The sequence below is a fragment of the Microbacterium sp. Y356 genome, assembly GCF_059445355.1.
Map to the genome: position 1 here is coordinate 1,608,451 of NZ_JCAIUE010000001.1, position 55,041 is coordinate 1,663,491.

The 55,041-nt window shown below is 65.2% G+C and carries 58 protein-coding genes and 1 pseudogene (2 of these 59 cut by a window edge); 29 read left to right on the forward strand and 30 right to left on the reverse strand.

Features of this window, described 5'->3' with window-relative positions:
- Positions 1–889: the 3' portion of a phytoene desaturase family protein gene (locus tag AC1C2Q_RS07690; protein ID WP_495449610.1), read on the forward strand. The gene continues 593 nt to the left of window position 1, outside the view; the window shows 889 of its 1,482 coding nt (coding positions 594–1,482); the start codon falls outside the window, past its left edge; its stop codon occupies positions 887–889.
- Between the two features lie 4 nt (positions 890–893).
- Complete coding sequence (locus tag AC1C2Q_RS07695) at positions 894–1,316, forward strand: DUF1801 domain-containing protein (RefSeq protein ID WP_495449611.1); 423 nt, start codon at positions 894–896, stop codon at positions 1,314–1,316.
- 42 nt (positions 1,317–1,358) lie between these two features.
- Here AC1C2Q_RS07695 and AC1C2Q_RS07700 read toward each other — a convergent pair whose 3' ends face one another.
- The 4 genes from AC1C2Q_RS07700 to AC1C2Q_RS07715 form a co-directional block, all read right to left on the reverse strand.
- Complete coding sequence (locus tag AC1C2Q_RS07700; RefSeq protein WP_495430503.1) at positions 1,359–2,744, reverse strand: glycine--tRNA ligase; 1,386 nt, start codon at positions 2,742–2,744, stop codon at positions 1,359–1,361.
- A gap of 88 nt (positions 2,745–2,832) precedes the next feature.
- Complete coding sequence (locus AC1C2Q_RS07705; protein ID WP_495449612.1) at positions 2,833–3,498, reverse strand: YdeI/OmpD-associated family protein; 666 nt, start codon at positions 3,496–3,498, stop codon at positions 2,833–2,835.
- A 34-nt stretch (positions 3,499–3,532) separates the two neighbouring features.
- On the reverse strand, positions 3,533–4,159 hold the full coding sequence (locus AC1C2Q_RS07710; RefSeq protein WP_495449613.1) for a hypothetical protein: 627 nt from the start codon (positions 4,157–4,159) through the stop codon (positions 3,533–3,535).
- A 60-nt stretch (positions 4,160–4,219) separates the two neighbouring features.
- Positions 4,220–4,909, reverse strand: a complete 690-nt coding sequence (locus AC1C2Q_RS07715) for a GNAT family N-acetyltransferase (protein ID WP_495449614.1) — start codon at positions 4,907–4,909, stop codon at positions 4,220–4,222.
- 244 nt (positions 4,910–5,153) lie between these two features.
- On the opposite strand from AC1C2Q_RS07715, the gene AC1C2Q_RS07720 reads away from it, so the two are divergent.
- From AC1C2Q_RS07720 to AC1C2Q_RS07730, 3 genes are all read left to right on the forward strand, one after another.
- Positions 5,154–6,467 (forward strand): ABC transporter substrate-binding protein, encoded by a 1,314-nt coding sequence (locus AC1C2Q_RS07720; protein WP_495430507.1) that lies wholly within the window; start codon positions 5,154–5,156, stop codon positions 6,465–6,467.
- Positions 6,468–6,561: 94 nt separating this feature from the next.
- The gene (locus AC1C2Q_RS07725) at positions 6,562–7,506 is read left to right on the forward strand and encodes a carbohydrate ABC transporter permease (RefSeq protein WP_495449615.1); all 945 of its coding nucleotides are present in this window, start codon (positions 6,562–6,564) and stop codon (positions 7,504–7,506) included.
- A 1-nt stretch (position 7,507) separates the two neighbouring features.
- Entirely contained in the window at positions 7,508–8,431 is a 924-nt protein-coding gene (locus AC1C2Q_RS07730) for a carbohydrate ABC transporter permease (protein WP_495430509.1), read from the forward strand.
- Positions 8,432–8,512: 81 nt separating this feature from the next.
- Here AC1C2Q_RS07730 and AC1C2Q_RS07735 read toward each other — a convergent pair whose 3' ends face one another.
- The 3 genes from AC1C2Q_RS07735 to AC1C2Q_RS07745 form a co-directional block, all read right to left on the reverse strand.
- Complete coding sequence (locus tag AC1C2Q_RS07735) at positions 8,513–9,355, reverse strand: sigma-70 family RNA polymerase sigma factor (RefSeq protein ID WP_495449616.1); 843 nt, start codon at positions 9,353–9,355, stop codon at positions 8,513–8,515.
- A 23-nt stretch (positions 9,356–9,378) separates the two neighbouring features.
- Entirely contained in the window at positions 9,379–10,716 is a 1,338-nt protein-coding gene (locus AC1C2Q_RS07740; protein ID WP_495449617.1) for an FAD-binding oxidoreductase, read from the reverse strand.
- Positions 10,717–10,804: 88 nt separating this feature from the next.
- Entirely contained in the window at positions 10,805–12,574 is a 1,770-nt protein-coding gene (locus AC1C2Q_RS07745) for a glycoside hydrolase family 35 protein (protein WP_495449618.1), read from the reverse strand.
- 217 nt (positions 12,575–12,791) lie between these two features.
- Here AC1C2Q_RS07745 and AC1C2Q_RS07750 point away from each other — a divergent pair, with 217 nt between their 5' ends.
- Positions 12,792–13,829, forward strand: coding sequence for a LacI family DNA-binding transcriptional regulator (locus AC1C2Q_RS07750; RefSeq protein WP_495430513.1), 1,038 nt, complete (start codon positions 12,792–12,794; stop codon positions 13,827–13,829).
- A gap of 74 nt (positions 13,830–13,903) precedes the next feature.
- Entirely contained in the window at positions 13,904–15,343 is a 1,440-nt protein-coding gene (locus AC1C2Q_RS07755) for an MFS transporter (protein WP_495449619.1), read from the forward strand.
- Between the two features lie 19 nt (positions 15,344–15,362).
- On the opposite strand, the gene AC1C2Q_RS07760 is transcribed toward AC1C2Q_RS07755, so the two are convergent.
- Positions 15,363–15,752, reverse strand: a complete 390-nt coding sequence (locus AC1C2Q_RS07760; RefSeq protein ID WP_495449620.1) for a hypothetical protein — start codon at positions 15,750–15,752, stop codon at positions 15,363–15,365.
- 58 nt (positions 15,753–15,810) lie between these two features.
- On the opposite strand from AC1C2Q_RS07760, the pseudogene AC1C2Q_RS07765 reads away from it, so the two are divergent.
- The 3 genes and pseudogenes from AC1C2Q_RS07765 to AC1C2Q_RS07775 all read left to right on the forward strand — a co-directional run bounded on the left by AC1C2Q_RS07765 (position 15,811) and on the right by AC1C2Q_RS07775 (position 19,133).
- Positions 15,811–17,287 (forward strand): annotated as a pseudogene (locus tag AC1C2Q_RS07765) (peptide MFS transporter).
- A 40-nt stretch (positions 17,288–17,327) separates the two neighbouring features.
- Positions 17,328–17,801 (forward strand): MarR family winged helix-turn-helix transcriptional regulator, encoded by a 474-nt coding sequence (locus AC1C2Q_RS07770; protein WP_495449621.1) that lies wholly within the window; start codon positions 17,328–17,330, stop codon positions 17,799–17,801.
- Positions 17,802–17,936: 135 nt separating this feature from the next.
- Positions 17,937–19,133, forward strand: a complete 1,197-nt coding sequence (locus AC1C2Q_RS07775; RefSeq protein ID WP_495449622.1) for a cobalamin-independent methionine synthase II family protein — start codon at positions 17,937–17,939, stop codon at positions 19,131–19,133.
- Between the two features lie 130 nt (positions 19,134–19,263).
- Here the strand turns inward: AC1C2Q_RS07775 and AC1C2Q_RS07780 are convergent, their stop codons facing one another.
- The 3 genes from AC1C2Q_RS07780 to AC1C2Q_RS07790 form a co-directional block, all read right to left on the reverse strand.
- The gene (locus AC1C2Q_RS07780; protein WP_495450558.1) at positions 19,264–20,148 is read right to left on the reverse strand and encodes a serine hydrolase; all 885 of its coding nucleotides are present in this window, start codon (positions 20,146–20,148) and stop codon (positions 19,264–19,266) included.
- A 141-nt stretch (positions 20,149–20,289) separates the two neighbouring features.
- Complete coding sequence (locus tag AC1C2Q_RS07785) at positions 20,290–22,254, reverse strand: M13 family metallopeptidase (protein WP_495449623.1); 1,965 nt, start codon at positions 22,252–22,254, stop codon at positions 20,290–20,292.
- A gap of 32 nt (positions 22,255–22,286) precedes the next feature.
- Positions 22,287–22,829 (reverse strand): DnaJ family domain-containing protein, encoded by a 543-nt coding sequence (locus tag AC1C2Q_RS07790; RefSeq protein WP_495430520.1) that lies wholly within the window; start codon positions 22,827–22,829, stop codon positions 22,287–22,289.
- Between the two features lie 78 nt (positions 22,830–22,907).
- On the opposite strand from AC1C2Q_RS07790, the gene AC1C2Q_RS07795 reads away from it, so the two are divergent.
- Both AC1C2Q_RS07795 and AC1C2Q_RS07800 read left to right on the forward strand, forming a co-directional pair.
- Positions 22,908–24,233 (forward strand): MATE family efflux transporter, encoded by a 1,326-nt coding sequence (locus AC1C2Q_RS07795; protein WP_495449624.1) that lies wholly within the window; start codon positions 22,908–22,910, stop codon positions 24,231–24,233.
- Positions 24,234–24,299: 66 nt separating this feature from the next.
- The gene (locus tag AC1C2Q_RS07800; protein WP_495449625.1) at positions 24,300–25,190 is read left to right on the forward strand and encodes a hypothetical protein; all 891 of its coding nucleotides are present in this window, start codon (positions 24,300–24,302) and stop codon (positions 25,188–25,190) included.
- A 28-nt stretch (positions 25,191–25,218) separates the two neighbouring features.
- Here the strand turns inward: AC1C2Q_RS07800 and AC1C2Q_RS07805 are convergent, their stop codons facing one another.
- The 4 genes from AC1C2Q_RS07805 to AC1C2Q_RS07820 form a co-directional block, all read right to left on the reverse strand.
- Entirely contained in the window at positions 25,219–26,364 is a 1,146-nt protein-coding gene (locus AC1C2Q_RS07805; protein WP_495449626.1) for a hypothetical protein, read from the reverse strand.
- Positions 26,365–26,458: 94 nt separating this feature from the next.
- Positions 26,459–27,115: a response regulator gene (locus tag AC1C2Q_RS07810; protein ID WP_495449627.1), complete on the reverse strand. Its 657-nt coding sequence runs from the start codon at positions 27,113–27,115 to the stop codon at positions 26,459–26,461.
- Positions 27,112–28,305 carry a sensor histidine kinase gene (locus tag AC1C2Q_RS07815; RefSeq protein ID WP_495449628.1) on the reverse strand — a complete coding sequence of 398 codons (1,194 nt, stop codon included), beginning with the start codon at positions 28,303–28,305 and terminating at the stop codon, positions 27,112–27,114. Before AC1C2Q_RS07815 ends, AC1C2Q_RS07810 begins: the two co-directional genes overlap by 4 nt.
- A 60-nt stretch (positions 28,306–28,365) precedes the next feature.
- Entirely contained in the window at positions 28,366–29,058 is a 693-nt protein-coding gene (locus tag AC1C2Q_RS07820; protein ID WP_495449629.1) for a TrmH family RNA methyltransferase, read from the reverse strand.
- Between AC1C2Q_RS07820 and AC1C2Q_RS07825 the strand changes: the two genes are divergently transcribed.
- From AC1C2Q_RS07825 to AC1C2Q_RS07840, 4 genes are all read left to right on the forward strand, one after another.
- Complete coding sequence (locus tag AC1C2Q_RS07825; protein WP_495430527.1) at positions 29,052–29,684, forward strand: metal-dependent transcriptional regulator; 633 nt, start codon at positions 29,052–29,054, stop codon at positions 29,682–29,684. The genes AC1C2Q_RS07820 and AC1C2Q_RS07825 overlap by 7 nt on opposite strands.
- Before the next feature lie 135 nt (positions 29,685–29,819).
- Complete coding sequence (locus AC1C2Q_RS07830) at positions 29,820–30,149, forward strand: hypothetical protein (protein WP_495449630.1); 330 nt, start codon at positions 29,820–29,822, stop codon at positions 30,147–30,149.
- A gap of 47 nt (positions 30,150–30,196) precedes the next feature.
- Positions 30,197–30,988: an HAD-IIA family hydrolase gene (locus AC1C2Q_RS07835; protein ID WP_495449631.1), complete on the forward strand. Its 792-nt coding sequence runs from the start codon at positions 30,197–30,199 to the stop codon at positions 30,986–30,988.
- Positions 30,989–30,992: 4 nt separating this feature from the next.
- On the forward strand, positions 30,993–31,157 hold the full coding sequence (locus AC1C2Q_RS07840) for a hypothetical protein (RefSeq protein ID WP_495449632.1): 165 nt from the start codon (positions 30,993–30,995) through the stop codon (positions 31,155–31,157).
- A gap of 3 nt (positions 31,158–31,160) precedes the next feature.
- Here the strand turns inward: AC1C2Q_RS07840 and AC1C2Q_RS07845 are convergent, their stop codons facing one another.
- The 4 genes from AC1C2Q_RS07845 to pyrE all read right to left on the reverse strand — a co-directional run bounded on the left by AC1C2Q_RS07845 (position 31,161) and on the right by pyrE (position 33,482).
- Entirely contained in the window at positions 31,161–31,718 is a 558-nt protein-coding gene (locus tag AC1C2Q_RS07845; protein ID WP_495449633.1) for a hypothetical protein, read from the reverse strand.
- A gap of 9 nt (positions 31,719–31,727) precedes the next feature.
- Positions 31,728–31,940, reverse strand: a complete 213-nt coding sequence (locus AC1C2Q_RS07850) for an anhydro-N-acetylmuramic acid kinase (protein WP_495449634.1) — start codon at positions 31,938–31,940, stop codon at positions 31,728–31,730.
- A gap of 85 nt (positions 31,941–32,025) precedes the next feature.
- On the reverse strand, positions 32,026–32,928 hold the full coding sequence (locus AC1C2Q_RS07855) for an ROK family protein (protein ID WP_495449635.1): 903 nt from the start codon (positions 32,926–32,928) through the stop codon (positions 32,026–32,028).
- Positions 32,925–33,482: an orotate phosphoribosyltransferase gene (pyrE, locus tag AC1C2Q_RS07860; RefSeq protein ID WP_495430532.1), complete on the reverse strand. Its 558-nt coding sequence runs from the start codon at positions 33,480–33,482 to the stop codon at positions 32,925–32,927. The genes AC1C2Q_RS07855 and pyrE overlap by 4 nt, the downstream gene beginning before the upstream one ends.
- A gap of 52 nt (positions 33,483–33,534) precedes the next feature.
- Between pyrE and AC1C2Q_RS07865 the strand changes: the two genes are divergently transcribed.
- Both AC1C2Q_RS07865 and AC1C2Q_RS07870 read left to right on the forward strand, forming a co-directional pair.
- Positions 33,535–34,383: an exodeoxyribonuclease III gene (locus AC1C2Q_RS07865; RefSeq protein WP_495449636.1), complete on the forward strand. Its 849-nt coding sequence runs from the start codon at positions 33,535–33,537 to the stop codon at positions 34,381–34,383.
- On the forward strand, positions 34,380–35,198 hold the full coding sequence (locus AC1C2Q_RS07870) for a Cof-type HAD-IIB family hydrolase (RefSeq protein ID WP_495449637.1): 819 nt from the start codon (positions 34,380–34,382) through the stop codon (positions 35,196–35,198). Before AC1C2Q_RS07865 ends, AC1C2Q_RS07870 begins: the two co-directional genes overlap by 4 nt.
- 26 nt (positions 35,199–35,224) lie before the next feature.
- Here AC1C2Q_RS07870 and AC1C2Q_RS07875 read toward each other — a convergent pair whose 3' ends face one another.
- The 5 genes from AC1C2Q_RS07875 to AC1C2Q_RS07895 form a co-directional block, all read right to left on the reverse strand.
- On the reverse strand, positions 35,225–35,713 hold the full coding sequence (locus AC1C2Q_RS07875) for an SRPBCC domain-containing protein (protein WP_495449638.1): 489 nt from the start codon (positions 35,711–35,713) through the stop codon (positions 35,225–35,227).
- The gene (locus AC1C2Q_RS07880; RefSeq protein ID WP_495449639.1) at positions 35,710–36,072 is read right to left on the reverse strand and encodes an ArsR/SmtB family transcription factor; all 363 of its coding nucleotides are present in this window, start codon (positions 36,070–36,072) and stop codon (positions 35,710–35,712) included. Before AC1C2Q_RS07880 ends, AC1C2Q_RS07875 begins: the two co-directional genes overlap by 4 nt.
- 97 nt (positions 36,073–36,169) lie before the next feature.
- The gene (locus AC1C2Q_RS07885; protein ID WP_495449640.1) at positions 36,170–36,796 is read right to left on the reverse strand and encodes a dihydrofolate reductase family protein; all 627 of its coding nucleotides are present in this window, start codon (positions 36,794–36,796) and stop codon (positions 36,170–36,172) included.
- Positions 36,793–37,488 carry a winged helix-turn-helix transcriptional regulator gene (locus tag AC1C2Q_RS07890; protein WP_495449641.1) on the reverse strand — a complete coding sequence of 232 codons (696 nt, stop codon included), beginning with the start codon at positions 37,486–37,488 and terminating at the stop codon, positions 36,793–36,795. Before AC1C2Q_RS07890 ends, AC1C2Q_RS07885 begins: the two co-directional genes overlap by 4 nt.
- 1 nt (position 37,489) lies before the next feature.
- Positions 37,490–37,936 carry a VOC family protein gene (locus AC1C2Q_RS07895; RefSeq protein ID WP_495449642.1) on the reverse strand — a complete coding sequence of 149 codons (447 nt, stop codon included), beginning with the start codon at positions 37,934–37,936 and terminating at the stop codon, positions 37,490–37,492.
- Positions 37,937–38,097: 161 nt separating this feature from the next.
- Between AC1C2Q_RS07895 and AC1C2Q_RS07900 the strand changes: the two genes are divergently transcribed.
- Genes AC1C2Q_RS07900 through AC1C2Q_RS07920 form a run of 5 tightly spaced genes read left to right on the forward strand, consistent with a single transcriptional unit; the run spans position 38,098 to position 41,913 of the window.
- Positions 38,098–39,357, forward strand: a complete 1,260-nt coding sequence (locus AC1C2Q_RS07900) for a sensor histidine kinase (protein ID WP_495449643.1) — start codon at positions 38,098–38,100, stop codon at positions 39,355–39,357.
- Positions 39,354–40,031 (forward strand): response regulator, encoded by a 678-nt coding sequence (locus tag AC1C2Q_RS07905; protein ID WP_495449644.1) that lies wholly within the window; start codon positions 39,354–39,356, stop codon positions 40,029–40,031. The genes AC1C2Q_RS07900 and AC1C2Q_RS07905 overlap by 4 nt, the downstream gene beginning before the upstream one ends.
- 59 nt (positions 40,032–40,090) lie before the next feature.
- Positions 40,091–40,360, forward strand: a complete 270-nt coding sequence (locus AC1C2Q_RS07910; protein WP_495449645.1) for an AbrB/MazE/SpoVT family DNA-binding domain-containing protein — start codon at positions 40,091–40,093, stop codon at positions 40,358–40,360.
- 5 nt (positions 40,361–40,365) lie between these two features.
- Positions 40,366–40,773 carry a type II toxin-antitoxin system VapC family toxin gene (locus AC1C2Q_RS07915; RefSeq protein ID WP_495450559.1) on the forward strand — a complete coding sequence of 136 codons (408 nt, stop codon included), beginning with the start codon at positions 40,366–40,368 and terminating at the stop codon, positions 40,771–40,773.
- Between the two features lie 60 nt (positions 40,774–40,833).
- Positions 40,834–41,913 carry a hypothetical protein gene (locus AC1C2Q_RS07920; protein WP_495449646.1) on the forward strand — a complete coding sequence of 360 codons (1,080 nt, stop codon included), beginning with the start codon at positions 40,834–40,836 and terminating at the stop codon, positions 41,911–41,913.
- Between the two features lie 115 nt (positions 41,914–42,028).
- Here AC1C2Q_RS07920 and AC1C2Q_RS07925 read toward each other — a convergent pair whose 3' ends face one another.
- A complete protein-coding gene (locus AC1C2Q_RS07925; protein WP_495450560.1) occupies positions 42,029–42,607 on the reverse strand; it encodes an NADPH-dependent FMN reductase in 579 nt (192 codons plus the stop codon).
- A 126-nt stretch (positions 42,608–42,733) separates the two neighbouring features.
- Between AC1C2Q_RS07925 and AC1C2Q_RS07930 the strand changes: the two genes are divergently transcribed.
- The 3 genes from AC1C2Q_RS07930 to purQ all read left to right on the forward strand — a co-directional run bounded on the left by AC1C2Q_RS07930 (position 42,734) and on the right by purQ (position 44,924).
- Entirely contained in the window at positions 42,734–43,909 is a 1,176-nt protein-coding gene (locus AC1C2Q_RS07930; RefSeq protein WP_495449647.1) for a benzoate/H(+) symporter BenE family transporter, read from the forward strand.
- Between the two features lie 62 nt (positions 43,910–43,971).
- Complete coding sequence (gene purS / locus AC1C2Q_RS07935; protein ID WP_495430542.1) at positions 43,972–44,220, forward strand: phosphoribosylformylglycinamidine synthase subunit PurS; 249 nt, start codon at positions 43,972–43,974, stop codon at positions 44,218–44,220.
- A complete protein-coding gene (gene purQ, locus AC1C2Q_RS07940; RefSeq protein WP_495430543.1) occupies positions 44,217–44,924 on the forward strand; it encodes a phosphoribosylformylglycinamidine synthase subunit PurQ in 708 nt (235 codons plus the stop codon). The genes purS and purQ overlap by 4 nt, the downstream gene beginning before the upstream one ends.
- Before the next feature lie 132 nt (positions 44,925–45,056).
- Here purQ and AC1C2Q_RS07945 read toward each other — a convergent pair whose 3' ends face one another.
- Entirely contained in the window at positions 45,057–45,485 is a 429-nt protein-coding gene (locus AC1C2Q_RS07945) for a DUF1761 domain-containing protein (protein ID WP_495449648.1), read from the reverse strand.
- 107 nt (positions 45,486–45,592) lie between these two features.
- Here AC1C2Q_RS07945 and AC1C2Q_RS07950 point away from each other — a divergent pair, with 107 nt between their 5' ends.
- The 3 genes from AC1C2Q_RS07950 (at position 45,593) to AC1C2Q_RS07960 (ending at position 49,258) form a co-directional block, all read left to right on the forward strand.
- Positions 45,593–46,519 (forward strand): 2-hydroxyacid dehydrogenase, encoded by a 927-nt coding sequence (locus AC1C2Q_RS07950; protein ID WP_495449649.1) that lies wholly within the window; start codon positions 45,593–45,595, stop codon positions 46,517–46,519.
- 63 nt (positions 46,520–46,582) lie between these two features.
- Positions 46,583–48,241: a glycoside hydrolase family 13 protein gene (locus tag AC1C2Q_RS07955; protein WP_495449650.1), complete on the forward strand. Its 1,659-nt coding sequence runs from the start codon at positions 46,583–46,585 to the stop codon at positions 48,239–48,241.
- A gap of 9 nt (positions 48,242–48,250) precedes the next feature.
- Positions 48,251–49,258 carry a LacI family DNA-binding transcriptional regulator gene (locus AC1C2Q_RS07960; RefSeq protein ID WP_495449651.1) on the forward strand — a complete coding sequence of 336 codons (1,008 nt, stop codon included), beginning with the start codon at positions 48,251–48,253 and terminating at the stop codon, positions 49,256–49,258.
- Positions 49,259–49,387: 129 nt separating this feature from the next.
- On the opposite strand, the gene AC1C2Q_RS07965 is transcribed toward AC1C2Q_RS07960, so the two are convergent.
- The 4 genes from AC1C2Q_RS07965 to AC1C2Q_RS07980 form a co-directional block, all read right to left on the reverse strand.
- Entirely contained in the window at positions 49,388–50,887 is a 1,500-nt protein-coding gene (locus tag AC1C2Q_RS07965; RefSeq protein ID WP_495449652.1) for a SulP family inorganic anion transporter, read from the reverse strand.
- A 61-nt stretch (positions 50,888–50,948) separates the two neighbouring features.
- The gene (locus tag AC1C2Q_RS07970) at positions 50,949–53,216 is read right to left on the reverse strand and encodes an exo-beta-d-1,3/1,6-glucosidase (protein WP_495449653.1); all 2,268 of its coding nucleotides are present in this window, start codon (positions 53,214–53,216) and stop codon (positions 50,949–50,951) included.
- Complete coding sequence (locus AC1C2Q_RS07975) at positions 53,213–54,175, reverse strand: ABC transporter permease (RefSeq protein ID WP_495449654.1); 963 nt, start codon at positions 54,173–54,175, stop codon at positions 53,213–53,215. Before AC1C2Q_RS07975 ends, AC1C2Q_RS07970 begins: the two co-directional genes overlap by 4 nt.
- Positions 54,176–54,178: 3 nt before the next feature.
- Positions 54,179–55,041 carry the 3' portion of an ABC transporter permease gene (locus AC1C2Q_RS07980; protein ID WP_495430551.1) on the reverse strand. Its footprint extends 256 nt past the window's final position, so only the last 863 of its 1,119 coding nucleotides appear in the window; the start codon falls outside the window, past its right edge; it ends in the stop codon at positions 54,179–54,181.

The following is a 55,041-nucleotide window of genomic DNA, read 5'->3' on the forward strand; positions in this document are numbered from 1 at the left end:
CGCGGGCGCAGGACTTGCACTGACGGCGTACGCGCATGCGAAGGGGTGGCCAATTCCGATCGGCGGAAGCCAGAGCATCATCGACGCGATGGTCGACGACCTCCTGGCGCACGGCGGCGAGCTCGTGACGGATCACGAAGTCACCTCTCTCGACGAGCTGCCGGCATCGCGCGTGACACTGCTCGACGTCACGCCGCGCGCGCTGAGCACGATCGCCGGAGATCGGATGCCGGAGCGGTATCGCCGCGCGCTTGCCCGGTTCCGCTACGGCAACGCCGTGGCGAAGGTCGACTTCGCACTGTCGCAGCCCGTTCCGTGGTCGCATCCCGAGCTGCACGGGGCGGGCACGCTGCACCTGGGCGGTACGCGCGCGGAGATCGCCGCCGCCGAGAACGCCGTCGCACATGGCAGGCTCTCGGATTCGCCGTACGTTCTCGTCTCACAGCCCTCGCTGTTCGATGACACCCGTGCTCCGGCAGGTCAGCACACACTGTGGGCGTACACGCATGTGCCGGCCGCATCGGGAGCCGATCGCTCCGACGAGGTGATTCGACAGATCGAGCGCTTCGCGCCCGGGTTCCGCGACACGATCCTCGGGATCTCTTCGCGCACCGCGATCGACGTCGCACGACACAATCCGAACTATCCGCGGGGCGACATCTCCGCCGGCACGCCAGATCTCTCGCAACTACTACGTCGGCCGGTACTCAGCCCGGATCCATGGCGCACACCGATGGACGGCATCTACCTCTGCGGAGCATCCACCACACCCGGTCCCGGCGTCCACGGACTGTCGGGATGGCATGCGGCGCTGAGCGTTCTGAGACACGACTTCGGCACCAGGACGCTGCCGGATCTCGCCCCCGTCGATACTTCTGCCGGAGACTGAGGCTATGAAGCAGACCGGAACAAACGTAGCCGCATTCATCGCCGACGTGTCATCAGCAACCAGACGACGGGATGCTGAGACGCTGACCGCGCTCCTTCAAGACATCAGCGGCCGCGAACCGCAGCTGTGGGGCACGATCATCGGCTTCGGATCGTGCCACTACCAATACCCGACCGGCAACGAGGGCGATATGCCGGTCCTCGCGTTCGCGCCGCGCAAGGCAGCATCGACAATCTATCTGGACGACACTGGCCGTTACAGCGAAGAGCTCGCGCAGCTCGGCCCGCACACCCTGGGCAAAGGATGCCTGTACATCAAGGACCTCGAGAAGGTCGATCTCGACGTCCTCCGGGGCATCCTAGATAGCACTCTCGCCTGGACCGAAGCCGGCGGCAGCGACCAGGTGGAGATCACTATCACCGGCTGACCCCGCCCGCTTCCACCGGGGCCCCGCCGAGTCGTCGGGCGCTCAGGCGCCCTTGAGCCGGTCGGCCAGGTACTGGCCCAGATCGTCGACGGAGATGCGCTCCTGCGCCATCGTGTCGCGGTCACGGACCGTCACTGCATGGTCGTCAAGGGAGTCGAAGTCGACCGTGACACAGAACGGCGTGCCGATCTCATCCTGACGGCGATAGCGCCGACCGATGGCACCCGCGTCGTCGAAGTCGATCGCCCAGCGGCCACGCAGCGAGTCAGCAACCTCACGCGCAAGCGGCGAGAGTCGCTCGTTGCGCGACAGGGGGAGCACAGCAACCTTGACCGGAGCCAAACGCGGGTCGAGCTTGAGAACCGTACGAGTGTCGGTGCCACCCTTCGCGTTGGGCACCTCTTCCTCGACGTAGGAGTCGACGAGGAACGCCATCATCGAGCGAGTGAGTCCGAAGGACGGCTCGATCACGTACGGGGTGTAGCGCTCGCCGGAGGCCTGGTCGAAGTACGTCAGGCTCGTACCGGATGCCTCGGAGTGGCTGTTGAGGTCGTAATCGGTGCGGTTCGCCACACCCATCAACTCGCCCCACTCCTTGCCGGTAAAGCCAAAGCGGTACTCGAAGTCGATGGTGCCTGCAGAGTAGTGCGCGCGCTCATCTTCAGGCACGTCGAACTGACGCATGTTCTCGGGATTGATGCCGAGATCGAGGAACCAGGCCCAGCAGGCTTCCACCCAGTGCTCGAACCATTCCTGAGCCTCGGCCGGCGGAACGAAGAACTCGATCTCCATCTGCTCGAACTCGCGGGTACGGAAGATGAAGTTTCCGGGGGTGATCTCGTTGCGGAAGGCCTTGCCGACCTGGCCGATACCGAACGGCGGCTTCTTGCGGCTCGCGGTGAGCACGTTCGTGAAGTTCACGAAGATGCCCTGTGCTGTCTCGGGGCGCAGGAAGTACATGCCCGACTCGTCGTCGACGACACCAAGATAGGTCTTCACCAGGCCAGAGAATGCCTTGGGCTCGGTGTACTGCCCCTTGTTGCCGCAGTGCGGGCAGGGCACGTCCGCCAGACCGTTCTCCGCCTTGCGACCCTTGCGTGCCTCGAAGTCTTCGACGAGGTTGTCGGCACGGAAGCGCTTGTGGCAGCTCAGGCATTCAACGAGCGGATCGCTGAACGTCGCGACGTGACCAGACGCTTCCCACACACGCTTGGGAAGGATGATCGAGGAGTCCAAACCCACCATGTCGCCGCGACCGCGGACGAAGGTCTGCCACCACTGGCGGCGGATGTTCTCCTTGAGCTCGGTGCCGAGCGGACCGTAGTCCCAGGCCGAGCGCGAACCGCCGTAGATCTCACCCGCTTGGAACACGAACCCGCGGTGGCGGGCGAGGCTGATGACCTTGTCAAGGCGGGACTGTTCGGCCACGGTGGCTCCAATGGTCGGAAGGGGTGGATTCATTCGGCGCGCGGACATGCCGCGGCATCCTCCATCTTATCTGCGCCCCCGCGCCGGTTCAGCCCCGGACGGATGCCGCAGCAGCGGCAGCCCGCGTCAGCCAGGCCGGAGCCTTCCCCACCCGCGTGAACGCGACGAGCCGCCCCTGCTCACTGTCTGCGATGAGCTGCGCGGCACGAGAGATGCGAGTCTCGGGACGCTTGGCCGTCGCGATCCAGTGCCGCACGGTCTTGCGGTACCCGGGCGTCGCCGCATCAAGGAAGGCCTGCGCTGCAGACGATGAGGAAAGCACGGCCTGCACCTCGGGTTCGAGCTCCGCCTCGCCGTTCTCGTGCGAGTAGGTGCCCGTGCGTGCGGCGCTGCGCGCTTCGAACGCGGCGAGACCGGCCGGCGCCATCCGTCCTTCGTCGATGAGTCGCTCGACATGCGCAATGTTGATCTTCGACCAGGTACTGCCCGGCTTTCGCGGCGTCCACCGTTGCCGCCGGCGATCGTCGTCGATGGGCTGCGAGAGAGAGTCGATCCATCCGAAGCACAGCCCCTCGGGAACGGCATCTGCCCAGCTCAGACCACGATCGGCGACGTGCGCCTTGCGCACCTCCATCCACAGCTCCGTCGCGGTGGCGTGATGATGCTCCAGCCACGCGCGGAACTCCCCCGCCTCACGGAAGAAGACGGCCGGCTTCTCGGCCGACCCGCCGGGCTGCCCCATCGCGTCATCCATGCGATTCAGAATGCCACGAACCTCGGACAAGCGCTCAGCGGTTCGGAAACGCTTCTCCTCCGCCAGCCGCGAGAGACTTCGCGACGATGTCGATGTACTCGTTCATCATCGCTTCTGGCATCGCGGGCATCGACTGCTCCCAGTACGGAAGGATCGCCCCGCGCCCCTGCATCATCCCGGCCGGGCGCGCGTACACCCACAGGTGAAGGTGCGCCGAGCCGTCATTCCAACGCGAGAAGTGGCATCGGGCAACGGCCGGGATCGCCTTGGTCGCCTCCGATACTCGCTGCAGCACGGGTCCGAGCCCTGCGAGCACCTCGATCGGCGCATCTTCAAGTTTCACGTGGCGACGTGGCGAGATCGACCCGACGAACGGCAGTCCAACGCCGCCCTCGAAACCAGAGTTCACCTGCCACTCGTCGTCCTGCCAGATCGTGCGCTTCGACGGCTTGCAGTGCCCGCACTCGCTGGCATCCATCTCGCCGTGGCGGGGGTTCTCCGGCACCAGCATCGGCTCGATCGGGAGGAGCTCGAACGCCGCGATGCTGGGTGCCGGGCCGCTGCCCGGAACGCGGGACGTGTCGAGGGTCTGGCCGATCGGTGCCCAGCGGTGCCAGTCTGTGTCGGCCGGGTGCTGCGTGAATTCTGCCTCGGAGGTCATACGTACATGAAACCAGAACCACCACGCTGGCATCCGCGGAACGATGCCGGAATGCGCGGCTCATTCAGTGAACAAATATCCCCGGGCGACGTCGAAGCCGGCGATGCGCAGACCGCGGCCGAGCAGCTCCTCCATCTCGCCGCGCAGGCGCAGGCGCCATTCGTGCGCAGCGGCGGGGTCAGTCTCGCGCATACCTTCGATGCCGGAGGGAATCTCCAGCGTCGCGACGACAGCCTCTTCGGCAGGTGGCTTGGCGATATCTGCGAGCGCCCAGCGGACATCGAGCCGGTCACTCTCATCGCCAGCATCCCCGCCGCCGAAGATGCCGTAGTTGTTGACCGAGTAGCCGGTTACGCGAGCCCCGAGGACAGTAAGGAAGAAGTGCGCATTGCGGGCGACGAGCGGGTCGAACGTCCAGGTGATCTGGCCGACGCCGCGTGAGAACGCCCACTGCCGCTGGTGCTCCTTGAGCTCACGGCCCCAGCCCCGCCCCCGATACTCAGGCAGCAGCGCCGTGATGTGCGAGTGCATCGTGCGCTGATCAGGAGCACCGAAGAAGGCGATCGACGCGCCGACCATCTCTTCCTCGCCGGGCTCGTCGTCGAAGAGCCCTACGACGTAGTTTCCCGACTGCTCGAGGGCGCGTAGGGTGCCAGCGTCGATGACGCGCTCCGGCCCGCGGATCGCGTCAAGCAGCGACTGCGCCTGGATGATGAGTTCAACGGTGTCGAGTTCACGGATGCTTCGCACACCCCCCAGTCTGCCCCTCACTGAGCGCTGTGGGAAACCTCGATTGCCACGCCGCGAGAAGAGTCACCGAATGAGCTGCCGAATGTCTGCGCACGACACCAATACCTGACTGCCCAGGCGGGCATAGGAATCCCAGTGTTGTGAACGCAAACATTTCGGGGTTTAATGGTTTCCACGGGCGCGGATGTCTCACAGCATCCGTCCTGACCGTCAGTCACATGACCCTCAAAGGGGAGAACACTTCATGGCAACCAAACGAATCACGCGCACCGCAGCCGTCGTCACCGTCGGCGCCCTCTCAGCGTTCGGTCTCGCAGCATGCAGCTCGGCAGGCGACGCAGGAAGCGACAACGCCTCCGGCGAGGCGGTCACGATCGAGTACATGCACCGCCTCGACAATGGCGCAGACATGGCCACTGTCGCTGAGATCACTGAGCGCTGGAACGAAGAGCACCCCGACATTCAGGTCAAGACGACCAAGTTCGATGGTGCCGCGACTGACATGATCCTCAAGCTTGAGACCGATGTGAAGGCCGGCAACGCGCCGTGCCTCGCCCAGGTCGGCTACTCCGAGGCTCCCCAGCTCTACGTGAAGGGTCTCCTCGAAGACGTCACGACCGAGGCTGAGAAGTACGCGGACAACTTCTCCGCTGGCGCCTTCGCCGGCATGCGCGTCGGCGATGTCGTCGTCGGCCTGCCCCAGGACGTCGGTCCGCTGGTCTACTTCTACAACGAGGCAGAGTTCGAGGCCCTCGGCCTTGAGGCCCCGACCACGATCGAAGAGCTCACGGCAGAGTCGGCCACGGCAGCAGCCGCTGGCAAGTACCTCACCGCGTTCTCGGCGGACGAGGCTACCCACTGGCTCGCCGCGCAGTCCGCTGCAGCCGGCGATACCTGGTTCTCCACCGAGGGTGACGAGTGGGTCGTCGACACTGAGGGCGAAGGCTCGCAGACCGTCGCCGCGTTCTGGCAGAACCTGCTCGACACCAACCAGACTCTGAAGGCCGACCGCTGGGGCGAGCCCTTCACGATTGCCCTCAACGACGGCAGCCTCATCGGCCACGTCGGCGCCGCCTGGGAGGCGGGCTTCCTGCTCGACTCGCTTGATGGCACGGATGCCGAAGGCCAGTGGCGCATCGCGCAGCTGCCCGACTTCGGTGCAGGCCAGCAGACCGGCCCCGACGGCGGCTCCGGTGTCGCAGTCCTGAAGGGCTGCGAGAACCCGGCCGAGGCCATGGAGTTCAACAACTGGTTCAACACGCAGATCGATGACCTCGCGTCTCAGGGTCTCGTCGTCGCTGCCGCGGGCACGCCCGAGACCAGCGAGAAGATGCTGCGCCAGTTCGGCGGCCAGGAAGTGCTCGAAGAGCTCGCCACTGCCACCGCCAACATGAACCCGGACTTCCCCTACGCGCCCGGATTCTCCACCCTCTCGGCGATGAACGAAACGGCAGCGGCTGTCGTCTCAGGCGACGCGCAGGTCGCGGACATCTTCACCACCGCCCAGAACACGGCGGTCAAGGCGCTGACTGACCTCGGCTTGCCCGTAGCCGAGTAATTCCCCCGCTCTCTGAGCACGCAGTTCCGGCGGAGGACACGACGATAATGTGTCCTCCGCCGGACCTATTTACTTCGAAAGGTGAGATCACGCTGTGACCACTACCGCTGAGACCATCGGCCGACGGCCGCGCACGAGAAAGGGATTCCGCGCACGACAGGAAGCGCGCAACGGCTGGTTCTTCATGGCCCCGTTCGCCGCCCTGTTCATCGTGGTATTCCTGGTCCCGATCGTCATCTCGGTGCGATCAGCGTTCTTCGCGCAGGTTCCCGCGGGTGAAGGACTGTTCGGTGGAGGCGAGCTGGTCGACACCTTCGTCGGCTTCGACCAGCTGATCGCCGCAGCAACCAACGGTGCTTTCTGGGGCGGTATGGGGCGCGTCGTCATCTACGCCGCGTTCCAGATCCCGGTGATGATCATCTTCGCCCTCGCACTCGCACTGCTGCTGGATTCCTTCATTGTGCGGCGCCCGGCGATCTTCCGCCTTGCCTTCTTCCTCCCGTTCGCGATCCCCGGCGTGATCGCGGCAATGATCTGGCTGTACATGTACACCCCGGAGGTCTCGCCGTTCATGCAGTTCCTGCCCGAAGGCACGAATTTCATGGCCCCGACCACGATCCTCGCCTCGATGGCCAACATGACCACCTGGACCTACACCGGGTACAACATGTTGATCTTCCTCGCCGCGCTCCAGTCAATCCCGCGCGAGTTGTACGAAGCAGCGCGCCTCGATGGAGCAAACGGCTTCCAGATCGCCACGAAGATCAAGGTCCCGATGGTGCGCGGCGCGGCTCTGCTCGCGATTCTGCTGTCGATCATCGGCACGGTCCAGCTCTTCAACGAGCCGGTCATCATGGAGGGGGCGAACTCCTGGATGGGCCTGGACTACACGCCGATGATGCTGACCTACAACTCGATGATGGGTGAGATCTCCCCCTCTGGCAGCGGTCCGGCATCCGCCTATTCCCTGCTGATGGCAGTTATTGCCGGTGCTCTCGCCGTCATCTACTCATTCGCACAGCGCAAGAAGGCGAACTGACATGAGCACCACAAGACTGATCACCGCCCCCGCGACAAAGCGCAAGCCGCGCAAGGTTTCTGCTGCGGATGCCGACATGCCGCCGCGTTCCGTAGCGCCCAGCCCGGTCGCCAAGACCGTCGGAATCATCGCGCTCGTCGTTGCGCTGCTGTACTTCCTCATGCCGGTCTACTGGGTCATCGTGGCATCGACGAAGAGCAACGCCGATCTGACCAACACCTTCGGCTTCTGGTTTGCGAACTGGAACCTGGACACCAACTACGACAGCCTCATGAGCTGGACGCAGGGCATGTTCTGGCGATGGGTCGGCAACTCGGTTCTGTACTCGAGCGTCGCGGGTGTCATCGGCACACTGTTCGCGATCATGGCGGGATACGCGATCGCGAAGTTCGTCTTCCCCGGCAAGAAGATCGCCGTGAGCATCATCATGGCGGGGCTCCTGCTGCCGGTCGCCCTCCTCACCGTGCCGTTGTACATGGAGTTCCACGCTCTGGGCCTCACGAACACGATGTGGGCGATCATCATCCCCTCGGCAGTGTCTCCGTTCGGCGTCTTCCTCGGAATGGTCTACGCCGAATCGTCGGTGCCGACCGAGCTACTTGAGGCCGCGCGCATCGACGGCGCAAGTGAGCCTCGAATCTTCTTCACGATCGTGCTGCGTCTGCTGACACCGGCGATGGTGACGATCTTCCTGTTCATCTTTGTGGCGACCTGGAACAACTTCCTGTTGCCCTTGATGATGATTTCCAGCGCGGAGCTGAAGCCGGTGACCCTCGGCCTCTACGGCATGATGAGCTACTTCGCCCCTGACAAGGGCGCGGTCATGCTCGGCGCCCTGCTGGGCGTCATCCCGCTGATCATCCTGTTCTTCAGCCTGCAGCGCTTCTGGCAGTCGGGCCTGGCCGCCGGTGCGGTCAAGGGCTGATCCCCCCTACGCAAGAAGGGCTCGCGACTTCGGTCGCGAGCCCTCCTTGCTTTGTCAGCTTCTTTCACCGACGGATGCTGGTCAGCTGAGCAGCCGCGTCTCCATGTCGGTGATGACTCCGCCGTCGCTGGTCAGCAGAAGCAGAGAACTCGGCGAGCCTCCCTCGGAGGCCAGCACCCCGAACCCGTCGCCGAGCTCGACAATCTCGAATTCGTAGTCACGCGCGAAGCGATGGAACTCCGCAGCCTGCGATGCGACCTGCTCTGCCCCGCGCACAATGTGCAGCCCGTCAGGCCCGCGATCAACACGGAACTCGACGTCCGGATGCAAAACACTGACGAGCCGTCCGAAGTCTCCGCTGTTGGCGGCCGCGAGAAACGCATCGACGGCGACCCGCTGCTCCTGCCTGCTCGCGCGCACCTGCGGTGAAGTGGGAGCCGCCCCGCGGACGCGTTCGCGTGCACGACTGGCCAGCTTGCGCGTGGCCTGTGGCGTGCGGGCGACGACGTCGGCGATGTCGTCGAATGGCAGTCCGAAGACGTCGTGCAGCACGTACGCCAGTCGCTCATCGGGCTGGAGTTGCTCGAGCACGAGCATGAGCGCGTAGCCGACGCGGTCCATGGTCTCGGCCCGCACCGCTGGGCCGTTCTCCTCGGGCGGCGCTTCGATATCAGGCAGGACATCGAGCGGATTCTCCCGCCGACGAGTGCGGGAGCGGAGCTGATCAAGGCAGATCCTGCTCACGACTCTGGTGAGCCACGCACGCTGCTCGTCGATCAACTCATCGGAACGCACGAGTCGAAACCACGACTCCTGAACAGCGTCCTCGGCATCAGCCCGCGAGCCGAGCATCCGATAGGCGACCGTCGTGAGATACCGGCGATGGCTGTCGAATTCTGCCGCGAGCACTGTGGAATCACTCATAGTCTCTCTCCTGTCCTGCGAGGTTACCGTGCGGATTCCGGGTCAGGCGCGAAAGTCCGCGAGAACAGATTTGACGGGTCATAGGTGTTCTTGACGTCGGCCAATCGGCGCCCGGTGGATTCCGGAAACACGGATGCCACGGCATCCGCCGCCGTTCCATCCAAAGAGTTCGCGTAGGCACCATCGGTGAACGGGGCGAGCACGCTCCACACGTGGTCCAACCGTGTGCGCAGATCCTCATAGGCCGCGTCTGGAGCAACAGCGAAGGTGCTCACCATGAGTTCTGCGTGACGATGCGCGAAGGCCGTGGCGTCGGATGGTGTCTCACCGAAGGCCCCGCCAAGGCTGTGCAGCACGATCGACGCCGGCTGCGTCTCGCTCGCCACTCGCGCTATGGTCTTGGCCGCGGCATCCGCTGACTCAGCGCCGATGAATCCGCTTCGCAACGCAACTCGCATGCCCGGGGGAAACTCGACACCGGGGTGCAAGATGTCCCGATAGGGAAGCTGTCGAACGTCCTCCGACAACGGCGCACCAGCCTGCGAAAGCACGGCCAACGCGCCATCGATGGCACCGGCGTCGCACCTCGCGAACGTCACCTCAATGGGCGCATCGAGCCCGCCGGCGAAAGGGTTCGCCAGAACCATGGTCGAACTGATCTCCTTCGATGCAGTGCGCATGAAACGCGACCACGCAGGAACAATCTGCTCTGCCCGATCGGCCGGGAACGTGAGCGAGGCGAACGTGAACATCGGGGCGGGTTGCGCTTCGAACTCGAAGGCCGTCACGACACCGTATGCGCCACCGCCACCGCGCAAGGCCCAGAACAGCTCGGCGTGATGTGTCTCGTCGACGACGATCACCTCGCCCGCTGCGGTCACCACCTCGGCTGCGCGGAGATGATCGAGGGTGAGGCCGTGCCGGCGCACAAGCCATCCGATTCCGCCAGAGAGCGTCAGCCCGCCGACGCCGACATCTGCGGTGTCTCCGGACGAGATCACCAGCCCTTGGGGTGCTAGCGCGTCTGCGACCTGCTGCCAGCGGGCTCCGCCGCCGACCTTCACTCGTCGTTCGTCGAGAAGCTCCACGGAGTCGAGTGCGCCGAGGTCGATGACGATGCCACCGTCGACGGTGCTGAGCCCGGCGGCAGAATGGCCACCCCCACGCACGACGAGCGGAAGATCGGATGCCGCGGCAAGGCGCACCGCGCGCTGGACGTCAGCGATATCGGACGGACGCAGAACCAGTGCCGGAGCGGCAAACGTGAGCGCCGTGCGCGCCGCCTTGGCATAGTCCGGCGAATCGGGTGTGATGATCGTGCCGGTGAAATCCTCAAGCAGGTCGTCGAGTGTTGCAGGCATGGGGTCTCCTTCAGATGTCCGCCGGTATGGCGGTTCATGAAGGAGACGACCCGAATGCCAAACGTGTGACCGATCGGAGAAATCGGCGTCAGGAGCCGATGAACTCCTCGGTCTGACCGAAGTTCGGCTGCTCGCGGACTTCGACTGTGGAGCCGAGGCCGTCGGTGTCAAGCACGACGATCTCGTTGGCTCCGGTCTTCCACAGGGGCGCCGGTGCGTAAAGCGTCTCCTGCGGGCCGACCTTCCAGTAGCGACCGAGCAGGAAGCCGTTCAACCAGACCATACCCTTGGCCCCGCCAGGGAACGCGAGCCAGGCATCCGCCGGAGTCTCGACCTCGATCGACGCGCGCGCGACGCCGTCAGCGGCAGGAGCACCGGTGGCGATCGGGGCGTCGAGAGGCAACGCGCGGTGCGACCACCCATGCACGTAGCGACGGTTGTTGATCCGCACCCCGCGCATGATGCCCTTGCCCTCACCGGTGTAGGGCCCGTAGTTGATGCGCCCAAGGCTTTCGACCACAATCGTCAGCTGGGCCTTGCGGGCACCGCCGGGGAGCGTCAGGGAGAGCTGACCGTCGCGCTCGAGCGTGCCGAGGCGCTCATCGTCGATGAACACCGTCGCACGATCGTGCAGCCCGTCGACGTTCACCCTCGCATCAGCAGGGACGTCGATCTGCGCCTGGTAGACGACGATGCCGTCCTCGACACCGAGCTGTTCGAAGGTCTGCGGCATCGCGCTCGTCTCACCGACGACGGGAAGGGTCTCGGCCAGGGCGCGCAGTGAGATCGCTGGATTCAGTGCGACGGTCTGGGCGGGTTGAACCGGCACGGGTGCCGGACGTTCAGGCAGCTCACCATCGTGGAACGGAGCGAACGCAGCGCGCAGCGCCTCGAACTTGTCATTCAGCGCACCTGCCTCGCCGATCGGTGCATCCGAGTCGTAGCTGGTGATGGTCGGCTGGAGTGCAACATCGTAGTTGGCGCCGTTCCAGAGCCCGAAGTTCGTGCCACCGTGTGCCATGTAGATGCTGACGGAGCCGCCGGCCGCAAGCAGCTCATTGACGGTGCCGACCATACTCTCGGCCGATCGCACGTGGTGCTGCTCGCCCCAATGGTCGAACCATCCGCCCCACAGCTCACTGCACATCAGCGCATCGTTCGGCTTGCGCAGCTCCTCGGCCGTCGCAACGCCGGTGCCGAAGGTGAAGGTGGGCAGCGCACCTTCGATCGAGCCGTGCGTGATCATGTCTGTGGTGATGCCATCAGCCGTGGTCAGCAGTTCGACGATTCCCCGCGAGAGCAGCGCATCGCGCTGGTGCTCGATGTATGCGTGATCGCTGCCGAACGAGCCGTACTCGTTCTCGATCTGCACTGCCACGATGGGGCCACCATATGCAGCCTGCAGCGGGACCATCCGCGGGATCAGCTCGTCGTACCAGCGGTCGACGGCTGCGAGGTATTCGGGGTCGCTAGTGCGCAGCGCGCTCACGCGCCCAGTCAGCCAGTGCGGCAGACCGCCGTTCGACCACTCGGCGCAGATGTAGGGGCTGGGGCGGAGGAAGACGTCCAGCCCCACCTCGCCAGCCAAACGGATGAATGCTTCAAGGTCGCGCCAGCCATCGAAACGGGGCTCACCTTCGATCCGCTCGTGAAAGTTCCATGCCACGTAAGTGTCAACAGTGTTTGCGCCCATAGCGGCGAGGCGACGCAGGCGGTCTTCCCACTGGCCTGGGTGGATGCGGAAGTAGTGCATTGCACCGGCGAGGATGCGGTGCGGACGACCATCGCGGATGAGCTGTCCGTCCCGCCACGTGATCGCCGGGTCGACTCCCGGGGAGGGCGAGAATGTGCTGTTCATCAGGGACTCCTGCGTGACTATCTCACTCCAGGGCGTTCCCAAGAGTGAATGGATGCCTGTCCTGCGCGTCCGCGCACGACACATCTGGAGAGCTCTTTCGTCCCGAGAGGCGTCACTGCGCAGTCTGGCATGACAAAAACTGTTTGCGTTCACATTATTGCATCATCTGCGGAATTGAACCTCGCCTTGAAGCCTCGTGATCACTAGCATGGAACGCATGTCTCCCCGCCGGGCTCCCGTTGATCGCGCTCCCAATCAGAACGATGTCGCCCGTGTCGCGGGTGTTTCAGCGCAAACAGTGTCACGCGTCATGTCTGGACAGAGCAACGTACGCCCAGAGACTGCCCGGAAAGTGCTCAACGCGGTGGAAGATCTCGGTTACCGCGTGCACGCCGCCGCCGCGTCACTCGCCTCCGGCCGCACCCGTATTCTCGGAGTCATCGTGCTGAGCACGAACCGCTATTCGACGGCCGCCCTCGGTGTCGGCATCGAGCGTGTGGCCGCTGACAACAACTTCACCGTGACCACGGCATCCGTCTCAGATCACGCCACGATCGAAGACATCCTGGAGGCATTCGATCGTCTTGAGCGACAGGGCGCCGAGGGCATCATCCTTGGCGTGCCGGTGTCGCTTGACCACCCAGGGATGCGAGCGCGAACAGAACGCACACCCTCGACCCGCAACGTGCGCGTCTCCCCCGAGGAAGACGCCGCATTCGCAGTCGACCAGACCGAGGTCGCACGTCTCGCGGTCGAGCATCTGCTTGATCTCGGCCATGAGACCGTCTGGCATGTCTCGGGTGACGAGTACTGGACAGAAAGCGTTCAGCGCCGCGAGACGTGGGAGCGCGTGCTGCGAGAGCATGGCATCGAGCCTCCGCCCGTCATCCCCGCCGACTGGACCAGCGAATCCGGTTACCGCGCCGGCCGCACGATCGCGGCCATCCCCGGGGCCACTGCGGTCTTCGTGAGCAGCGATGAGATGGCGTTCGGCGTCATCCGTGCCCTGCACGAGGCCGGTCGCCGCGTGCCGGAAGATGTCTCAATCGTGAGCGTCGACGACATCGCGCTGGCGGCCTATGCCTCCCCCGCGCTGACGACGGTTCGGCAGCCATTCGAAGAAGTCGGTGCGGCGGCCGCGCGGCGCGTCATCGCGGAAATCGAAGGCACCGAGCCAGAGGGAGTTGTGCCGCGCGTCGAGCCGACGCTGATTCTGCGCTCTTCCACTGCACCTCCGACGCTGCATCAAGACTGAATCTTGACCGCGGTAAGGCGGGAAGAACAGAGCCTGTGGCCCTCACCCCATCGCGGCACCGATAGCCTGGCGTGATGGGAGACGACGACGAAAGAGCCAGAAAGCGGCTCTCACGTCGTCCGAATCGTGGACTCACCGTCGCAGTGCTCGCGTTCACCGGCCTGGTCTCATCGTTCATGTTCACCCTGGTCGTACCGCTCCAGGCAGAGCTGCCGACGCTGCTGAACGCCTCCCGCGAAGACACCACATGGGTCGTCACGATCACGTTGCTTGTCGCTGCGATTGCCACCCCGATATCGGGGCGCCTAGGCGATATGTACGGCAAGCGCCGCGTCATAGTCGTGCTGATGGCGCTGTTGATCATCGGCTCAGTGATCGCAGCGCTTTCCACCTCCATCATCGGCGTGATCATCGGTCGTGCTTTTCAGGGCGCGGTCACCGGCGTCATTCCACTCGGCATTGCGATCATGCGCGACATCTTGCCATCGAACCGCTTGGGAACCGCGGTCGCACTGATGAGCGCGACCATGGGCGTCGGCGGAGCACTTGGAATGCCACTTGCGGCCTACCTCGCGCTCAACGCCGACTGGCATTCTCTGTTCTGGCTCGCCGCTGGGCTTGGCGTCATCGGACTCGTGCTCGTGATCTTGTACGTCCCGGAGGACGTACTGCTCTCCCCGGGCAGGCTCGACGTTCTCGGCGCCATCGGGCTCGCAGTCGGTCTCAGCGGTCTGCTGCTGTATGTGTCGCGCGGGGCGGAGTGGGGGTGGACCTCACCGATCGGCCTGGCACTCATCATCGGCGGCGTCCTCGTGATGCTGCTGTGGGGCTGGTATCAGCTGCGGACGAAGGACCCGCTGCTTGATCTGCGCGTCGCGGCGCGACCCGCAGTGCTGTTTACCAACATCGCTGCGATCGGGATGGGCTTTGCGCTGTTCTCGTCGAACGTGACTTTCCCGCAGATGCTAGAGCTGCCCGTCGAGACTGGCTCCGGCTTCGGACTCGACATGGTCACAGCGGCTTTCATCGTGATGCCAGCTGGCCTCGTCATGATGGTGATCTCACCGCTGTCTGGCTGGTTGGAGCGCACAGTCGGGCCGCGCCCGTTGTTCACCGCCGGCGCCGCCGCGATCGTACTGGCGTACGTCTTCGTGCTGATCTGGTCGACCGAGTGGGTGCACATCCTGATCGCCAACGCGATCATCGGCGTCGGCATCGGCTTCACCTTTGCCGCGATGCCGATGATCATCATGCGCTCGGTGCCCGCCAATGAGACCGGCGCCTCGAACGGGCTCAACGCCCTGTTCCGCTCGGTTGGAACATCCAGCGCCTCAGCCGTCATGGGCGGCGTGCTCGCTTCGATGAGCGTCAAGGTCGACGGGGTATCAATACCGACCCGTGAGGCCTTCGACGTCTGCTTCTGGCTCGCGATCATCGCCGGGGCCGTCGCCCTGGTTCTGTCGCTGTTCATTCCGAAGGCCCCCGCCGTAGAACGCCATCCCTCCCTGCCCTAGCGCCCCTGCCCTCGCGGGTCTAGCGGGTGAAGGGGTCGGGGTCGGTGGGTTGCGGTGGGCGCAGGCGCGCGGGTAGGGGCCACGACAGAATGAACTGCTCGGCAGCATCGCGAGTCATGTCGCCAAAGTCGTCGATCTTCACCACGATGCGCCCTGGAACACCGCCCCGAGCGGGGGTGACCTCGACCATGCGCACGCGCAACGGGCGGGCGGCCTCGCCGTCCAGCATCCACAGGTCTGCCAACCAGGCAAGACCGTGCGCCTCGAGGGCAACTTCGGCATCCAACCACTCAATCGGTTCGGAAACGGCACGGCCGAGCACGTCGACGGCAACCCAGTCATCTCCCGCGGGGTGAATCCAGCCGAGCAGCTCGCCGTCGTCGCGGCGGTGCGGTGTCCAGTCATCCATCCGATGAGCGTAACTTGCCACTGCCGCCCGGCACGGATGCTCCGGTAGCGTTCCCGGTATGAGCGAACCGCGGCCAGACGCCGACTCTCCCGCATCAGACACCGGATTCTTCGGCCATCCTCGCGCCCTCGCGCACCTCTTCGGCGTGGAGATGTGGGAGCGGTTCAGCTTCTACGGCATGCAGGGCATCCTGCTCATCTACCTCTACTATTCCGCCGCTGAAGGCGGTCTCGGGATGCCAGAGACCAGAGACCGTCGCCGCCGGCATCGTCGGCGCCTACGGCGGGGCCGTGTACCTGTCGACGATCCTCGGTGCGTGGATTGCAGATCGGATGCTGGGCGCCGAGCGCGTGCTCTTCGTCAGCGCGTTCGTCATCATGGTCGGGCACATCGCCCTTGCTTTGCTACCCGGATTCGTCGGGGTCGGCGTCGGCCTGGTGCTCGTCGCCATCGGCTCCGGCGGATTGAAGGCGACCGCGACAGCCGTCGTCGGCACCCTCTATTCCGAAGGCGACGTCCGCCGCGACGGCGGATTCTCGCTGTTCTACCTCGGCATCAACCTCGGCGCCTTCCTCGGCCCACTCCTCACCGGGCTCCTGCAGACGTCGCTCGGATTCCACTGGGGCTTCGGCCTCGCAGCAGTCGGTATGGCGGCCGGCCTCATTCAGTACTCGTTCGGGCGCCGCGGGCTTCCGGATTCCGCACGCGAAGTGCCCAACCCGCTGCCACGCGGACGCTACCCGATGGTCGCAATCGTCGCCGCTGTCGCGGTGATCGCCATCGTCGTGCTCGTGCTCGTGGGCGTGATCCAGGCCGACAACCTGGCCCTCATCGTCATCATCATCGCCGTCATCGCGACCGTCGCCTACTTCGCGGTCATCCTCTCCAGTCGCCGCATCACCAGCGAGGAGCGCAGTCGCGTCTGGGGCTTCGTGCCACTGTTCATCACCTCGGTGGCGTTCTGGGCGCTGTACCAGCAGCAATTTACAGTGCTCACCGTCTACTCCGACAAGCGCCTGGACCGGAACCTGTTCGGGTTCGAGATGCCGGTCGTATGGGTGCAGTCGATCAACCCGGTGTTCATCATCGTGCTCTCCGGCGTCTTCGCCTGGCTGTGGACACGGATGGGCGCTCGACAGCCCTCGACGCCGGTGAAGTTCGCGCTCGGGGCGATCATCATGGGCGTGGCGTTCCTGCTGTTCCTGCCGTTCGCAGGCGGGGGCGCGAACTCGACGCCGCTGCTCGCGATTGTCGGCATCCTGTTCGTCTTCACCATCGCCGAGCTGCTGCTCTCGCCGGTCGGCCTGTCAGCGGCGACGAAGCTCGCCCCGCACGCCTTCCGCACCCAGATGGTGGCGCTGTTCTTTCTGTCGGTGTCGCTCGGCACCGCACTGGCGGGGCAGCTCGCGACGTTCTACAACGATGCCGACGAGGTGCCGTACTTCCTCACCCTCGGGCTCATCGCGATCGCGGTCGGCGGCCTGCTGCTCCTCGCAGCCAAGCCGGTGCTGTGCCTGATGAAGGGCGTGCGGTAACTAACTTGCCTCGACAACTGTTCCCGACAGAATGGAGAACATGTCTGCATCCATCACTCGCATGACGCCGAAGCAGTCCCGCGCCTGGCTCGCGCTGATCAGCACGGCTGAACTGCTCCCCGCTGCCTTGGATGCGCAATTGCAGAGCGATGCGCAGCTCACCCATTACGAATTCCTCCTGCTCACCACTCTTCAGCGCAGCGGCGCCATGCGTCTGAGTGATCTTGCGGCAGCCACGAACGCGACGCTCCCGCGCGCATCGAAAGTGGTCAGCCGTCTGCAGCAGCGTGAGCTCGTCGAACGCGAGGACAGCGAACAAGACCGTCGCAGCGTGCTGCTTAAGATCAGCAAGCAGGGTCGCCGCAGGCTCGTGCTCGCGACTCCCGATCACTTCGCCACAGTGCACCGACTGGTGCTCGATCACCTCAGCCCCGAGCAACTCGATCACTTGGCGGACGCACTCGAGCCCGTCGTGCAGGCACTTGATCCACAACGGAAGTTCGGCCCATTCTGAGCACCCGACGTCTCTGAGCACCCGACATCTCTGAGCACCCGACGTCGGGCGCGTCGAAGCACCCGACGCCACCCCGACGTCACCCTTCGTCACGCGAATCGGTCGCAGCACCCGGCACTGGATAGCATCGCAGTCATGAGCACGATCGCCACCACCACCGCCGGAAGCCTGCCTCGCACCGAGGCCCTCATCGCTGCAAATGCCGCGCGTCCGCTCGCCGACGACGGGTTCACCCTCGAATCCCCGCCCGCGTTCGAGCAGCTCGTCGCGGAGGCAGTGACGGATGTCGTCGCACGGCAGCGCGCGGCCGGCATCACACAGCCCGGCGATGGCGAATTCGGCAAGGCGATGTCGAACCCGCTCGACTACGGCGCCTGGTGGGGCTATTCCTTCCAGCGCGTGAGTGGACTGTCCCTCACCGAAAACAACCTGTTCACGCAGCCGACCGCAGTCTCAACACCCGGCAACATCGAGCTCACCAGCTTCGCCGACCGCCGCGACCGTCAGCTCTTCCCCGCTGTGTACAGTGACCGGCGCTCCGGCGCATCCGAGGGACGCCCTGCCACTGAGTTCCCGACCACGACCGCACCCCTCGCCTACACCGGGCAGGATGCTGTCGCCGCCGACATCCGCCACCTGAAGTCCGCGCTGACCGAGGGCGAGCAGGGTTTCCTCACCGCGATTGCGCCCGGTTCGGCTGCCCGCGTGTGGAACGAGCACTACGCCACCCACGACGAGCACCTCTGGGCATGGGCTGAGGTACTGCGCGAGGAGTACAAGGCCATCACCGACGCGGGGCTGATCCTGCAGCTCGATGATCCGTCACTGGCCGAGAACTGGGATCAGATCAACCCCGAGCCCAGCGTCGAGGACTATCTCACGTTCACCGCGAAGAGCGTCGAGGCATTGAACTACGCCATCCAGGGCCTGCCGAAAGAACTCGTCCGCCTGCACCTGTGTTGGGGCTCTTGGCACGGACCGCACGCCACCGACATCGAGCTCTCCAAGATCCTGCCGGTCGTGCTCAAGGCGAACGTCGGCTCGATTTCGTTCGAAGCAGGCAACGTCCGCCATGAGCACGAGTTCGGGGCGTGGGCGGATGCCGCAGTACCCGACGACCTGGTCCTCGTCCCCGGCGTCGTCAGCCACGCGACCAACGTCGTCGAGCACCCTGATCTGGTCGCTCAGCGCATCGAGCGGTACGCGGCGATCGTGGGCCCCGAGCGCGTGATCGCGTCGACCGACTGCGGCCTCGGTGGCCGCGTGCACACCGACATCGCCTGGGCGAAGTTGGAGTCGCTGGGCGAAGGCGCGCGTCGCGTTCGCGTTTGAGGTGCGTCCGGAGTCCGCCCGCGTCTGCGGCGTCCGGTACACCTGCAGGGCCGATGCACACCTGCAGGGCGACCCACCGCCAGATGGCCACGCATCCGTACGATCACCCTGCAAGTGTGCAGACCACCTGCTAGTGGGCGTACTCCATCAACTCGAGCCCGAGTAGCCGGAACGCGTCGTGCACGCGAAGCCGGTGCGCGATGGAGAGGTCATCGAAACAAACGCTCATTGCGTATGCGACCCCAGCGCGGGGGCCGGCGAGCACGCCTGCTTCCGCACGAACACCGCGGTCACGCCCGGTCTTGTTGATGAACAGCAGCCCGTGTGGATCGTACTCGTGCGCGAACGGGTCCAGTCCCGTAGACGCGGCGACCAGGCTCAGGTCGTGATTCAGGCTCAGCCATTCCGAAACCTGTGAGCTGACCGCAGCATCCACAACTTTCGAATTCACCAGGGCTGAGAAGAGTCCGGCAAGCTCGCGTGTCGTGCCAACTGCGACGTGCGGCGCGTCATCCGGACCTCGTTCGTCGCGGAAACGATCAAGCACGGCGGTGCGCCGAAGCCCCAGGGATTCGATTCTGCGGAGCACTCGGTGGTGTCCGACGTGCTGCAGCAGAATGTTCACAGCGACCGGATCCCCGGCACTGGCAGCAAGCACGGCAAGGTCACCGAGGGGCAGCGCCGGCGCCTGCAAATTGCGCCACACTCCCGAGCTTGTGACGGCTTCGGTTGAGGAACGCTCGACGATCTCCAACGCATCCAACGTCCCTGCCTCGAACCCGGCAGCAACTTCGATCAGCAGCGGCACCACACCGAGCCCAGCGATCGGCATCGTCACATGATCGTCACCGGCGAGTACCTCAGCATCGCTGTCGAGGTCAGTGACGTATACAGACACCTCGGCGCCGGTATCAGCCAACTGCTCGAGCGCACGCGTAGTCGCGGTGAATGTCCGTCTGCCGATGGCCGCACGGCGCGGTAGATGTCGGGTGCCGCGTAGAGATCGGCGCAGCATCGCAGGCTCGGGGGGAGTGCCCACGCGTGTTCCTTCCCAGGAAGGTATCTGTCGGGGGGACGCTACTGGGGAGGACGCTCCCCAGCGGCATGGCTATCGTAGCCCCGACCCCGAGCCCACGTCACGCACTATGAAGAACTATCACCAGATCGTCACACGCTGGTCGCTCGGCAGATGCAGTGCATCCGATTCGGTGACGTCGAACGCCGCATAGAAGGCGTCGATGTTGCGGACGATCTGGTTGCAGCGAAACTCGTTCGGCGAGTGCGGGTCGATCGTGAGCAGGCGGATGGTCTCGGCATCTCGGCTTTTCTGCTGCCATACCTGCGCCCAGCTGAGCAACAGCCGCTGCACTCCGGTGAGGCCGTCGATGACCGGAGCCTCAGTGCCGCCGAGTGACAACTCGTATGCCTTCAGCGCGATGCTCAGGCCTCCGAGATCACCGATGTTCTCACCGATAGTGAGTGCACCATTGACGTGGTTCTCGTCCGGCAGCCCGACTGGGACGAGCGCGTCGTACTGCGCGATCAGTGCCTTCGTGCGATCCTCGAACGCGGTGCGGTCAGCATCCGTCCACCAGTCGTCGAGCTTGCCTGATCCGTCATAGCGACTGCCCTGGTCATCGAAACCGTGGCCGACCTCGTGGCCGATCACTGCGCCGATGCCACCGTAGTTGGCGGCCGCATCGCGCGAAGCGTCGAAGAACGGATACTGCAGGATCGCCGCGGGGAAGACGATCTCGTTCATCGACGGGTTGTAGTACGCGTTAACCATCTGCGGAGGCATGTGCCATTCATCGCGATCGATGGGCTTGCCGACCTTGTCGACGTTGCGGTCATGCTCGAATTTGTTCGCACGACGGACGTTGCCGAACAGATCAGCGGGGTCGATGGCCAGAGACGAGTAGTCGCGCCACACCTCGGGGTGTCCGATCTTCGGAGTGAAGGCGTCCAGCTTGGCGAGCGCCCGTTCGCGAGTTTCGGGGCTCATCCACTCCAGCGTCGTGATGCTCTGTCGATACGCCTCAATGAGGTTTGCCACGAGCTCATCCATCGCTGCCTTCGCCGTCGGCGGGTAGTGCCGCTCGACGTAAACCTTGCCGATCGCCTCGCCGAGGGCGCCCTCGGTGGCCGAGACGCCACGCTTCCAGCGCTCGCGGATCGTGGGCACACCGGTGAGCTCTGTGCCGTAGAACGAGAAGTTCTCCTGCACAAACTCATCGGTCAGGTACGGGGCTGCGGCGTGCACAACCTGCGCGCGTAGCCACGCCTTCCAGTCGTCAAGTCGCTCGGCGGTCAGTAGCGTGCCGAGACCCTCGAAGAAGCTCGGCTGTGAGATGACGACTTCACCAAAGGCACTCGGGTTCGACGGGGCGACCGCGTCACGCCAGGCGGTGAGGTCGACGCCGGCGAGTGCCTGGATCTCGTCCCAGGTCTTCAGGTTGTACGTCGCCACAGCGTCACGGCTGCGCACGTTGTCCCAGTGGTGCGAAGCGAGCTCGGTCTCCACGACGATGGCGCGGTCGGCATCGCCGGCGGCATCCTGGACTCCAGCGAGCGCGAGAAGGCGCTCCAGGTGCGCACGGTAGGCAGCGCGGGTGCCTTCGAAGCTATCGAGACGGAAGTAGCTCTCGTCTGGCAGCGAGAGCCCCGACTGCACGAGGACGGGAAGGTAACGCTCTGGGTTGCCGGGGTCTCCGTCGATGTACAGACCGATCAGGTGTGCGCGCCCGTCACGATCGTATGTGCCCGCTGTGCGCAGGAACGCCGGGATGCTGTCGATGGCATCGATCTCGGCAAGTGTCACGGCCAAGGGCTCGATGCCGGCAGCGTTGATGCGTTCGGTGTCCATGAAACTGGCGAACAGGTCGCCGATCTTGCGAGCGAGGGTGCCGCCTTCGGCGTCCTGCGACTCTTCGATGATCGTGCGAACGTCTTTCTCTGCCTGCTCGGCGAGGAGATGGAACGAGCCCCAGCGAGCTTTGTCACCCGGGATCTCAGTCTTCTTGAACCACTCGTTGTTGACGTAGCGATAAAGGTCATCCTGCGGGCGAATGTCGGAGCTGAACTCTTCGGTAGCAAGACCTGCGGGGAGAACATCAGTCATACGCTCCAGCCTATGCCGGGGCTGCGACATCGTCACGCCCGGCGGAACCAGATTCGCCGACGAGCGGGTTCGGTCTGAAGAGGCGCAGGCCGTACGGCCCGTGCCTCCCTGCGCTCTCGCCAGGCCGCAACCTCGGCATCCACATCGCGAGTGCGCGTCACCACCGGCGGTCCGCCCTGCAACTGGCGGCGAGCGGAGATCACGCGGCTGTTGAAGTCGTCCAAGATCTCCCGTACATCGCTCTCCCGAGACAGCCCATCGAGTTGCCCGTCCAGTTCGCGATCTTCGGTGCGCAGCAGGATCGCAGGCGGACCAAGACCCGACAGATTCTCGGTCTCGATCTTGCGACGGATCCACCAGTCAGGGTCATGATGCGTGCCGAGTCCCTCAATCGGCTTGCCAGCACCCGGAAGATCATCGAATTCGCCGCGGCGGATGGCGATCTGGATCGCGCTCTCCACGAACTCGTGCTGGTTCTGCGCGGTGAGCTGCGACGGAGCTGGCTCTTGCTCGGCATCCGGCTCGCCGTTCTGACGTGCCCGATAGCGGGCTGCAATATCTCGAGGATCAGTCATCGTCCACCTCCGGATGCCGGTTCTTCAACCCTACTTCTGCCTCGCTCCACTGTCACCGCCACGCCATAGGCTTCAGGGATGACCGCGCGCCCTGCAACCCTCAATCGGGACATCCTGCGGCTTGCGGTCCCCGCGCTCGGTGCGCTGGTCGCAGAGCCAGCCTTCCTGATGGTGGATGCTGCGCTCGTCGGTCATCTCGGCACCGTGCCGCTTGCAGGACTCGGTATCGCAAGCGCCGTACTCCAGACGATCGTCGGGCTGATGATCTTCCTCGCGTACTCGACGACGCCGGCGGTAGCTCGCCGGTTCGGGGCTGGCGAGCACAAGGACGCCGTCTCCGTCGGCATCGACGGCATGTGGCTGGCTTTGGGACTCGGCGCGATGCTCTCTGTGGTCGGGGCGCTGTCGTCGCGCTGGCTGGTCTCTCTGTTCGGTGCCTCTGAGGAGGTCGCTGCCCAGGCCGACACGTATCTCGTGATCAGCATGTGGGGGCTGCCGGCGATGCTGATCGTGTTCGCGGCCACCGGCCTGCTTCGAGGGATGCAGGACACCGTGACTCCGCTGTGGATCGCCGGCGCAGGTTTCGGGGCGAACGCACTGCTGAACGCCCTGTTCATCTACGGTTTCGGCTGGGGAATCGCAGGCTCGGCCATCGGTACGGTGACAGCGCAGTGGGGCATGGTCGCCGCATATGTTGTGATCGTCGGGCGCCTGGCGCGCCGGCATGCGGCATCCGTTCGTCCGCAGCGCGACGGCGTACGAGGCTCGGCGCGGTCAGGCGGGTGGCTGTTCCTGCGCACGGTGAGCCTGCGCATCGCACTGCTGATCACGGTGGGAATCGCCACCGGAATCGGCACTGAAGAGCTCGCCGGGTGGCAGGTGATCTTCACAATATTCTCGGCCGCAGCATTCGCTCTGGATGCCCTCGCGATCGCAGCCCAGGCTCTCATCGGAAAGGGCCTCGGCGCCGGGGACATACCCGCCGTGAAGCACGTGCTCGCCCGAACGGTCGCATGGGGCGCGTGGTTCGGCGTGATCGTCGGGCTAGTAATCGCGGCGCTGTCGGGGGTGATCGGGCTCGCATTCACCGGGGATCCGGCGCTCGCGGCGCTCATTCAACCTGCGCTGCTCGTGCTCGCCGTGGCGCAGCCCATCGCCGGAATCGTGTTCGTGCTCGACGGCGTACTGATGGGCTCAGGCGACGTGCGCTACCTCGCGCTCGCTGGCGCACTGAATCTCGTGCCTTTCCTACCGGCACTGTGGATCGTCACGCTCGTGGGGGTCGAAGGCACCGCGGGAGTCACCTGGCTCGCCGTCTGCTTCTTCGGCGTCTACATGCTCGCCCGCTTCGCGACACTTGGCTGGCGCGTGAAGACGGGCGGGTGGCTGAGCGCGTCCGTGTAGGCGACTCAGAGGCCATTCGGCATCGATCGCGACTGACGCTGCCGGCCGGTGCGCGAAGATGGTCGTATGACCACAGCTTGGCCTGGTGACAGCGCGACCGTCGTGCGCTGGGTGCGCGCAGTCATCCAGCACGCGGCTCAGGGTACGAGCGAAGTGGAGCTGAAGGGGCTCGATGACATCAAGGTCACCGCAAGTCTCACCGGCAACGATCTCGAGCATCTGACGCTGGATGCCACCAGCATGAAGCTGCGGCTCGGATGGGGCGCCGGGGCGCCCATGCCTCTGCCTCCGCCCGGCGCCGCATCCGAAGCACCTGAACCTGACCCCCTCACCCGGGAATCCGGCATTGTGAAGACGTTCCGCTTCGCGGCTCGACCGATGCGGATCGAAGGAACCCCGCTCCGCATCGACCTGCAGGCCTTCGACTTCCCGATCGCCTGGCTGACCTTCGCTGAACCCACCGAACCCGATTTTCCCGAGAGCATTCACACGCTCATCCCGGACGGCGACTTGAGCGGGCTGCACGGCACCTTCCACGCGACCGTCGCGACGAAGGATCTGGTCCCACTCATCACCTCCGTCGCACGCCCGATGGTGAAGGAGGCGGGCGGGCGCCTCGGTCGCGTGAAGCTCGATCTGACCGACGACGGCGGCGACGGCATCCACGTCACGGCGTATGCCGGACTGCGCTGGAAGTTGCTCATGGCGTCAGCACGCGCCGATGCCCACATCCAGGTGACGCGGGATGCGGTCATCACCGTGCGGGATCTCACGGTCGGGAGCCGCAACCTGTTCGTCAAGGCGGGGTTGCTGTTCGCGCGCAAGCACATCCGCGGGGTCATCGGACAGACGATCGACCTCAACGCGATCATCGCCGAAGACGGCACGCCGACACGCCTCCACGATGTGCGCATCGAGACGGGCCATCAGCTCGCCGTGTCGGCGCGCTTCTCCTGACCTGTATCACTCTGCGCTCCCCGGGTTGTCACCGCGAGACTTCCGATGACGCGACATCCCGCGCCGCCATATCCCGCGTAACCATGCCGTCGGCGTCATCGCTTCGCGCCATCGCGTAGGCCCACGTTGCCAGTGCGAGCAGTGGACCCCAGAGCCAGAAGGGGAAGACCAGGGTCAACTCGAGAATCTGCGCGAGGCTGCCGTCCCCGATGCTCCCATCCGCCACCGACAGCACCATGTCCACGCCACCGGCCGTAAACAAAGCGGCGACGACGGATGCCGGAACGACGACGAGGGAGACCGGCACAGCGCGTCCGCCCAGGCCAGCCATCCATCGCGGAAAGGTCCGACCCCAGGCCATGTCGAGTCCGAGAGTCAGCAGCCCTCCGGCCAGCATCGCCGCACCGAGGCTCAACCCGGTCAGCAGCACCATCGGCTCATCGGCGAGCGCCGCAGCGTCGGGCCCGAGCAACGGCCATGGAGTCAACCAGGTCGCGCGCGCAAAGGCATACGGTACCGCACAGCATGCCGCGATGACGGTGATCGCCGTCCGGTGCCGCAGCACCCAGCTGGCGAAGGATCCGCGGCGTCCGCGTCCGCTGATCGCGGTCCAGACGATCAGGGCTGCGGCGGCGAGCAGGTGGGCTGCCGCGAGCAGGGCTCCCGGAAGGATCTCGCCGAGAGACACGACGATCTCGATGGCCAGTACTGCCCCACGCATGCTCACGATCGCCCACGTCGCGATGCCGGCGAGTGCTGCGACCAGAACCAGCCCCCACCATGGATGCCGACGCACGAACAGCGCCGTCATCGTGACCACTCCGAGCACCACGGCGAGTGCGAAGGTGTAGCCCGCGACGGGGATCATGCCGCCAGGGGCGAGCACGATCATGATGGCGGCGACGATCACTGCTCCTACGCGCAGCGTGGAGGACGGCGCGAGCATGCGCGCCGTGTACCCGAGCACTCCAACCGCGACTCCCGCGAGACCGGCGGCGAGGCCGATCGCCGCGCACACGGCGTCGGGCAGTATTCGGCCCGCCAGCCCCGGGCCCAGCGCTTCGATCCAGGGGACGGAAGCTGGGGCGATCAGACGGAGCCCAGCGACGACTGCCAGCGCCGCCGAGCTGATTACGATGACGAGCGTCAGTATCAAACGGTTTCGTTTAGTCATGGTCTTCACGCTATGAATCCGGCAGGCCCGTCGACATCGCCCGACACGGTGATCTCCCTCACCCGCGCGGGTGAGGTTGCAACGCGAGATGCGGTCAGGCGCCAGGGCGCAGGACGCCCTGCTCGTAGGCCCAGATGACGACGTGAATGCGGTCGGGAAGACACAGTTTCGCGAGAACTGCTTTCACATGCGTTTTGACGGTGTTCTCGGAGAGGAAGAGGCGACGGGCGATGTCGTCATTGGATGCCCCGGTCGCCAGCAGCCGGGCCACATCCTGCTCGCGTGGGCTGAGGATGTCGAGGGCCGCTGCAGCGCTGGCCACCGGAGAGCCCGTCCTCACGAATCCGAGGAGGGACTGCGTCGCGCTCGGCGACATCACCGGTTCACCCGCGGCGACCGCGACGATGGCATTCGCGAGCGCTGCGGGAGCGACGTCCTTCGTCAGGAATCCGCTCGCGCCCTCGCGCACAGCGCCGAACACGTACTCGTCGAGATCGAAGGTGGTCAGCACGAGCACCCTCACTTGCGGACGTTGCCGCAGGACTTCCCTCGTCGCAGCGATGCCGTCTGTTCCCGGCATCCTGATGTCCATAAGGATGACGTCGACGGCGTGCGCGCGCACGAACTCGACCGCCTCGTCACCGGATGCCACTGAAGCGACAACGTCCAGCCGTTCGTCACGCGCGAGCATCGCAGCGACGGGTTCCCGAAACAGCGCCTGATCATCGGCGAGCAGCACGCGGATGCTCATGATTGCAGCTCCTGCCCGGCGACACGTGTGTACGGCAGCTCGATCCGGACGGCCCAGCCCGCTGCATCCATCGACCCCACGGTCAGCGTCCCGCCGGCGCTGCGCACCCGCTCGACCATCCCGATCAGGCCGACGCCGGTGCCAGGGCTGTTCGCGGCAGCCCCGGAACCGCCATCATCGACGACGGTGGTCACGATGCACTGCGTGTCCCACTGCATCCGCACGTCGACGCGCCGGGGAGGCATGGTGTGCCGGATCGCATTGGTGAGCGCCTCGCGCACGGCGTGATGAAGTGCGATCCGCGCGGCAGGATCGAGCGGATGCCGCAGGCCATCTTCGACGAGCGACACATCGGTCTCGACGCTGCGCGCGCTGTGGACGGACTGGGAGATCGCGTCGAGGTCGGGGACGGGCTCACGCGGTGCATCCGCTCCGGTCGCGACGATCCCTCGCATGCCGCGAAGCGCCTCGCGCCCGGTGTCGGCAACAATCGACATCGCTCTGGCACCCTCCTCTGGGTCATCGTGGATGACGGCACGGGCCGCCTCAGCCTGCGCAATCATCACTGTCATCGAGTGGGCGACGACATCGTGCAGGTCACGGTTGATCCGCATCCGCTCCTCGGTGATCGCCTGTTGCACGCGTACTCGAGCACGGTCATCCGCCTGTTCGCGGCGTACCTTCTGCAGAGCTCCGACCGCCCAGGCCGCGGCGACGAGCGCGACAAGCCCGACGAAGGTGCCCCATCGCACCTGCACGTCCAGCGAGGCAGCCGGAGTCAGGGCGATGATGATCGCGCCGAGAACGCCCACGGCGAGCGCGGCGATGCCGAGCCGACGCTCGCGCGTCGCTGTCACCTGCGCGAGGCAGAGGAGATAAGCGAATGACGAGGGGTACACGGCCGCCGGGATGTCGGCACCACCGGGCAGCAGGGCAAGCGCCAGCATGACAGCGCTGGCACCGATGAACGACGCGACGGGGAATCGGATCGCCGCGAGTGAAAGTGCGTGCAGCAGAGCGAACAGCACAGCCAGCGCAACCACGACGGGAGTGGATGCGCGAACGTCTGTCTGCACGACGGCCAGCAAGCTCGTCGGCAGGAGCACGACTGTGAGGCCGGCGGCGAGCATCACGTCGGGTCTGCCGATGGCTCGCCACCCGCCGGGGCTCCTCATCTCACCTGCAGGCACGGCCCCATGCTGTCATAGGCACGGCAGCCGCGGATCACTCGCGTGGGTGAACCTGGCAGGTCAATTCGCGTAGCGGCGGCACCACTCGTACATGATCACGGCGCCTGCGGCGCTCGCGTTGATGGAGCGCGTGGAGCCGTACTGAGTGATCTCGATGTGTCCGGATGCCGCGGCGATCGCCTCATCCGTCAGCCCCGGCCCTTCCTGGCCGAACAGCAGCACGCACCGCTCCGGAAGATCCGCCCGGTCGACGGGGATTGCGCCGTCGACGTTGTCGACCGCGATGATCGGAATACCTTCTGTGTTGGCCCATGCGGTGAAGCTGGCGACATCCTCATGGTGGACGACGTGCTGGTAGCGGTCGGTGACCATGGCCCCGCGCTTGTTCCACCGGCGACGGCCGATGATGTGCACGGTGTCGGCGAGAAACGCGTTGGCGCTGCGCACGATGGAGCCGATGTTCATGTCGTGCTGCCAGTTCTCGATGGCGACATGGAACGGATGCCGGTGGGTGTCGAGGTCTGCGACGATCGATTCCATACGCCAGTAGCGGTAGCGATCGATGACGTTGCGGGTGTCGCCGTTCTCCAGCAGTTCAGGGTCGTATTGGTCGCCCTCAGGCCACTCACCGTCCCAGGGCCCGAGGCCGTGGGTGCTGCGCTCAGGAGTCTCGGTCACTGTGTCAGCGTAGTCCGGGCCAGCGTAGTCCGGAGGCAGCGGATCCGGTGCCAGCGTAGTCTGGAGCCGTGGCATCTCCGGCAGCAGACGACTACCTGAAGACGGTGTACGCGCATACCGAGTGGCAGGATGCGCCGATTACTCCGTCGGTGCTTGCGGCGAAGCTCGGCATCGCGCCGTCAAGCGTGACCGAGATGGTGAAGAAGCTCGCAGCCACTGGGCTCGTCTCGCATGTGCCATACGGCGCAGTGCGATTGACGGATGCCGGCACACAGCGCGCCCTCGCAATCGTGCGTCGCCACCGCCTGATCGAGACCTGGCTCGTGCGGGAGTTCGGTTACGCGTGGGATGAGGTGCACGACGAGGCCGAGGTTCTCGAGCACACCATCAGTGACCGACTGCTGGAGGGTATCGACGAGCGTCTGGGTCGGCCCCGCTTCGATCCACACGGGGACGCCATTCCGGATGCCGCGGGCGACGTCGTTCGCGAGCCGTTCGTGCTGCTGGCCGACGCGGCGCTCGGTCATGAGGGGCGCGTACTGCGCGTTGCCGACACCGACGCAGAGCTGTTGCGTGCGCTCGAAGCACTCGGGCTTGCGGTCTCCTCCTCGGTGCGTGTGACCACGGATGGCATCGAGCTCGACGGTGCATCCGCGGCGCTGCCGGACGGGGCATTCGAGATCGTCTGGCTCAGCGCGTAGCATCCGGGCGCCACTTGTTCTCCACATCGCGCGCATTCTCTGCTTTGTCCACCGATCACGGAACCGCTGATCCCCGGGCATAAATCGGTTGTATCGTCGGTGGCGAACCGCCCGCGATCGGTAGAGAATGGAGCCGTGTACGTGTCTCTCGAGGTGATCACCGTCATCGTTAGTTCGATTGGAATCGTTCTGACGCTCGGCGCGACGATGCTCGCGGGCTTCAGCTGGTGCGTACGCCGCATCGATGCTGGCGATCAAAGGCTCGGAGAACGCATCGACGCCGTTGGCCGAAAGCTCGGAGAACGCATCGATGCTGTTGACCGACGAGCTGAAGAGCGCAGTGACGCGCTCGGCCGAGTCCTGGGCGCGCGCATCGACAATCTCGCCACCGAGATCACTGATCTGAAGATCGCCATTGCACGATTCGAAGGCCCACAGCGTCAGCTCCACGTCACTGGCCGCTGACCGCACTGCGGCAGGCGAGCCTCGCCCGCGACCTCTAGGCTGAGCACATGGTTGATCGCTCTGAAATCGAATGCTGGCTCACTGACATGGACGGCGTGCTCGTCCACGAGAACGATGCCATTCCTGGGGCTGCTGAATTGCTCGCCGGCTGGGAGAGCAACGGTATCCCGTATCTGGTGCTGACGAACAACTCGATCTTCACTGCACGCGACCTCTCTGCACGCCTCCGCTCAAGCGGACTGCATGTTCCTGAGGACCGCATCTGGACGTCAGCGCTGGCTACCGCGGCCTTCCTGCAGCATCAGCTGCCTGGAGGTTCGGCATTCGTCATCGGCGAGGCCGGGATTCTGACCGCCCTGCACGACGCCGGGTTCATCATGACCGAGACCAACCCTGATTTCGTCGTCGTCGGCGAGACGCGCAACTACTCCTTCGATGCGATCACCAAGGCGATCCGCCTGATCAACAACGGTGCCCGTTTCATCGCGACCAACCCGGATGCCACCGGTCCCAGTGCCGATGGCCCGATGCCGGCAACGGGTGCCATCTCAGCGCTGATCACGAAGGCGACCGGTAAGGAGCCGTACGTCGTCGGCAAGCCCAACCCGATGATGTTCCGCTCAGCTTTGAACAAGATCGGCGCGCATTCCAAGAAGACGGGCATGATCGGCGACCGGATGGACACTGACATTGTCGCCGGCATCGAGGCGGGCCTGCACACCGTGCTCGTGCTCACCGGCATCAGCGATCAGGTCGAGATCCAGAAGTACCCGTTCCGCCCCGAGGAGATCGTGAACTCGGTTGCCGACCTGCTGCCGGCGGGTTCGTCGGAGGGCTGACGCCATGGATCAGCGCGATCTGCTCTTCCTCATCATGATCCTGATCGGGCTCAGCACTCTGACGGTGATCATCGTGCAGTTCGTCCGCTCCCGCCGGCGCGGCCCTGGCAACGATGATCGTGGCGGCAACTGGTGGGAAGGCCCGTGGGACGACGATCGGAAGAGCTGACAGTCAGTCCCCCGGGTGAGGGCGAGGATGCCGCCGTGCCTGCATCCGCTGTTCAACTCGCCACGTCGCGCCCTCATCCTGCGATGTCCATCCGGTCCAGTCGAACGAGTCGTCACCGATGTCGGTGAACTCCCAGATCAGACGGCTGCCGTCCATGTCCAGCCCGGTGATGCGGATGCCGGTGCCGACCTCGTCCGCGTGCATCACGATGAAGTTGCCCGCTCTCGGCGCCGCCCACACCTGTCGCCACCGACTCTCCCCGGGCAGATACACACGTATCGTCGTCCCGATGGCCCGCTCTCCACGCGGGAGTGGGAACTGCTCCGGAACCGCGTATGCGAGTACATCCTGCACACCGAGGCCGTCCAAGATCCAGGCGAAGTCCCACCGACCGACGCCGTCGAAGACGATGCCGCCCAGCGCATCCAGGAGTTGCACTGTGACGTCCCAGCTGCCGACGAAACGGCCGAACAGCATGACGGCCTCGCGGTGGGCCGGATCCGGTCCGGTCGCTGCGAGCTCGGCGAAGACCGCCGAGTCGTTCTCCTCTCCAGACACCATCCGTGGATGCTACTCGCATCGCCGCACGGATGGAATCGGCCCCGCTTCGCTCAGACGAGCGTGAGGCTGTTCACCTCGGCGACAAGCTCCGGCATCCGCAGCGGTCCATTTCGGGTGGAAGTGCTCCTTGCCGGTACTCGTGGGCGCGGCGAACGCGTAGTAGGGATCGGAGAGCAGCGACGCGAGGAGCGCATCGTCGCCGTCGCCGGCACCGATCTGCACATCGTCGTGTACACCGCGGCTGCCGCAGCGAAGCTCGACTTCTTGCGGGTCTCCGCAGTAAGGTCCGCGAGCACCCCAGCCCGGACTACCTGAGCACGAGCGCCGCGGCCCCGATCAGCGGACCCTCATCTCCAAGCCCCGAGCGCACCACTCGCGCGCGACGGGAGTATTCGTGTGCGGCACTGGCAGCGAGCGCCTGCTGCACGAGTTCGATGTAGTCATCTGAGACGCGGGAGAATCCGCCACCGATCGCGACGACGTCGAGGTCGACGAGGGTCGCGGCATCCGCCAACGCCTCCCCGACTGCGCGCGCCGAGCGCTCGATCGCGGCGCGGGCGACGGAATCCCCGGCTGCTGCATCCCTGGCGAGATCCTCGCCGGTCGAACCGTTCCATCCCTGGGTCTGTGCCCACGTTGCGCTGGCTGGTCCGGACGCGATCTCCTCGAGCGTCAGCCCGCCCTCACGACGCACCTGGCCGAGGTGGCCGGCGTTGCCGGAGGCGCCGGGGACGTATGCGCCATCGACGACGAAGCCGCCGCCGACGCCGGTCGAAACGACGATCGACAGGGATGCCCGCGCCTCACGCGTCGCGCCGAACCAGGACTCGGCGAGCGCGAGCGCGCCACCGTCGTGCCCGAAGACCGTGCGCACGTCGCGTCCGACGACAGCGGATGCTGCCGAGCACACCGCATCCGCCAGGGCGTAACCGCGCGCCGTGGGCATGTTCACCGGGAAGACCTGGCCGGTCGTGCGGTCGACAGGACCGGCACTGCCGACGCCGGCGCCGACGAGCTCAGCGCCAGCGGGCAGAGTTGCGAGAGCGTGCTCCGTGACCGCGGCGATTGCGGCATCCATCGACTCGAAAGTCGCTGCACGACCGGTGAGCTGCCTGCTGCGGCTGCCCGCGACCAGCTCGCCGGCGTCAGAGACGAGCGCTGCTTCGAGCTTCGTGCCGCCGACGTCGACGGCCAGTGCATACCGGGTCACTGCGTAGCAAGCCCAAGATCATCGAGGTTGAATGCCGCACGCCATTCGAGGCCCTCGGCTTCGATTGCGGCCTGAGCACCGGTCTTGCGATCGACGATCACCGCGACGGCGACAACCTCCGCGCCCTCACGGCGCAGCACTTCGACGGCCTTGAGTGCGGACTGACCAGTGGTCGAGGTGTCTTCCAGAACGACCACACGCTTGCCTGCGATATCAGCACCCTCGATCTGACGACCGCGGCCGTGATCCTTCGGCTCCTTGCGCACGACGAAAGCATCCATCGGTCGGTCGGTGGCGACCGAAGCGTGCATCACCGAGTTCGCGATCGGGTCGGCGCCGAGCGTCAAGCCGCCGACGGCCACGACGTCGAGGTCGCCGATCAGGTCGAGCATGATGCGACCAATGGCCGGGGCTGCGCGGTGATCGAGGGTGAGCCTGCGCATATCGACGTAGTACGTCGCCTGCTTACCGCTGGACAGGATGAAGTCACCATGGAACACCGCCTCATCCTTGATGAGGGCGAGCAGGGACTGGCGGTCAGCGTCGAGAGTCACGGCATCAAGTGTAGGGCGCGCTGCCGTCCGACCCCACAACTAGGCTGGATGCATGCGCCTGGCCACCTGGAACGTCAACTCCATCCGCACTCGTGTCACCCGCACCGTCGAGTTCGCCGTGCGAGAAGACATCGATGTGCTCGCGATGCAGGAGATCAAGTGCAAGCCCGAGCAGTTCCCGTACGCGCCGTTTGAGGAAGCGGGCTACCACGTCGAGGTGCACGGGCTGAATCAGTGGAACGGCGTCGCGATCGCGAGCCGCCTGCCGATCACTGACGTCGACACGGCATTCACTGGGATGCCTGGCTTTGCCAAGGACCATGAAGGACCGGATGCTCCGCTCGAAGCGCGCGCGCTGGGCGTGACGGTCGAAGGGGTGAAGGTCTGGAGCCTGTACGTGCCGAACGGCCGATCCCTCGATGACCCGCACTACGCGTACAAACTGCACTGGCTTGAGGCACTGCGTCAGCACACGGCTTCCGAGCTAAAGGCGAAGCCTGACCTGCCGCTCGCGCTGGTCGGCGACTTCAACATCATCCCGTTCGACAGCGACAACGGCGACCCTGACATCGTCGAAGGCGTCTCGACGCACGTGTCTCCCGAGGAGCGCGCGGCGTTCTTTGCATTCCAGGATGCCGGCCTCATCGACGTCGTGCGTCCGCTGTTGCCAGAGGGCTTCACCTACTGGGACTACCAGCGCCTGAAGTTCCCCCGCAATGAGGGTGTGCGCATCGACTTCGTGCTGGGCTCCCCCGCGCTCGCAAGCGCCGTGACCGGGGCATCCATCCACCGGGACGAGCGCAAGGGCACCCAGCCCAGCGATCATGTTCCTGTGGTCGTCGACCTCGACTTCGGCGGCGCTGATGAGGACGATGACGATATGCCGATGATCTTCGCGTGAGAGCACTGCCGCGACTCATCGCCAGCGATCTGGACGGCACACTCCTCAGCGCAGACTCCAACGTCTCGGCCCGTACGCGCGCCGCGTTGGACTCCGCCAGGGCCGCAGGAATCCACGTGGTGCCCGTGACCGCGCGGCAACCCGTCGGAATCCGTGCAATCGCCGACGGTGCAGGTTTCGAGGAGTGGGCGCTGTGCGGAAACGGTGCCTTCGCGATCCACCTGACCACTGGCGAGTTGCTGTTCCAGCGCGCGATGGCCGTCGATACGCAGCGGACGCTCGCCGCAGCCCTCGCACCGCGCCTGCCTGAGCTGCTGTACGTCAGCGTGCGGGATGCCGGCGAGGGGTTCTTTCCACAGCAGGGGTACGCCGCCCTCGCGTCGTTCACCGACCACAAGCGCGACCCGGCCGGAATGGTCGAAGTACCCCTATCTGAGGTGCTCTCCACCCCCAGCCTGAAACTCGTGATCAGGCATCCGCATCTCCCGCCGTCGGACATCCTCGCGATAATTGCGGACTTCGGACTCGACGGATTCGAAGCGACCATGTCGGGCGCACCGTTTGTCGAGGTGATGGCGGCAGGAGTCACCAAGGCCTGGGGACTTGAACAGTTGTGCACGCACCTCGGAATCGCTGCGGCTGAAGTGCTCGCGTTCGGCGACGCTCCGAATGACGTCGAAATGCTGCGGTGGGCGGGGCACGGCGTGGCGATGGCGAACGCTGACGACGCCGTCAAAGATGCCGCGGATGAGATCGCCGCGGCATCCAATGTCGATGACGGCGTCGCCGCCATCCTGGAGCATCTCCTGAACTGAAGCGTCACTCCTGCGTACGGCGGGTGTCACCGACCGGTAAGTAGTTCTTCGAGACGGTCGAAGTTCTCGTCCATCCCACTGTCGATGCCGCTGGCGAGCACGGCGTCACAGGCCGCCTTCGAGGTGTAGGTCGACACGACGTCAATGGCAGAGCGGCCATGATCAAGGTCGACGAAGCGCAGCACCTCAAGCGTGACGTCAAGCTCGCCCTCGTACTGCCACGAGTGCACGATCGTGCCGGGCTCAACAGAGTGATACGAGCCCCAGAACACGTATTCATCACCACTCGGCGACACTACGGCGTAGTGGAACGCGCCTCCGGTGACGGCTTCGAAGCGGTCGAGGCGCACGCTCATGCCTCGCGGGCCCATCCACTGAACGAAAAGGTCCGGCTCGGTGTGGGCGCGCTGCACTGTGGCCGCCGACGACGAGAACTCTCGACGATGCCGCTGGCTCTGCTCCCCCACACGCTCATGCGTCGTTGTGGCGGCTCCCTGGGTTTCGTGGTCAGTCATGGTGCTCCTTCGGTTGTGGTCGACGGGTTGTCAACCGGCTGATCCTCGAGTGATGCGAGCAGAAGATCGAGGCGCGAGTACCGTTCCTCGAGGCGCAGTCTGCGAGCCTCGAGCCAGTACGACGCCTCATCGAGACGTGCGGACTCGAGGTGGACGCGTCGCGAACGCCCGGCGCGTTCACGTTTGACGATGCCGGCCTTCTCGAGCACGTTCACGTGTCGAGAGATGGCCTGCAACGAGATCGTGAAGCTCGCGGCGAGCTCGCTCACTGTCGCGTCACCCATGCTCAGCTGGTCAACGATCGTGCTGCGCACGGGGTCGCCGAGTGCAGCGAACGTCGCAGTGATCAGCCCATTCATCAACGGCTCCTCATTACTCAACAATTTGGTTGAGTAATGGTTGCACGCGCAAATTCACCTGTCAAGAGACGGCGAGCACGCCATCAGGTGAACCGTGTCAGTCGGAGCCCATGACGCCTGTGCGCACCGGACCAGGAGCGGGCGCATAGCGCAGGCTCACCACGCCGTTGTCACCGGCCTCCGCGCTGAGCAACGTCAGATTCGCGGAGGTTGCGTCGTCAGGGAACACCCTCTTGCCACGACCGAGCACGATCGGATATACCCAGAGCTGCAGCTCGTCAAAGAGCTGTTCCGCGAGCAGAGTCTGCACGAGATCTACACTGCCGATCACGTGCACGTCACGATGGTTCTCGCGCAGCTGTGCGAGCTCAGTCATCAGGTCTGCCCCGACGCGCGAGCTTCCCTGCCATTCCAGGTCGATGTCTGCGTCTCGCGAGGCGACGTACTTCGGAACGCGATCGAATAGCTGCCCGATCCAACCCTCCGGTCCCGTCGTGTGGCGCGGCCAGTACGACGCGAAGATATCGTAGGTGCGGCGGCCGAGCAACAGCGCGTCGAGCGTCGACATCCCCTCCAGGACCCACTTCCCCACAGCCTCGTCTGGAACTCCTGCCTGCCAGCCGCCGAAGCGGAAGCCGTCGCTGGCATCCTCCTCTGGGCCACCGGGCGCCTGCGCGACTCCGTCGAGTGTGGTGAACAGATCGATAATGATGCGGCCGGTCATGATGCGGCTCCTTGCAGTGCGAATGAAGCGATATGGAAGGTCGCGGCAAAGGAGTCAAGGAGCGACTCTTCTCCGCGGACGACCGCGAGGACGTCCTGCGCGATCGCCTCGGCGGGCGAGATCTCTCCCGCGATCAGTCGGCGGATGCCGGGGCCGGCGACGATCACGGCATCCGGTTCGCCCGCCGGCATCTGCCCTCCGACGGGCGGCGCGGGGGGTGCGATCTGCGAGACAGACAACTCCCCGTCACGCACCCGCGCGCGCAACGCGACATCGCCGACGTGCAGTTCGTAGTCGGCATCCGTCGCCCGCTCGGTCTGGAACGCGGTGCGAAGCGCCATCGTCAACGAATCCGCGGTGACGACATCGCCCTCCTGCGGGTCCCCCATCGCCTGGAATCCCCAGCGCCCGAGAGCGAGCATGATCGGCTCGAGAGCACGGCCGTACGGGGTGAGCTCGTACACAAGGCCGCAGTTCTTCAACGGGACCCGGCGCACCACCCCGCCCTCTTGCAGCTCTTTCAACCGTGTGGACAGGATGTTTGTGGGGATGCGAGGCAGGCCCTGCTTGAGGTCGGTGTACCGCCGCGGGCCGACGAGAAGATCGCGGACGATGAGCATCGCCCAGCGCTCCCCGATCAGTTCGACGGCGCTCGTCACGCCGCAGTACTGACCGTAACTGCGCGCGGCCATGTCAGGCCGACTCGACGCCCTGTTCTGCCATGTATGCCTCCGGGCCCTGTTCGACGGCATCCTCGCTCATGTAGAGGAAGCCGAGAGAATTGCCGTCCGGGTCGTCCAAGTCGCGCGAGTACATGAAGCCGTAGTCCTGGACGGGCTTGGGCTCCGCGCCACCGGCTGCGAGCCCCTTGGCGAGGATCGCGTCGACGTCCTCCCTAGACTCCTGGCTGAAAGAGACGGAGACCTGAGCGACCTCGTTCGGATCGGCGATCGGCTTATCGGTGAAGGTGGCGAAGAACTCGCGCTTCAGAACCATGAAGAAGATGTCCTCGCTCCAGACGATGCACGCGGCGTTCTCATCGGTGAAGAGCGGATTGATGTCGCATCCGAGAGCCGTGTAGAACGCCTTGCTGCGCTCGAGGTCGGAGGTGGGGAGATTGACGAAGACCTTCGTGGACATACTGACTCCTTTGTCGTATCGGCGGCCGCAGCGGGATCACTGAGCCTATAAAAGGGATGCTTGCAAATAACAACCACGCTTGTCAATAGCAAGCGCGTATCGACCAACGAGTCCGCCGCACGGCGGATGCCCCGGCATCCGCTTGCCCGTACCGTGGGAGCATGTCCGCATCATCACGCACGCTGACCGCGCGGCAACGGCAGGCCGATGTATTGCTCGCCGTCATCGTGTTCATCAGCGGTGTCATCAGCGCCGCACTGTCGGCGATCTCTGAGCTCTACGGCGAGGAACAGGCACCACTTTGGCAGGCACTCGTGTATCTGCTCGTGCTCGCCGCCCCGCTCGCGGTGCGCCGCATCTGGCCCGCGCAGGTCGCAATCATCGTCTGCGTCGCCTACTTCTTCGCCGTGACGCTACGCGTGCCGGAGATGTACGCCGGCAACATCGCGATGTTCATCGCGTTGTACACGGTGGGCGCGTGGATGGCCAACCGTCGAGCGGCGATGATCGTGCGGGTGTCGATCATCGCCGGCATGTTCATCTGGCTGTTGTTCACGATGTACCGCGACGCGATTGACACCGCGCGCGAGGAGGAGATCGTCGCGGGCGCCATGTCGCCATACCTCGCGTTCATGATGTTGCAGCTGCTGCTGAACGTGCTCTACTTCGCTGGCGCGTACTACTTCGGCGAGCATGCATGGAAAGCCGCGATGGAGCAGCAGGCCCTCGAGCAGCGCACGAAAGATCTGGAGCGCGAGCGCGAGGTCACCGCTGCACAGGCCGTTGCACTCGACCGGGTGCGCATCGCCCGCGAGCTTCACGACGTCGTTGCGCATCACGTCTCTGTCATGGGCGTGCAGGCAGGGGCCGCGCGCATCGTGCTCGATCAGGATCCTGCGCGATCGAAGCAGATCCTCTCCAGCGTCGAGGAATCGGCGCGCGAGGCCATCAGCGAACTACGGCATCTGCTGGAGACTCTGCGCTCGAACGGAGATCACGAGGATGCTGCCTCCACCGTCTCGCTCGCCGACATCGTCCAACTCGTCGCGGCATCGAATGGCGCTGGCCTGCCGACCGAGTTCACTGTCGTCGGCGATGAGCGGCCTGTGCCGTCGGTCGTGCAGGTAAACCTGTACCGGATCGCGCAGGAGTCGCTCACGAACGCCCGCCGCCATGCTGGCGTCGGAGCTACGGCCGATGTGCGTCTGCGCTACACGACAGTCGGCATCGAGCTCGAAGTGATGAACACCGGCCGCGCGGTGATCGCACCCCGCCCGGGAATGGGACAGCTGGGCATGCGCGAGCGCACCCTGGCCTCGGGTGGCACGATTGAATCTGCACCTCGCGAGCGCGGAGGATGGCGCGTGCGCGTGCAGGTTCCGTTGGCCGCGCACGCTGAACTGGCAGGAGCCTCCGCATGACCGACCCGATCCGTGTTCTCCTCGTCGACGATCACGCCATGCTGCGCGCCGGGTTCCGCACCATCCTCGACATCCAGCCTGACATCACCGTGGTTGGCGAAGCGTCGACCGGCGCTGAGGCGGTGGCCGCGGCATCCGCACTGAAACCCGATGTCATCAGCATGGACGTGCAGATGCCCGACATGGACGGCATCGAGGCGACCCGTCTCATCGTTGCCGACCCGGATGTGCACGCCGCAATCGCGATAGTGACGACCTTCGATCGTGACGACTATCTGTTCAGCGCTCTGGATGCCGGAGCCAGCGGTTTCCTGCTCAAAAACGGCGGCCCAGAGGATCTGGTCGCCGCGGTGCGCGTACTGGCTGCTGGCGACGGCATGCTGGCACCCGAAGTGACCAGGCGCGTCGTGCAGCGGTATGCGACGGTCGCTACGGGCGACGGGGCTGTGGCCCTGGCATCCGCTCCCGCGCTCGACCTGGTCGAGCCGCTCACTGATCGCGAGGCGGAGGTTCTCGCGCTCCTATCCGAGGCGATGAGCAACGCTGAGATCGCCGCATCGCTGTTTATCGGCGAAGCCACCGTGAAGACGCACGTCTCACGAGTGCTGCAGAAGCTCGGCGCCCGCGATCGCGTGCAGGCGGTGGTGCTGGCGCTGCGGCATGGGTTGGCGTAGAAGCATTTCCTTACACGCTTCACCAAAGTAAGGTGAATCGTGCAGGGAAAGGAACCAGCATGCCAACCGCCACGATGACCAGTAAGGGTCAGTTCACGATGCCGAAAGAGGTCAGAGACGACCTCAACCTCGTACCCGGCTCCAAGGTGATGTTTGTAAAGCTCCCCACCGGCCAGTACAACATCGTGCCGCGCACGGGAACGATCGCTGACCTGGCCGGCATCCTGTACGACCCGGATCGTAATCCAATGACGATCGAGGAAATCAACGAAGCGATCGCCGAGGGCGGTGCCGAAAGCGGCATTCGAGGCATGGAACCGCGCCCGTGATCGGAATGGACACACGCCTGGTGGGAATCGACACCAATGTGCTCCTCCGATATCTCACCCGCGACGATGCTGCTCAGTACACGGCCGCCGAGCGGTTGATTCTTTCACTGACTCCCTCAGCACCTGGTTTCATCACCGCAGTCACGTTGGCCGAGATCTACTGGACGTTGTCCCGCAGTTTTCGTTACCCAAAGCACAAGTGCCTCTCGGTGATTCGAAGTCTCGCTGAGACCGACGTATTGGAGTTCGATGATGGCGAGGGCGTAGTGCGCGCGCTTCACCTCGCCGAGCAGGGCGCCGACTTCGCTGACGCACTCATTCAGGGCACGCTCGAGCAGTTCGGCGCAACCGAGATGGTGACCTTCGACCGCGACGCGGCCGAACGCCTGGGCTGGCGACTGCTGGAGGCGTAGCAATTCGCGAGTATGTCGGCACCGCCCGATATCGTGACAGAACAACTTTCAGGGGGACAGATGCCAAAGCTCGTTTCGGGTTTTTCAGCGGCAGCGAAGGCTAAGCGACACCGAGGGTCCCTGGTCTGGGGCATCCTGTTCGTGATCGGATGGGTGTTCGCGACCATTGGGATGTTGCCCGTGGCCCGGTCGGCTCAGCGACCGACCCCTGACGCTCCGGTGAACGAGTTCGGCGCATTTCTGTTGACACAGATTTTCGTCGGCATTCTGTTGATCGTCGCGATCATCCTGCTCGCCGTCGGGGTAGTCGGCGAGGTCAAGGCCACCAAATTCAATCGCAAGGACACCGCGCTGGCCCATGCGATGAACGAGCGTCTGGCAGCGCTGTCCACGATGCCTCGTTCTGCGATGTACTCCATCGATCCTGCCCAGAACGCGGACGGCTCATGGGACTGCCGCATCACCGATGCCCTCCCGCTGGAGGTGGAACGGCATTTCGACCAGCAGACTCTCGGATCGATCACCGGTGCGCTGCAGACCCGGATGAGCTTCTTCGGCGCGACCGTCGGCATCGGCGCTGTCAATCGTCGGGGGATCGGAGTGGGCGGAGCACTCACCAAAGGGCGCGTCCACGGAACCACGCAGGCAGACCTCACCGTCAATGAGACGACGCGCGCGAAGCTAATGGACGACGGGCTATTCTCCACCTATTCGATCGGCGATGACTCGTGGCGTCTCATCGCGATGCCCAATACCGCCGCACACGAGTGGATGTACAACCTGCTACTCCAGCTGTGGCATCACTTCGGATCGGATGCTACGCACACCGGTCGCATCGTCGGCTCATGGGTGGGGCCGTTGTCGCAGACATTTGCTCCGCCTGATGTCTCGTATGCCACCGATCGACTCAAGCACATCCTGTCGCAGCCACGCGAAGCCCGGCGGCTAGTGGCGTTCTCCGGCACGCTCATCGGCCGCAACGCGATCCTCGCCGCCGAGCTGACACTCCCGGATGGAACTCGACTGGAGATGCTGCCCGTCGGGCTGCCCGCCCGTGTCGCCACAGCCGTGCTCGACGCCGAGTCAGACGCTGCGCACCGGCTCGAGAGCAGCGGCAAGGACGCGCGGATCACTGTTTGAGCGGCGCGAGCCACGGTTCCGGCGCCGCCTGACCTGCCTCCCCCGCTGGCGCGGGAAGAAAACGACGGATGCCCCGCGGCACAGGGCCGCGGGGCGTCCGATCATGCAAGAATGCTTAGGCGCCTACGAGCTCAGCGGAGTGCTGCACACGCGAGATGAGGCCGTTGAATGCCTCGAGGTAGCCGACGAGGAAGCCGGCCGTGCTGTCATCAGTGACCTGGCCGTCTTCGGTGAAGAGGCCCGGGCGGTCCTGGATGAAGCCCTCAGGCTGACCCATGGTGACCGCGTTGAAGTGGCCGAGGATCGCGCGCAGGTGCTGCTGAGCAGCAGCGGTCGCGACACCCGAGCCTGAGGCGCCGATCACGGCAACGGGCTTGCCGAAGAACGACATCTCGCCGTAGGGACGGGTCGACCAGTCGAGAGCGTTCTTGAGCACGCCGGGGATGGAGCGGCTGTACTCAGGGGTGACGATGATGACGCCATCAACGTCAGCGATGGCCTTCTTGAAGTCGGTGGCCACCTCGGGGAAGCTGCCGTCGAAGTCAGGGGAGTAGAAGGGAAGGTCCTTGATCGAAATCTCCACGAGCTCGACACCCTCCGGAGCGAGGTTCGTCAGCACCCGTGCCAGGCGGCGGTTGATGGAGGTGCTGGAGATGCTGCCGACGATGTATCCGATGGTGCGAGTCACTGGTATTCCTTCTGTTTCGAGATCAGGCTGAGCCGTTTGCGGTCTCAAGTGGTCAACGACCGCAAGAGATATTGTATTCCCGTGCATGCAATCAGTTCCCTGTGAGTGCCGTCTCGCGCTAGCCTCACCCCTATGACCGACGCCCCAGCCCCGCTGTCTCGACCGGTCATTGCGGGCATCGTCACCGCACTCGTAGGCTTCACCAGTTCATTCGCCGTCGTGCTCACCGGGCTCGACGCCGTCGGCGCGACTCCCGCCCAGGCCGCCAGCGGACTGTTGGTCCTCAGCATCACGATGGGGTTGGCCTGCGTCATCCTTGCCTGGCGATACCGGATGCCAATCACCGTCGCTTGGTCGACACCAGGCGCCGCACTTCTCGCCGCGACCGGAATGGTCGAAGGCGGATGGCCCGCGGCCACTGGCGCCTTTCTGATGGTGGCAGCGCTCACTCTGCTCGCGGGGCTCTGGCCAGGGTTCGGCCGAGTCATCGCGCGGATCCCGGCATCAATCGCCCAGGCGATGCTCGCGGGAGTCCTGCTCCCGCTGTGTCTCGCCCCGATCGCCGGGATCGCTGAGAACCCGTGGGGCGTGATTCCGGTGGTGCTCACCTGGCTGATCTTCGCCCGGCTCGCGCCGCGCTGGGCGGTGCCGCTGGCGTTCGTCGCCGCAGCCATCGTGGTCGGCGTGGAACTGATCCGCAGCGGGGCCGCAGTGGATGCCGGGCTCCTCATCCCCCGCATCGAGCTCGTCGCCCCAACCTTCACCGTCGGAGCACTCGTCGGCATCGCGCTGCCGCTTTTCATCGTGACGATGGCCTCGCAGAACGTGCCGGGCGTCGCGATCATGCGCAGCTACGGCTACGAGGTGCCGTGGCGTCCGGCGATGTTCGTCACGGGCATCGGCACAGCACTCGGCGCACCGGCAGGCGGTCACGGCATAAATCTCGCCGCGATCAGCGCTGCGCTCGCCGCAGCCCCAGAAGCGGATCCAAACCCGAGGCGCCGTTGGGTGGCTGGTGTGTCGACGGGCTTTTCCTACATCGTCCTCGGCGGCTGCGCCGCAGCCTTCTCTACGCTCGTGATCCTCGCCCCCGCCGCAGTGATCCCCGCCGTTGCCGGTCTCGCGCTCTTTGCTGCGTTTGGCTCGTCCGTGCAGCAGGCTGTGGCAGAACCCGCAGAGCGGATGCCAGCCGTCGTCACCTTCCTCATCGCGGCATCCGGCCTCTCGTTCGCCGGAATCAGCGCCGCATTCTGGGCGTTGCTGGCCGGCCTTCTCGTGCGCATAATCCTGACGCCGCTCCGGCGATGAGCGGGAGCTGGCGGGACAGTAGACTGGACATGCCCGCCTTCCCGCGACATCTGGAGCCTTCAATGCCCACCATCGTCGTCGACGTCATGCCCAAGTCTGAACTGCTCGACCCGCAGGGGAAGGCCGTCTCCGGCGCGTTCGCACGCCTCGGTGTGACCGACTTCAGCGACGTCCGCATCGGCAAGCGCTTTGAGCTCAAGGTCGATGGAGAAGTGACCGATGCCGTGCTCGCCGAAGCGAAGAAGATCGCCGATGAGGTGCTCTCGAACTCTGTGATCGAGGATGTCGTCGGCATCGAGGTCGTCCAGTGACGGTCCGCATCGGAGTCATCACCTGGCCAGGGTCGCTGGATGACCGCGACGCCCAGCGCGCCGTGCGTCTCGCCGGCGCCGAGCCGGTCGCACTCTGGCACGGTTCCCACGATCTTGAGGGCGTGGATGCACTCGTCCTGCCCGGCGGCTTCAGCTACGGCGATTACCTGCGCTCCGGCGCGATCGCTGCACTCTCGCCGATCATGGCCGAGGTCAAGGATGCCGCAGCCAAGGGCATGCCAGTGCTCGGCATCTGCAACGGCTTCCAGATGCTCGTCGAGGCGCATCTGCTGCCCGGCGGCCTGATCCGCAACGACCACCAGAACTTCGTGCGCCGGGATCAGAAGCTGATCGTCGAAGACACGACCTCAGCCTGGACCAATGAGTTCAGCCAGGGCCAGGAGATCATCATCCCGTTGAAGAACGGCGAGGGCGGCTACGTCGCTTCAGAGGACACCCTGGATCGCCTCGAGGGTGAGGGCCTAGTGGCCTTCCGCTACGCGGGGGTCAACCCGAACGGCTCGCTACGCGACATCGCCGGAGTCCGCAATGAGGCCGGAAACGTCGTCGGTCTCATGCCGCACCCCGAGCACGCCACCGAGCCTGGCTTCGGCCCCGACACCGCTAACGCCATGCGTAGCGGCATCGACGGCCTTGCATTCTTCACGAGCGCGATCGCCGCAGTCAGCCGCGTCGCCGCGTAATCTGTCCACGCCCAGGGCGGGTGCCGCGGCATCCGCCTGTTACATGTGTCGGAACCTGTTACACCTGTCGGACCTTTTTCCAGAAAGTGTCCGACAAGTGCAACACCCTCCTGCAGGCGTAACACAGCAGAACTAGATGCCGGCCGGCGGCCACACACCAATCAGCACGGCCATGATCACGATGGTGACGAGCTCGTGTGCGATGTTCAACGTGGTGAGAGACGTCGGACGCCCTTCGAACGCATCATGCGTGATGAACCGGGCCGCGGTGAACCCCGCCCACAGCAGGATCGACGTCACCACGGCCGCGCTGAAGAACGACCCCTCGTAGAAGTGCCAAGCGATGGCGGATGCTCCGGCAAGCACCCATGCCGTCACGAAGCTCACGAGAACCGTGGTGATGATCGGCCACAAAGCACCCCGGGCTGAGCCTTCCATATCGACCTTCGCCAGCCTCGCCCACCTCGTGCCGAACACCTTCGGTGTGTACCAGATCGACCCGACGACCATGCTTGAGAGCATGGCCAACAGCACCGCCCAGTAGTTGATCTCCGGAATCATGGTTCCTCCTCGAGAATCTGTGCGACTGAGCGTCGCCGTTGTCGCCGAGAGTACTCCCCCGCCCCGTTCGCGATCGATAGGCCCGCGGTGATCGATAGGCTGAAGGCGTGAGTCTCTTCGTCACCGTCCCCACTGCCCGCCTCGCCGAGAACATCGGCGCGCTGCCCAATGGCGTGGAACTCGAGGTCTGGGACATGAAGTCGCCTGCACCTCGCGAGCGCATCGACCTCGCGGTGACGCCCTACATGGGCGGCACGCAAGACCTCGGATCCCTCGGCGGCCTCGACATCGGCCTCGTGCAGAGCCAATCGATCGGGTATGACGGTGTGGTGGATATTCTTCCCGCCGGCATCCCGTTCGCGAATGCCGCCAGTGTGCATGAAACCTCCACCGCCGAGATCGCCCTGGCGCTGACGCTCGCGGCGCAACGGCAGTTCCCGCGGTTTGTGCTCGCCCAGCAGCACGGCGAGTGGTCACCGGTGTTCGCCGAGAGCCTGGCCGACCGCAAGGTGCTGCTGGTCGGATTTGGCGGCGTCGGCGAAGCGATCGCCGTGCGGCTCGAGCCGTTCGAGGTCGAATTGACCGTGGTCGCGCGCACCGCTCGCCCGGTGTGGCACGAGCGCCTTGGACGAGTGCAGGTGCACGCGATCGATGAGCTGCCCGCGCTGGTGAAGGACGCCGAGATCGTCATCCTCGCGCTTCCCGGCGGAGCCGAGACGCACCACCTGTTCGATGACACGCTCCTCGCCCTGATGCCCGACGGCGCACTGCTCGTAAACGTCGGGCGCGGCACGCTCGTCGACAGCGACGCGCTCGTCCGTCAGGACGGGCGCATCCGCGCAGCGTTGGACGTCGTCGACCCAGAGCCGCTCCCGGCGGAGCATCCGCTCTGGAAGACTGACGGCGTACTCATCTCGCCGCACGTTGGCGGCGCGTCCAGCGCGATGAACCCGCGCATCGCGCGCCTGGTCCGCAAGCAGATCGAGCGGATGCTGCGCGGCGAAGCTCCCGTCAATGTCGTCATCGGCGACTGATCACCGAACCGATTCGATCGGGCGCTCTAGCGTTTCTGTAAGCGCTTGCAGTAGGCTCGTCGCATGACAGAGCTTGAGCAGTCCGCCGCGCCCGGTTCCGAGTGGTGGCGCAGCGCCGTGATCTACCAGATCTACCCGCGTTCATTCGCCGATGCCTCCGGCGACGGAATCGGCGACTTGCCTGGCATCACCAGCCGTCTCGACGCGCTGCAGGATCTCGGCGTCGACGCGATCTGGTTGAGCCCGTTCATGACGAGCCCGCAGAAGGATGCCGGCTATGACGTCGCCGATTACCGTGACGTCGACCCCATCTTCGGCAATCTTGCCGACTTCGACGAGATGCTCGAGCAGGCTCACGCTCGCAGCATCCGCGTCATCGTCGACCTCGTTCCTAACCACTCCTCCGACCAGCACGTCTGGTTCCAGCAGGCACTGAAGGCAGCGCCTGGCAGCCCAGAGCGTGCGCGCTACATGTTCCGCGACGGCAAGGGCGAGAACGGTGAGCTGCCCCCGAACAACTGGGAGAGCGTCTTCGGCGGTGGCATGTGGGAGCGCGTGACCGAGGCCGATGGAACTCTCGGCCAGTGGTATCTGCACATCTTCGACCCGTCACAGCCCGACTTCGACTGGACCAACGAAGAGGTCCGCGAGGAGTTCCGCTCCGTCCTGTGTTTCTGGCTCGACCGTGGTGTCGACGGATTCCGAGTCGATGTCGCGCACGGCATGATCAAGGCCGACGGACTGCCCGACTACACGCCTCCGGCCGATGCAGGCTCGATGGGCGGCGTGGACGATGTGCCGTACTGGGGCCAGGACGGCGTCCACGACATCTACCGCGACTGGCACAACGTGCTCGCCGAGTACGACGGCGAGCGCGCGCTGTGCGGCGAGGCCTGGATGCCAACGCTCGAGCAGACCGCACTCTGGGTGCGTCCGGGCGAGATGCACCAGACGTTCAACTTCCCGTACATGATGACCGAGTGGGATGCCGAGCGCATTGGCGGCGTCATCCGCGATTCGCTGGAGCAGTTCGGCGATGTTGGCGCGCCCAGCACGTGGGTGCTTTCCAACCACGACGTCATCCGCCACGCCTCACGCCTCGCGCTCACAGCCGACAGCCCCCAGGGTGACGGCATCGGTCCGCTCTCTCCCGGCAAGCCCGACCAGGCGACCGGTCTTTCGCGCGCGCGCGCTGCGACCACCGTCATGCTCTCGCTCCCCGGCTCGTCATACCTCTACCAGGGTGAAGAGCTCGGACTCCCCGAGGCCATGGAGATCCCCGACGAGTTCCGTCAGGACCCGACCTGGTTCCGCACGGGCGGCAAGCGCTATGGCCGCGACGGTTGCCGCGTGCCGATCCCGTGGGAAGCGAATGCTCCCGCTTTCGGCTTCAACGACACCGGCGACGCCTGGCTGCCACAGCCGGCCGAGTGGGCGACGTTCGCTCGTGATGTCGAGGAGCCGAATGCCGCCTCCACCCTCAACCTCTACAAGGCACTGCTGCGCCTGCGTCGCGAACGCGCACTCGGCACCGGCTCGCTGGTGTGGGAAGACCTCGGCACGGACGCTGTCGCATTCCGTCGCGGCGACCTGCACGTGGCAGTGAACCTGGGTGATGCTCCGCTCGAACTCGGCGAAGGCGTGACGTTCGTCGTGCAGAGCCAGGCGTTCGACGGCACTGCGCTGCCCACGGACACCGCCGCCTGGTATCTGAAAGCCTGACCGCGGCGCATGGTCAGTATCGATGAGGTTGCGCAACTGGCCGGGGTCTCCACGGCAACGGTTTCGCGCGCGCTCAGCGGTCGCGGCTATGTGTCAGCAGCATCGCGTGAGCGAGTCCACGTAGCCGCGCAGTCGCTCGGCTACGTGGTCTCCTCACGCGCATCGAGCCTCGCGTCCGGCCGAACCAGGAACATCGGCGTCGTCGTGCCGTTCCTTGATCGCTGGTTCTTCAGCACCGTGCTCTCCGGAGTCTCCAGTGCCCTGATGCGCCATGGCTACGACATCACGCTCTACAACATCACCGCGGATGAGGACGCCCGCAAGGACGTATTCGAAACTGCGCTGCGCAGGCAGCGAGTGGATGCCGTGATCGCGGTGTCGATCGAGCTCGACGAAGCAGAAACCGCACGACTGCTCGCCCTTGGCCTGCCTGTCATCGCGATCGGTGGCCCGAACCCGAAGCTCGACACGCTCACCGTCGATGATTTCGCCCTCGCCAAGCTCGCCACCGAGCATCTGCTGGGCCTCGGCCACACTGAGATCGCGCATATCGGTGCGAACCCGGAGTTCGACATCGACTTCCACATCCCCACCAATCGTCGACTCGGTTTCGAGAAGGCGCTGGCGGATGCTGGAATCACCCCGAAACCCGCCCTGCTCGAACCAGCGGACTTCACTGTCGAGGGTGGCTATCGCGCCTGCAAGCAGTTGCTTGGGCGTCCGGGGGGCCGCCCAACTGCCGTGTTCGCGGCATCCGATGAGATGGCGGTCGGCGCCATCCTCGCCGCACGCGACCTCGGCTACCGCGTGCCCGAAGACCTGTCTGTGGTTGGGATCGACGGCCACGACCTGGGTCGTGTCTTCCGCCTCACCACTGTCGATCAGTTCCCCCTCAAGCAGGGTGAGCGGGCAGCGGATGCCGTGCTTGCCAGGTTGAGCGCCGATTCCGACGCGCCCCAGGAGCATGAGGCACTGCCTTTCGAACTCATCGTCCGTGGGACGACAGCGCGGCGCTGACGCAGCCTCCTCCGCCGCGTCCCCGCGCCGCGCATCACGAAATCAGGACGTTGTTCCGAGATCAAGATGAATCTGTTGAAACGTCCTGATCAGGGGGCATAATCCTGATCTCGGACGGGTGTCCCCGGCTCAGGCGGGCGGGAAGCCGCCGCTCAGTCGCCCATGGAACACTCCACTGGCATCGTTGAGCCCCACAAGTTCGACGGTCTTGCCGTGCTGGGTGTACTTGGTCTGAATCGCATCCAGAGCGGCGACGGTCGAGGCATCCCAGATGCGTGAGCGCGACAGGTCGATGACGATGTGCTCTGGGTCGTCGGCATACTCGAACTGTGTTGTCAGGTCGTTGCTGCTAGCGAAGAACAGCTGGCCGTCGACGATGTAGTGCGCGGTCTCCCCCTCCACCGTTCGTGCCACCGTCACGAAGTGGGCAACGCGTCTGACGAAGAGCACGGATGCCGTCATCACCCCGGCGATGACGCCGATGGCCAGATTGTGGGTGATGACGACGGCGAGAACGGTCACGAGCATGACTGCCGTCTCGCTCTTCGGCATCCGCTTCAGGGTCGACGGACGGATGCTGTGCCAGTCGAAAGCGCCGATCGCGACCATGACCATGACGGCGACGAGCGCGGCCATCGGGATCGTCGAGACGAAGTCGCCGAACACGACGACGAGCAAAAAGAGGAAGATTCCGGCGCAGAACGTCGAGATGCGCGTGCGCGCCCCTGATTCTTTGACGTTGATCATTGTCTGACCGATCACGGCACAGCCACCCATGCCGCCGAAGAATCCGGACAGCATGTTCGAGACGCCCTGCGCCCAGGCTTCACGCGTCTTACGGGAGTGCGTATCGGTGATCTCGTCGACAAGCTTGGCCGTCATCAGCGTCTCCATGAGGCCCACCACAGCGACGGCGAAAGCGAACGGGGCGATGATCGTGAACGTCTCCCATGTGAGCGGCACATTGGGGATGAACAGCTCCGGGAGGCTCTGCGGCAGCTCACCCTGGTCACCGACAGTCGGCACCCTGATCGCGAACACGATGACCACGGCCGTCACGATGATCACCGAGATCAGCGGCGCCGGGATGATCTTGGTGATCTTGGGCATAAAGATCATGACGAGGATGCCGAGTGCCACCAGCGGATACACCAGCCATGGCACGTTCAGCAGATGCGGCACCTGGGAACTGAACACGAAGATCGCGAGTGCATTGACGAACCCGGTCATCACGCTGCGCGGGATGAAGCGCATGAGCTTCGCAACCCCCAGCACCGCGAGCAGCACCTGGAAGACCCCAGCGAGCAGGATGGTGGCGATGAGGTAGTCCAGGCCGTAGGCCGGTGCCACCGGAGCAACCACGAGCGCGACGGCGCCGGTGGCCGCGGTGACCATCGCCGGGCGTCCGCCGAGGAACGCGATCGACACCGCCATGATGAACGATGAGAACAGGCCGACCTTTGGATCGACGCCAGCGATCACCGAGAACGCGATGGCCTCGGGGATGAGAGCGAGGCCCACAACGAGCCCAGCGAGGACTTCCCGCGTCAGCATCCGCGGGTTCTTCAACGCGGTGAGAACGGACGGATTCGCGCGATAGCGGGCGCGATCGTCAGCGGCAGTGGTCATGAAGACTCCAGAGTGAACGCCCCGAGTGGGGCAGATCCACTGTAGCCGGGGCCGCCGGAGCTCAACTCACCGTGAAGTCCGCCGTGAGCAGCACCTCGTCCCGCGAACTCGGCCCCACCAGCAGCTCGAACGTGCCCGCCTCGACAACCCGGTTGCCCGCGGCATCCACGAGCGTGCACTCCGCGACCGGCAGATCCAGCCGCACACGCGCGGATTCCCCCGGCTGCAGCGACACCTGGCGGTAGGTCTTGAGCTCCTTGTCGGTCCAGCTCACGCTCGTGATGGCGTCCCGCACATAGACCTGCACCGTCTCGATCGTCGGACGCTCACCGGTGTTGGTCACCGTCACATGCGCAACGACAGTGTCGGATGCCGCGAGTGCCGGCTCCTCGACGGCGAGATCGGAATACGAAACCGTCGTGTACGACAGCCCTTCCCCGAACGCCCACGCTGGCGACTGGGTGAGGTCGGCGTAGCGGTCACCATGCTGGCCGCGAATTTGGTTGTAGTACGTCGGCTGCTGCCCGGCGTGCCTGGCGAACGAGATCGGCAGACGGCCGGTCGGCTCGACCCTGCCGGTGAGCAGCTCGGCGATCGCGCGCCCGCCCTGCATGCCAGGGTTCGCAACCCAAAGCACTGCTGCGGCGCGCGAGACGGATGCCGGCAGCACGAGCGGCTTCGACGCAAGCAATACGACGACCACGGGGGTGTCGGCCTCGACCAGTGCGTCGAGCAGTGCGTTCTGTCCGCCGAGAAGCTCGAGCGTTGCGGTCGAGCGGGCCTCTCCGTACAGCCCCCGCGCATCGCCGACCACGGCGACGACGACATCCGCAGAGGATGCCGCGGCCACAGCCTCGGCGATTTGCGCCTCGTTGGGCTCGCACGCCTGCACGATCGGCGGTCGCGGCTGACCGTCCGGCCAGGTCTCCCCGCGCGGGTCGGGCTCGAGGGTGATGATATCTGCACCTCTGGCATGCACCACCTCCCACGGCGCGACCTCGCGCAGCCCGTCGAGCACGGTCGTGATCATCTCGCGCGGCTGCCCATCCAGCCACCCGGCCTGACCTGACCCACCGGCCCAATCACCAAGCTGCTCCTGCGCATCATCCGCGAGTGGTCCGACGACGGCGACGCGCTTCACGGTCGAAGGCGACAGCGGCTCGCCAGGCGCAGCCGACGAAAGCGGCAGCAGCCCGTCGTTCTCCAACAGCACGAGCGAGCGGCGCGCCATTTCGAGGTTCAGCGCTGCGTGCGCGGCACTGCCAACCACGGCTTCCACCTCGTCTGAGGGTAGCCGCGGGTTTTCGAACAGACCCAGCTCGAACTTCAGCGTCAGGATCCGTTCGACAGCGACATCGAAGGAGTTCTCATCCAGCAGGCCGTGTGCGACGGCATCCAGGGCGCCTTCGAAGAAGGTCGGCGTGTTCATGACCATGTCGTTGCCGGCCTTCACCGCGGCGGCCGCAGCGTGCATGATGTCGGGCTGCACATGCTGTTCCCACACCATCCGGCCGACGTTGTCCCAGTCGGTGATGAGCGTGCCGGTGTACCCCCACTCGCCACGCAGCACGTCGCTGAGCAACCAGTCGTTGATGGTGATCGGGACGCCGTCGGTGCTCTGATATCCGAGCATGAAGGTGCGGCATCCTTCCCGCGCGACGCGCTCGAATGGCGGCAGGAACCACGAACGGAGCTTGCGGCGCGAGATGTCCGCCTCGCTGGCGTCTCGGCCTCCCTGGGTCTCGGAGTATCCGGCGAAGTGCTTGGCCGAGGCGAGGATCGCGGTCGGATCGTCGAGTCCCTCGCCTTGATAGCCCCGCACCATCGCAGAGGCAAGCTCGCCGATCAGGAACGGGTCCTCGCCGAATGTCTCGTTCACGCGCCCCCAGCGGAGGTCCCTGGCGATGCAGAGAACCGGTGAGAACGTCCAGTGGATGCCGGTGGCTGCCACCTCGACCGCGGTTGCACGGGCGACGCGCTCGATGAGCGAAGCATCCCATGAAGAAGCCATCCCGAGCTGGGTCGGATAGATCGTCGCACCCGGCCAGAAAGAGTGGCCGTGGATGCAGTCCTCACCGACGATCAGCGGGATGCGCAACCGTGTCTCGGCCGTCAGCTCGTTCGCGCGGAAGAGGCGCTCAGGGGAGGTGTGCAGGATCGATCCAACTGAGCGCCGCAACACATGGTCGTCGAGATCGTCACGCGCATCGAGCTGCAGCATCTGCCCGATCTTCTCCTCGAGCGTCATGCGCCCGAGCAGGTCTGCCACCCGCTCCGGAACCGAAACGGCCGGGTCGAGGTACGTCGCGGTCTGGGTCTGAGAGATCATCGATTCGCGTTCTGTGTGGTGGCGGTCGTGCGGACGGCGGTGACGGCGTCGTTGACGTCGAGACCCTTCTTCTTCATGGCGCGGGCGCGTTCGCCGGCGGAACGCAACCGCGGATTGACGTATTCGTCGATGCCGAAGTTGATCAGAGACAGCGCGACGCCGATGGCAGCGATGCAGAGCCCAGGAGGCATGTACCACCACCACTGATTCTGGCCAAAGGCGCCCTGCGCCGACGCCCAGTTCAGGATCGTCCCCCAGTTGTACGTGGTCATCGGGATCACACCGATGTACGACAGCGTCGTCAGTCCCAGGATGGCGGCGGTCACCGTGCCGACGAAGCTCGCTGCGATCAGCGCCATGAGGTTCGGTAGCATCTCGACGGTGATGATGCGTCGCAGCGGCTCGCCGTTGGCTCGGGCGGCCTGAACGAAATCGCGGTTGCGCAGCGACATGGTCTGCGCGCGCAGTACTCGGGCACCCCACGCCCATCCGGTGAGCCCCAACACCCCGGCAATGAGCACCAGGGGCGGGTCTTCGAACAGCGAAGAGACGATGATGATGAGCGGAAGACCGGGGATCACCAGGAACACGTTGGTCAGCGCCGACAGCGCCTCGCTCTTCCAACCGGAGAGGTATCCGGCTATCACGCCGACGGTGATTGCGATGATCGTGGCGATCAGCGCGGCGAGAAAGCCGACGACGATGACACCGCGGGTTCCGTGGATCACCTGGCTGAGCACGTCCTCTCCGATATGTGTCGTCCCCAGCCAGTGCGTTGCGGAGGGCGGCTGCAACCGAGCCGAGTTGTCGATCTGCGTGGGCGAGAACGGTGCGAGAACATCGGCAAAGATCGCGACGAGCACGAAGAACGCGAGAATCGACAGGCCCGTGATCGACTTCGCGTTGCGGAACATCGCGAAGGCACCGGCGGTCTTCGTCAGGAATGTGTTGGTAGTCATCGTTCAGGCCTCCGTCTGGCGCGTGCGCGGGTCGAGGAACGCGTAGGCGATGTCGGCGAGGATGTTCGCCACCAGCACCGAGAGGGTGAGGACGAGGAAAACGCCCTGCATCAGCGCATAGTCCTTCGCATTCGTGGCATCCAGAAGGAGCTTGCCGACGCCGGGATAGCTGAAGACCATCTCCATCACGATCGTGCCGCCGACGATGAATCCGATCGACAGCGCGAAGCTCTGGATCTGCGGAAGCACGGCGTTGCGGGCGGCGTAGCGCCACAACACACGCCGGTGCGGCATGCCCTTGGCCTGCGCGACGGTGATGTAGTCCTCGTCGAGAACGGTGAGCATCATGTTCCGCATCCCGAGCATCCATCCGCCGAGCGAGGCGATGACGATGGTCGCAGCGGGAAGCGCGCCGTGGTGGATCACCTGGCCGATGAACTCCAGGTTCCAGCCGGGCACCATCCCCACGCCATAGGCCTTGCCGATCGGGAACCAGCCGAGATTCACCGAGAAGACGGCGATCGCGAGCAGACCCAGCCAGAAGTAAGGGATGGTGCTGAGGAACGTGGTAATCGGGATGAAAGCCTCCAGGCGGCTCCCCCGGCGCCATCCGATGATCGCACCGCCGATCGTGCCGATCGCGAAGGAGACGATCGTCGCGAAACCGACCAGGCCGATCGTCCACGGCAGCGCCTGGCTGATCACCTCGGTTACCGGGCGCAGGCCATGCAGCAGCGAGACGCCGAGGTCGCCGCGCAGCAGCAATCCCCAGTACTCGAGATACTGCTGAAACAGGCTCTTGTCGGTGTCCAAGCCGAGGAGCGCACGCAGCGCATCCGCCGCTTCAGGCGAGACGTCGCGGTTGC

Bases quoted from the DNA above. Each gene is read 5' to 3' on its own strand.
- AC1C2Q_RS07695 (WP_495449611.1), top strand. From the start codon at position 894: ATGAAGCAGACCGGAACAAACGTAGCCGCATTCATCGCCGACGTGTCA.
- AC1C2Q_RS07705 (WP_495449612.1), bottom strand. From the start codon at position 3,498: ATGGATGACGCGATGGGGCAGCCCGGCGGGTCGGCCGAGAAGCCGGCC.
- AC1C2Q_RS07710 (WP_495449613.1), bottom strand. From the start codon at position 4,159: ATGACCTCCGAGGCAGAATTCACGCAGCACCCGGCCGACACAGACTGG.
- AC1C2Q_RS07720 (WP_495430507.1), top strand. From the start codon at position 5,154: ATGGCAACCAAACGAATCACGCGCACCGCAGCCGTCGTCACCGTCGGC.
- AC1C2Q_RS07730 (WP_495430509.1), top strand. From the start codon at position 7,508: ATGAGCACCACAAGACTGATCACCGCCCCCGCGACAAAGCGCAAGCCG.
- AC1C2Q_RS07735 (WP_495449616.1), bottom strand. From the start codon at position 9,355: ATGAGTGATTCCACAGTGCTCGCGGCAGAATTCGACAGCCATCGCCGG.
- AC1C2Q_RS07740 (WP_495449617.1), bottom strand. From the start codon at position 10,716: ATGCCTGCAACACTCGACGACCTGCTTGAGGATTTCACCGGCACGATC.
- AC1C2Q_RS07745 (WP_495449618.1), bottom strand. From the start codon at position 12,574: ATGAACAGCACATTCTCGCCCTCCCCGGGAGTCGACCCGGCGATCACG.
- AC1C2Q_RS07750 (WP_495430513.1), top strand. From the start codon at position 12,792: ATGTCTCCCCGCCGGGCTCCCGTTGATCGCGCTCCCAATCAGAACGAT.
- AC1C2Q_RS07755 (WP_495449619.1), top strand. From the start codon at position 13,904: ATGGGAGACGACGACGAAAGAGCCAGAAAGCGGCTCTCACGTCGTCCG.
- AC1C2Q_RS07760 (WP_495449620.1), bottom strand. From the start codon at position 15,752: ATGGATGACTGGACACCGCACCGCCGCGACGACGGCGAGCTGCTCGGC.
- AC1C2Q_RS07770 (WP_495449621.1), top strand. From the start codon at position 17,328: ATGTCTGCATCCATCACTCGCATGACGCCGAAGCAGTCCCGCGCCTGG.
- AC1C2Q_RS07775 (WP_495449622.1), top strand. From the start codon at position 17,937: ATGAGCACGATCGCCACCACCACCGCCGGAAGCCTGCCTCGCACCGAG.
- AC1C2Q_RS07780 (WP_495450558.1), bottom strand. From the start codon at position 20,148: ATGCTGCGCCGATCTCTACGCGGCACCCGACATCTACCGCGCCGTGCG.
- AC1C2Q_RS07785 (WP_495449623.1), bottom strand. From the start codon at position 22,254: ATGACTGATGTTCTCCCCGCAGGTCTTGCTACCGAAGAGTTCAGCTCC.
- AC1C2Q_RS07790 (WP_495430520.1), bottom strand. From the start codon at position 22,829: ATGACTGATCCTCGAGATATTGCAGCCCGCTATCGGGCACGTCAGAAC.
- AC1C2Q_RS07795 (WP_495449624.1), top strand. From the start codon at position 22,908: ATGACCGCGCGCCCTGCAACCCTCAATCGGGACATCCTGCGGCTTGCG.
- AC1C2Q_RS07800 (WP_495449625.1), top strand. From the start codon at position 24,300: ATGACCACAGCTTGGCCTGGTGACAGCGCGACCGTCGTGCGCTGGGTG.
- AC1C2Q_RS07805 (WP_495449626.1), bottom strand. From the start codon at position 26,364: ATGACTAAACGAAACCGTTTGATACTGACGCTCGTCATCGTAATCAGC.
- AC1C2Q_RS07810 (WP_495449627.1), bottom strand. From the start codon at position 27,115: ATGAGCATCCGCGTGCTGCTCGCCGATGATCAGGCGCTGTTTCGGGAA.
- AC1C2Q_RS07820 (WP_495449629.1), bottom strand. From the start codon at position 29,058: ATGCCACGGCTCCAGACTACGCTGGCACCGGATCCGCTGCCTCCGGAC.
- AC1C2Q_RS07835 (WP_495449631.1), top strand. From the start codon at position 30,197: ATGGTTGATCGCTCTGAAATCGAATGCTGGCTCACTGACATGGACGGC.
- AC1C2Q_RS07840 (WP_495449632.1), top strand. From the start codon at position 30,993: ATGGATCAGCGCGATCTGCTCTTCCTCATCATGATCCTGATCGGGCTC.
- AC1C2Q_RS07845 (WP_495449633.1), bottom strand. From the start codon at position 31,718: ATGGTGTCTGGAGAGGAGAACGACTCGGCGGTCTTCGCCGAGCTCGCA.
- AC1C2Q_RS07865 (WP_495449636.1), top strand. From the start codon at position 33,535: ATGCGCCTGGCCACCTGGAACGTCAACTCCATCCGCACTCGTGTCACC.
- AC1C2Q_RS07875 (WP_495449638.1), bottom strand. From the start codon at position 35,713: ATGACTGACCACGAAACCCAGGGAGCCGCCACAACGACGCATGAGCGT.
- AC1C2Q_RS07880 (WP_495449639.1), bottom strand. From the start codon at position 36,072: ATGAATGGGCTGATCACTGCGACGTTCGCTGCACTCGGCGACCCCGTG.
- AC1C2Q_RS07885 (WP_495449640.1), bottom strand. From the start codon at position 36,796: ATGACCGGCCGCATCATTATCGATCTGTTCACCACACTCGACGGAGTC.
- AC1C2Q_RS07890 (WP_495449641.1), bottom strand. From the start codon at position 37,488: ATGGCCGCGCGCAGTTACGGTCAGTACTGCGGCGTGACGAGCGCCGTC.
- AC1C2Q_RS07895 (WP_495449642.1), bottom strand. From the start codon at position 37,936: ATGTCCACGAAGGTCTTCGTCAATCTCCCCACCTCCGACCTCGAGCGC.
- AC1C2Q_RS07900 (WP_495449643.1), top strand. From the start codon at position 38,098: ATGTCCGCATCATCACGCACGCTGACCGCGCGGCAACGGCAGGCCGAT.
- AC1C2Q_RS07905 (WP_495449644.1), top strand. From the start codon at position 39,354: ATGACCGACCCGATCCGTGTTCTCCTCGTCGACGATCACGCCATGCTG.
- AC1C2Q_RS07910 (WP_495449645.1), top strand. From the start codon at position 40,091: ATGCCAACCGCCACGATGACCAGTAAGGGTCAGTTCACGATGCCGAAA.
- AC1C2Q_RS07915 (WP_495450559.1), top strand. From the start codon at position 40,366: ATGGACACACGCCTGGTGGGAATCGACACCAATGTGCTCCTCCGATAT.
- AC1C2Q_RS07920 (WP_495449646.1), top strand. From the start codon at position 40,834: ATGCCAAAGCTCGTTTCGGGTTTTTCAGCGGCAGCGAAGGCTAAGCGA.
- AC1C2Q_RS07930 (WP_495449647.1), top strand. From the start codon at position 42,734: ATGACCGACGCCCCAGCCCCGCTGTCTCGACCGGTCATTGCGGGCATC.
- purS (WP_495430542.1), top strand. From the start codon at position 43,972: ATGCCCACCATCGTCGTCGACGTCATGCCCAAGTCTGAACTGCTCGAC.
- AC1C2Q_RS07945 (WP_495449648.1), bottom strand. From the start codon at position 45,485: ATGATTCCGGAGATCAACTACTGGGCGGTGCTGTTGGCCATGCTCTCA.
- AC1C2Q_RS07955 (WP_495449650.1), top strand. From the start codon at position 46,583: ATGACAGAGCTTGAGCAGTCCGCCGCGCCCGGTTCCGAGTGGTGGCGC.
- AC1C2Q_RS07960 (WP_495449651.1), top strand. From the start codon at position 48,251: ATGGTCAGTATCGATGAGGTTGCGCAACTGGCCGGGGTCTCCACGGCA.
- AC1C2Q_RS07965 (WP_495449652.1), bottom strand. From the start codon at position 50,887: ATGACCACTGCCGCTGACGATCGCGCCCGCTATCGCGCGAATCCGTCC.
- AC1C2Q_RS07970 (WP_495449653.1), bottom strand. From the start codon at position 53,216: ATGATCTCTCAGACCCAGACCGCGACGTACCTCGACCCGGCCGTTTCG.
- AC1C2Q_RS07975 (WP_495449654.1), bottom strand. From the start codon at position 54,175: ATGACTACCAACACATTCCTGACGAAGACCGCCGGTGCCTTCGCGATG.